Here is a 55743-nt window from a genome sequence, read left to right as displayed (position 1 = left end):
GGATCGAGAAGCCGAACCCTTGCCCGACCATTCCCCGGACCATCTCGATCGACGGTGAGCTGAAGGCAATGTTCGGCGTCAGTCCCAACTCTTCGAACAGGCTGACGAAGTAGGTCCGGCTCGGTTGCACGTCCAGCAGAATCATTGGCTCCAGGCACAGATCACGCAGCGACACTTGCTTGAGCTGGGCAAAGCGATGATCCGCCGGCAGTAGCGCATAAGGCCGCTGCGCCGGCATTAGTGGTTCGGTTTGGATGGTGGCGTCGAGGTCGTGTTCATACAGGATTGCCAGGTCGAAGGTGCCTGAGGTCAGGCCTTGCACCAGCTCTTGCTGCTCGCCGTCGCGAATACGGATTTTCACCCCCGGATACAGCGCCGAGAACCCGGCAATCAATTGCGGCAGGTACAGCGGCGCGACCGTTTCGAAGCAACCGATATCGATTTGCCCGGCCACCACGTCGTTGTCGGCCAGGGCGTTCTGTTCGAACTCCTTTGCCATGCGCAGCAGTTCCTGGGCCTTGCGGTAGAAGCGTGCGCCGCTGGGGGTCAAGGACACGCCTTGGGCGTGATGACGGATCAACAGTTGCACGCCGAAGCTGTCTTCCAGGCCTTTGATCGCCGTGGAGATCGCCGGCTGGGCGATGTACAGCTTGCGCGACGCCTCGGCGACGCTGCCGCATTCGACGGTGGTGATGAAGTACTTCAATTGACGCAGGTTGTAGGCAGCCACGGCAAACCTCGGGGTGGATGATTTCGACATCCAGGCAATTTGCGCGCCGCCTGCATCCGTTCTGACGACGGTGTTGTTATGCCTGAACAATAACCACATACCGCGCCACCGGGGAGATTGGCTGCCCAGTTTTTTCATGGTCTGCGAAGACATTTTTACTATTTTTCCTCGACACAGGCCTGGGCCACCATCCAATCCACAAGAAAGCCCATGGAGCATCTGAACGTGTTCGAGCTTACATTCTGGCAAAACAAAGCCGCTGCGCTACGGTTTCCCGATCAGGCCGTGATCGACGGCAAACCCCGTGCGGCGCAGTCGGGACAGACCTTCGCCGCGATGAACCCCGCCACCGGCCAGTGCCTGGCCAACGTGGCCGCGTGCGGCGATGAAGACGTAGACGCCGCGGTAAGCAATGCGCGGCACGTGTTCGAGGCCGGCACCTGGTCGGCCCGTTCGCCGGGTGAACGCAAGCAAGTATTGCTGCGCCTGTCTGACCTGATCATGACCCATCGCGAAGAACTGGCGCTGCTCGATTCGCTGAACATGGGCAAACCGGTGATGGACGCCTACAACATCGACGTGCCAGGCGCCGCCGGGGTGTTTCGCTGGTACGCCGAAAGCCTCGATAAACTCTACGACCAGATCGCCCCCAGCGCGCAGAACGTACTGGCGACCATCACCCGCGAAGCGCTGGGCGTGGTTGCTGCCGTGGTGCCATGGAATTTCCCGCTGGACATGGCCGCGTGGAAACTCGCGCCAGCGTTGGCGGTGGGCAATTCGGTGATTCTCAAACCCGCGGAGCAATCACCGTTTTCCGCCCTGCGTCTGGCCGAACTGGCCCTGGAAGCCGGCCTGCCAGCAGGTGTGTTGAACGTGTTGCCGGGGCTCGGCGAGCAGACCGGAAAGGCCCTCGGTTTGCACCCGGATGTTGATTGTCTGGTGTTCACCGGCTCCACCGAAGTCGGCAAATATTTCATGCAGTACTCCGCGCAATCGAACCTGAAACAGGTGTGGCTGGAGTGCGGTGGCAAGAGTGCCAATCTGGTGTTCGCCGATTGTCAGGATCTGGATCTGGCGGCGCAGAAAGCCGCGTTCGGGATCTTCTTCAATCAGGGCGAAGTCTGCTCGGCCAACTCGCGGTTGCTGGTGGAGCGTTCGATCCACGACGAGTTCGTCGAGCGTCTCAAGGGGCACGCCGAACGTTGGCAGCCGGGTGATCCGCTGGACCCGTCGAGCCGCGCCGGGGCGATTGTCGACAGCCGTCAAACCGCACGCATCATGAAGTTCATCCAAAACGCCGAGCGCCAGGGCGCAACAAAGCTCTGGGGCGGTCGACAGTCGATTTTCAACGGCTCCGACAACTTCATTCAGCCGACAATTTTCACCGGCGTGAGCCCGGACATGCCGCTGTTTCGCGATGAAGTGTTCGGCCCGGTGCTGGCGGTCACGGCGTTCGATGATGAGGCCCACGCCTTGCAACTGGCCAATGACAGCGTCTACGGTTTGGCCGCGTCGCTGTGGACCGACGACCTCAACCGCGCCCACCGCGTGGCGCGGCAATTGCGGGCGGGCACCGTGTCGGTCAACAGTGTCGACGCGCTGGATGTGACCGTGCCTTTCGGTGGCGGCAAACAATCCGGTTTCGGCCGCGACCTGTCGCTGCATTCATTCGATAAATACACCCAGTTGAAGACCACTTGGTTTCAGCTGCGCTCATAACAGCCGCTAATAACAAAACGGAGAACTGGCGATGACCACACCACGTGAAACCCGCGACTACCAGGCCGCCGACGCTGCGCACCACATCCACGCATTCGTCGATCAAAAAGCGCTCAACGATGAAGGGCCTCGGGTGATGATCCGTGGCGAGCGCCTGCACCTGTGGGACAACGATGGTCGGCGTTACCTCGACGGCATGTCCGGGCTGTGGTGCACCAACCTCGGTTACGGGCGCAAGGACCTGGCCGCTGCGGCGTCCCGGCAACTGGAGCAATTGCCGTACTACAACATGTTTTTCCACACCACCCACCCGCAGGTGATCGAGCTGTCGGAGCTGCTGTTCAGCCTGTTGCCGGGGCACTATAGCCACGCGATCTACACCAACTCCGGCTCCGAGGCCAACGAGGTGCTGATCCGCACCGTACGGCGTTACTGGACGATCCTCGGCAAGCCCGAGAAGAAAGTCATGATAGGTCGCTGGAACGGTTATCACGGCTCGACCCTGGCAGCGACGGCGCTCGGTGGCATGAAGTTCATGCACGAAATGGGCGGCATGATTCCGGACATCGAACACATCGATGAACCGTACTTTTTCGCCCACGAGGGCAACCTGACTCCGGCTGAATTTGGCCTGCGGGCGGCGCAGCAATTGGAAGCGAAGATTCTCGAACTGGGCGCGGACAAGGTCGCAGGGTTTATCGCCGAACCGTTCCAGGGCGCCGGCGGGATGATCTTTCCACCCGAGAGTTACTGGCCAGAAATTCAGCGGATCTGCCGCAAGTACGATGTGCTGTTGTGCGCCGACGAAGTGATCGGCGGCTTCGGTCGTACCGGTGAATGGTTCGCCCACGAGCACTTCGGTTTCGAGCCGGACACGCTGTCGATCGCCAAGGGTTTGACCTCCGGTTACATCCCCATGGGTGGACTGATTCTGTCGAAGAAAATGGCTCAGGTATTGGTGGAGCAGGGCGGGGTGTTTGCCCACGGCTTGACCTACTCCGGGCACCCGGTGGCAGCCGCGGTGGCGATTGCCAATCTCACGGCATTGCGCGATGAAGGGGTGGTGACGCGGGTCAAGGATGACATCGGGCCGTACCTGCAACAGTGTTTGCGCGAGGTGTTCGGCAATCACCCGTTGGTGGGCGATATTCAGGGTGTCGGCATGGTGGCAGCGCTGCAATTGGCGGAGGACAAAACCAGTCGCAAGCGCTTTGCCAATGAAGGCGACATCGCCTGGCGTTGTCGCACGATTGGATTTGAGGAGGGGGTGATTATTCGCTCGACGCTGGGGCGGATGATCATGGCGCCGGCGTTGATTGCCAGTCGTGAAGAGGTTGATGAGCTGATTGGCAAAACCCTGAAAGCGGTCGATCGTACTGCGCAGGAATACGGTCGGCTCTGATCTTGTAGCGCTCTTCCAGACCTCTTCGCGAGCAAGCCCGCTCCCACAGTTGATCTATGTCGGTCACAGAGTTTGTGCACGACACTGATCAAATGTGGGAGCGGGCTTGCTCGCGAATGCGATAGTTCATTCAACACACCTTTCACTGTTTGCACCCACCCCGTGCACCCCCGCCCGCAGCGCCCTTTTACAGCGCACGCTACCCAGTTTTTTCATCACTCCCATCGACATATTTCCTAATTTTCCTATTCCCCGCCTTGGGCCAACATCGACCTCGCCAGTCAGCCAAACGCTGCTCACCGAAAGGTCCATCAGAGACCTCAGGTGGCAGCTCTTCTCCATGGCCGCTGGCCGTACTGCCCATGACAAAACTAAATCAACAGCTTTGGGAGTGCTCCATGATCAAGTCCTTGCTAACCCGCTTCGCACATCCACTGGCGATCACCGCCATCGCCGCGACGGTCGCCACCAGCGCCCAGGCCGGCACCCTCTCTATCGGCCACACCACGTGGGTCGGTTACGGCACGCTCTACCTGGCTCAGGATCTGGGCTACTTCAAGGAAAACGGTTTGACCGTCGAATTGCCTGTCGTCGAAGAGGCTTCGATGTACATGGCCGCGCAGGCCTCGGGCGAATTGTCGGGCTCGGCGTCGACCATCGACGAAGTGCTCAAGTACCGTCCGCAATTCTGCTTCAAAGCAGTGGCCGCACTGGATGACAGCCATGGTGGCGACGGTGTTTTGGTCGGCAAGGACGTCAAGAGTCTGCAGGAGCTGAAGGGCAAGGCCGTGGCGGTGAACGAAGGTTCGACCTCGCAGTTCTGGTTGTCCTACCTGCTGAAAAAACACGGCATGAAAATGAGCGACATCACCGTGCAGAACATGACGGCTGACGACGCCGCCACCGCGTTCATCGCCGGTCGCGTGCCTGCCGCGGTGACCTGGGAACCGCACCTGTCGATGGTTCGCAGCAAGCAACAAGGCAAGGTGCTGATCGACAGCAGTAGCACGCCGGGTGTGATTGTCGACGTGGTCGCGCTCAACTGCACGGTCATCGAGAAACAGCCGGAAGACGTCAAGGCGTTGGTGGCCGGTCTGTACAAGGCGGTCCAGTACACCAAGGATCACCCGGAGCAAGCCTACAAAATCATGGCCAAAGGCGTTGGCGGTTACCTCGCCGATCCGAAGGAATTGGCCGCAGCCGCGCAAGGCGTGCGTTTCTACGATCAGGCCATGAGCGAAAAACTTCTTGGCTCGCCGGGCAAACCGGGTGACAGCGAACCGCTGATCAAACTGGCCAACGAGACCGCCAGCGAATTGCAGGGCAAACCCTACAACGTCAGCAATGACGACCTGATCGACAACCGCTTCGTCAGCCCGCTCTAGGAGGTTTGCATGTTCAAGCGCAATTTATGGCTGAGCCGCTGCATCACGCCCAAGACCGGTTTGCCGGTGTCGGTGATTTGGAGCGCGAGCGGTCTGGCCTGGGTGTTGTTGGTCGGCCTGTGGGCCGGTTTGTCTTACGGTGGCGTGGTGCCGGGCATGTTCCTGCCGACACCGGGCGCGGTGGTCGAGGCCGCCGTGCGCCTGAGCCGCGACGGCACGCTCGGCCTGCATGTGTGGGCCAGCCTCGAAGTGGTGATGGTCGGTTTCATCGTGTCGTCGCTGGTGGCGGTGCCGTTGGGGTTGCTGATGGGCAGCTTCCGTATCGTCCAGGCGTTCCTTGAGCCGATGGTCAATTTCATCCGCTACCTGCCGGTGACGTCGTTCGTGCCGCTGTTCATTTTGTGGATCGGCATCGGTCTGGAACAGCGGGTCTCGGTGATCATCTTCGGTGTGTTTTTCCAGCAACTGGTGATGATCGCGGACGTGTCCAAAGGCATCTCCAAGGACCTGATCAACGCGTCTTACACCCTGGGTTCGACCCGCCGCGATGCGGTGTTGCATGTGATCGCCCCGGCGTCGTTGCCGGGTGTGCTCGACACCTTGCGCGTGACCATGGGCTGGGCCTGGACTTACCTGGTGGTCGCCGAGCTGGTCGCGGCTTCCAGTGGCCTGGGCTATCTGAGCCTAAAAGCCATGCGCGGCTTTCAGGTGGATGTGATTTTCCTGGCAATCGCGATCATCGGTCTGTTGGGCCTGGTCACCGATCAACTGTTCCGTTTTCTCCGTCTGAGGATCGCCGCATGGGCTCAGTAAGCGCCGTCAACCCTCGTTTCGTCACGCCACAGGCCGCCCCGGTGCACGCCGCGCCACGGCTGCAAGTGGACAAGGTCAGTCTTCGCTATCAAAAGCCCGATGGTGGAGTGTTCACCGCGCTGGATCAGGTGTCGTTCGAAGTGCCGGATCAGCAATTCGCTGTACTGGTGGGGCCTTCGGGGTGCGGCAAGTCGAGTTTGCTGTACCTCACCGCCGGATTGAATGAGCCCACGGAAGGCGAGATCTACGTCGGTGGCCAGCAAGTTCAAGGGCCGGGTGCGGATCGCGGCATGGTGTTCCAGAGCTATACGCTGTTCCCGTGGCTGACGGTGCGGCAGAACGTCGAGTTCGGCCTCAAGCGTCGCGGTATGGCCGCCGCCCAGCGCAAGGAGATCGTCGATTACTACGTCAATGAAGTCGGCCTGACCGGGTTCGCCGACAACTACGCCAAGCAGCTGTCCGGCGGCATGATGCAGCGCGTGGCGATTGCTCGAGCGTTGGCCAATGACCCGCAAATCCTGCTCATGGACGAGCCCTTCGGCGCGCTCGACAGCCAGACGCGTCTGCAAATGCAGCAGCTGTTATTGCGGGTCTGGGGCAACAGCAAGAAGACTGTGTTGTTCGTGACCCACGATATCGACGAGGCGATTCTGCTGGGCGACCGGGTCTACGTGATGGGCGCACGGCCGGGGCGGATCAAGCAGATTCTGGACGTGCCGATCGAACGCCCACGGACCCTGGACATGGTCATGGAGCGCTCGTTCATCGACATGAAGCGCAAGATCTTCGGGTTATTGCACGACGAGCTGGAGGAGGAGCATTGAGCCTACACAATCCCTGTGGGAGCGGGCTTGCTCGCGAAAGCGGTGTGTCATTTAGCATTGATTTCGCCTGACACGACGCCATCGCGAGCAAGCTCGCTCCCACAGGTTTTGCGTTTAACCGAGGTTAAGGTGCTGCCGGCAGCAGGAACCTTGCGATCACCGGCAAGTGATCGGAGATCCGCAAGGTATCGTCCTGTCTCACCGTCGCCTCGACCCGTTTGATCCGCGGACTGTAGAACAGGTAGTCGACAGTCCGGTCCGGGCCGTTCAAGCCCGGATCATTCGGGTAATGAGTCAGCCACCGTGCCCGGTCGATGCCGCTGGCTTCGTTGTTGGTCGGGATCATCGGGTATTTGTCCCACAGCACATGCAGCGCGCTGTCGGCGGAGTAGGGCGTGCGTTGCTCGTCGGGTAGGCGTCGATATTGCCCCAGCGGCAACAGGTTAAAGTCCCCACCGATCAACCACAACGTGCCGCGGCTTTCGAGCTTGTCGAGGACTTTGGTGACCGCCGTTACCTGAGATTGCAGCGTTTCGTCAGGCTGGATGACGCGGTCCAGCTGGGTGTTGAACACCGCTATCTGACTGCCGTCGTTCAAGGGCAGATAGGTGACCAACAAGGCGTTTTTCGGTTTGAACTGACGGCTGATGAAATTGGTCGGTGCGATCGGCAACTGCAGGCGTTCGGCATGTTCGATCTGGTAGCGGCTGAGGGTGGCCAGTTGCCGGCCGACGCTGCCGAAAATGTGCGGCTCAGGCACGAAGTCGGCTTTCCAGTCGAAGGCGTGAGCGCTGCACGGATACAGGTCCGCGACTCGCTCCTGAAGCAGCTTGAACTGGTTTTGGTAATCGCTGGCCTTGGCGCCGTCATCGAGCTCTTGCAACAGCACGACGTCCGGTTGCTCGTCGCGGATCACCCGGGCCACTTCATCGAGGCTGAAGGCCATGTCTTCGGGAGTGGGTTTTTCGTCATTGCCGGCCGCGAGGTCATTCCAGAATACGTAGCGTTTTCCCGCCAGGTACTGGACGTTCCAGGTCATCACCTTCAGCGCCTGACCGGGCACCAGCGTCGGTGCCTGGGCGTTGCAACTGACCGGTAAGGCTTCCTTGACTTCGGGGCGCCAGGTCAGGTTGTAGATCAGCAAGGCAATCAGGCCGGTCACGATCAACAGGCCCAGCAGGGTGTAGCGCAGTAGACGGGTCATGGCTCGGCTTATAGCGTTACAAAAGTTGAGCCCGAGCATAACCGAGCGTCGGGTTTAATCCCAAGGGTGAAACGGCCTGCCCATCAATTAGCCGTAACGATATCCCTGTAATTGGATGGACTCGCCCAAGCCGAGGCGTCTGCGCGCCACGGTGGCATTCTTATAGAAGCCAACGACAGCGAGGGCGAGGCCATGAAAAAGCATACGACGATCAACCAGTCTTTGTCAGCCGAGGCGGCGGCATGCACCACAGTTGCGGTGGATCTTGCCAAAAGAGTCTTTCAGCTGGCCGGGGAGGATGCCCTCGGTCAGGTGTTGTTCGAGGATCGAATCAAGTCACGTGAGGCCTTTCAGGCATTTCTTCATAAGCTTCCAGCGAGCGTGACGGTGTTGGTGGAAACCGGGCCAGGCGCTCAGGCATGGGCGCGATTGCTGCAAACGCAGGGTAATCCAGTCCGCATCCTGCCGGCCCAGCATGTTGCCAATCATCGCAGCGGCCCGAAAAATGATCGCAACGATGCATTGGCTATCTTGCGCGCAGGCCGCGATAGCAAGGTCTCAGCCGTACCGCTCAAGAGTGCAGCGGCGCTGGCGATGCAGGCTCTGCACAGGGCCCGGCAGGGATATGTACGCCGACGCACTGCGGTCGGCAATCAGATGCGCGGTTTACTGCTGGAACACGGTGTGGCTATGGCGCAGGGTGAAATAGCGATCAGCCAGCTCGTGCCTCGGGTACTGGAAGATGCCACCCAACCGTTGCCCGATTTGCTGCGCGAACTGATCGCCGAACTGCTGGGCGAATGGAGTCAACTGGGCGAACGCGTCAACGTGCTGACCGGTCGGCTGGAAACAGCCGCGAAGGCGGACGAGACGGCTAAGCGGCTGATGACGGTGCGCGGTGTTGGCCCGATCATCGCCACGGCGCTGTTGGCCAAGCAGACCGAGCCTGAACGCTTTGCCAACGCCGCTTGTTCGCCGCCTACTTCGGGTTGGTGCCCAGTCAGCACAGCAGCGGGGAGAAGGTCCGGCTGGGCAAGATGAGCAAGCATGGCGATGCTTACTTGCGCAGTCTGACGATCCAAGGTGCCCACGCCGTTTTAAGACAGCTACGACCAGATTCACAGCAGCCGGACGACCAACGTCTCCTGCGTTGGATATCCCGTCTGGGTCGCAAGGAGGCGGCGGTGCGATTGGCCAACCGCAACCTGCGCATCCTCTGGGTGCTACTGCAAAACGACCAGACTTATCGTCGCCAGCCGGGCACTGACCAGGAGGCTGCGATGAGTCACTGATAACAGAGTTCTGCCACCGGGGCGTTAAGCCGCTCCAACCCATGCTAAGAACATTGACCCCAGGTCAGACCGTCGCGGATTGATGCCTAAGCTGCTACTGGCCCTTGAGGCCTTACTGTAATCGGCATACCGCGAGCTTACCCAATGTTGGCCAGAAGCCGTTGAAGGCTTCCTCGAACAGGCCTCATACATAGATGCAACCGGGTAGCAGTGTTCAAAAGCGGGTTGAACGCGGGGGCGAGTCCATACATAGCAGCTGGCGAAGCCTGCGTTCGGCTGCGAAGCAGTCGTCAATTCGGCGCACGCGGTTTGCCTGATGCACCGTGAGCACTGATTTTACGACTGCTGCGCAGCCGAACGCAGGCTTCGCCAGCTGCTACAAGGGGGGCGCGTTGTTCTTCAAAGAGGTCGATCAATTTTCTCGGGCACCTCGTCGATCAGCATGAACAGGCGGAACAGCACCACGCTGACGAACAATTGCAGGAAGCTGTGGGCGCTGTCGATCAGCAGGGAAATCACCGGGTTCTGCGGTTCCGGGTAGACCGCAAGCGTCGCGCCCTTGAGCACCCACAACGGGCCCATCACACACAGAATGCACACCAGAATGCGCAGGAAGTTGCCGCGGGTCAGGCGCAGGCTTTCCTTCATTGCCGCCAGTGGAGCCAGGCCGCGCAGCACCAGCAGGTACTCGCCAAATGCCAGGGTCACCATCAGCCAGATGCCCGGCAGGAAATACAGCGACAGGCCGATCAGGATCAGCAGGGTGTTGAGCGCGGTGAGCAAGGCGAAGCGCGGCCACAGGTAGGCGGCCCTCGCCAGCAGGTCGCGATTGCGCGGCGATTCGCCGCGGCTACGGGCATCGAGAAACAGAATCAGCGCGGCGGTGTAAAGCGGATAAACCAGCAAGCCGACTATCACACTGATGCCGGGAAAGCTGTCCGGCTCTGTGGAGTGGTCGACCACTTGTTGCAACAGCGCCTCAAAGATCACCAGCGGCAGGCACAGCCGCACGATCTGGCCCAGATTGCGCTTGAAGAAATACAGAGAGTCACGCAGTACATCGAACGAATTCATCAGTCGGTATCGCAGGTTGGAAGCAGTGGCCCACTTTAACCGATGAAGCGCTTTGGGGCGCAAACGTAAACGTTCGGTAAAGACCATTGAAACATCCTGTATCAGCCTCCATTACGGATGAGCACCTTATCCACAGTGGATAAGGGCGACGATATTCCCGGCAATCTACGAGGTCGCCATGAACAGCGAAGAACAAACCCTGATCGATGGACTGTTTTCCCGGCTGCAACAGGCCGAAACGGACTCAGCCCCGCGCGACGCCCAGGCCGAGGCGCGGATCAAGGAACACCTGACTCGCCAGCCCGCGGCAGGCTATTTCATGACCCAGGCGATTCTGGTGCAAGAGGCTGCCATCAAGAGCCTCGACGAACAAAACAAACAGCTCGCCCGGCAAGTCCAGCAATTGCAGGCCGAACTGCAACAGGCCAAAGCTCAGCCGGCTGCTGCAGCGCCGAGCAGTGGTGGCTTCCTGTCGAGCATTTTCGGCGGCGGTTCCCGTGATCCGCAGCCAGCGCCGACCCAAAGTCCACCCGCATCGAGCGGTGGCGGCTGGCGTGAACCGGCGCGGCCGTCGTTCAACTCGCAGCCACCTCAGCAAAACTTCGGTGCAGCGCCGCCTCAGCAGAATTATGCCCCGCAACAGCCTGCCGGCAGCAGCTTCCTCGGTGGTGCGCTGAAAACTGCCGCCGGCGTGGCCGGTGGTGTGATGCTGGCGCAAGGCATCAGCAGCCTGTTCCATCACAATCAGCAGCCGGAAGTGGTTGAGGTCATCAAGGAAGAACCGGCTCAGGTCAACGATCAGAGTGGTGATAACGGCTCGGGCGACGATCAGCGCGTGGCTGACAACTCCTATGATCAGGGCGGTTTCACCGACGCCGACTACAGCGATGACAGCTCATCGTTCTTCGGCGGCGACGACGATTCCTTCGTCTGATACGCCATTCGTCCGGAGCGCTGCGGCGCTTCGGGCCGATTATTCGCGGAACAATCCTTCAGGCTGGCATACTGGGCAACTTTTCGGGCCTGGTGCCTGATCCTGCCCGCGCTCCGGCGCGCCAACGAGGATGACCGGTGAAAAAAATCGCAGTGTTCGCCGATGTCCAGAACCTCTATTACACCGTGCGTCAGGCCTATGGTTGCCATTTCAACTATGCCGCGCTGTGGGCTGATATCAGCAAACAGGGCGAGATCGTCGAGGCCTATGCCTACGCGATCGATCGCGGCGACAGCAAACAACAGCAATTCCAGCAGATCCTGCGCAACCTCGGCTTCATTGTGAAGCTCAAGCCCTACATCCAGCGCAGCGATGGTTCGGCCAAAGGTGACTGGGACGTGGGCATCACCCTCGACATCATGGACGCCGCCGATCATGTCGACGAAGTGGTGCTGGCCTCCGGTGACGGTGATTTCGACATGTTGCTGGAGCGCATCATCACCAAGCACGGGGTGCAAGCCGTGGCCTACGGCGTGCCGGGCCTGACGGCCAACTCGCTGATCCGCGCCGCCAGCCGCTACGTGCCGATCGAAGGCGCGTTGCTGCTCAAGAACTGATTTTTACGGAGTTGAAACAGGTTTGGAACGCATAGCAGTCATCGACTTTGAAACCACCGGGATCTCCCCGAGCAGCAGCTGCCGGGCCACGGAAATTGCCGTGGTGATCCTTGAACAGGGGCGCATCGTCGAGCGTTACCAAAGCCTGATGAATGCCGGCGTGCGCGTCCCGGCCTTCATCGAGCAACTCACCGGCATCAGCAACGCCATGCTGCGCACTGCGCCATCGGCCGAGCAGGTGATGAATGAGGTCAACGAATTCGTCGGCATCACACCGCTGCTGGCGCACAACGCCGCGTTTGACCAGAAGTTCTGGGACTTTGAGCTCGGTCGCATCAAGCGCACACGCTTGCAGAACTTTGCCTGCTCGCTGCTACTCGCCCGCCGTTTGATGCCCGCCGCGCCGAACCACAAACTCGGCACCCTCACCACGTTCGCCAACCTGCCCCACACCGGTAAAGCTCACCGGGCCATGGCCGATGCCGAGATGGCCGCCAACCTGACGGCGCACCTTGCCCAGGAACTGCGGCAGAAGCACGGGTTGCGGGAGCTGTCGCATGATCTGTTGGTGAGCTTGCAGAAAGTGCCGGCGGCGAAGATCAATGAGCATCTGAAGCGCCATCGCGGGTTCTGAAAACACCGCACCCCCGAACACCCTGACACCCGTAGGAGCTGTCGAGTGAAACGAGGCTGCGATCTTTTGATCTTGTTTCTTACAAAGCAAAGTCAAAAGATCGCAGCCTCGTTTCACTCGACAGCTCCTACAGAAGAACCATTTTTCCTTTCACATCCCCCGACGGCACGCGCTCGCGATGCAGGTTTATAGGGTGTTTAACGATGACTCTGATGTGACGATCGCTCCTACCCAATATTAGGAATTTGTCCGTCTTGCCCCGTACCTGTGGCATCGATAACCTCTCCAACGTCGCTGCCAATTCAGCGACCGGGTCTGCAAGCCCGCCGACAGTTTGTTATGAGACCACCGGCGCACCTATAATCGCGTCGCTTTAATGAGCGACCATCGATTTATGGTAGCTGTGTGCGGGAGACCTTCGGGTCTGCCGGGGTGGTCTCCTACTCGGTCTTGCAGACCCGCGCATAGCTGCCACCCATCATCTGCAAGTGATGCTGGCAGCTCCCACTTTCTCAGGAGATTCGCCATGATCAAAGTTACCCCCAATCCCCCTGAAGACTCTGCGCAATCAGTTGCGAGCGCAGCTCACTTCATCCCCAAAACATTCATCCGTCACCACATCCAGCTGCGAGCACTGTTACTGCATGCTGAGGCGTGGTTCTGCGCCCGCGATATCGGCCGGTTAATGGGCGTGGATATAAACGGCCGGCAAGCCCTCAAGCTCGACGCCGATCAACGTCGGATGGTGTGTTTGTCCGGAAGCGACGAACCTCAAGAGACATTGATGCTGAGTGAGTCCGGTGTATACGCGATGCTGGTCTATCACTACTGCCCGGAGAACCGGAATCTGCGGCGTTGGCTGACCCATCACGTGGTGCCGATGCTGCGGGACAGTGGCGGGGTTGCTTCGAATCAGGCGCCGAGTTTGCGCTTGATGGAATGGGCAGGAGGCACGTTGAGTCTGCTGCATTGGCGGACGGAACCATGGGTTCGTTTAAAAGATATGCCGTGTTTGTTGGGCGCGGGATACAGCGGTGTTCGCGGAATCTGATCACACCGCAAATCCCCTGTGGGAGCGGGCTTGCTCCGGGCGGCGTTCCGACGAAAGCGATTTATCTTTCAACATTGATGTTGACTGACACACCGCCTTCGCGAGCAAGCCCGCGCACACATTAGATCTCCTGTGGCATTAGATTGATTTTCCTTCCAACTGCCCCAACGGCACGCGCTTCTCTATCGCGCTCGACAGCACAATCGACGTCTTGCTGAACCCGAATTTGGCGATCCGGTTGATCAACTCTTCCAGCTCCGGCATCGAACCCACGGCCGCTTGCATGATCACGCACGGATCGCCCGTCACCCGGTGGCACTCGGTCAGTTGCGGGATTTTGATCAGGTCGTCGTAGGCCTTCTGATTACCGTGCTGGTTCAAACGCAGTTCGATCACGCACTGGATCGGCAAGCCAAGCTTGGCCATGTCGACTTTCGCCTGGTAACCGGTGATCACCCCGCAGGCTTCCAGTTTGGCCACGCGCTCGGCCACGGCCGGAGCGGACAGGTTCACTTTGCGCGCCAGGTCGGCGTAGGACGCACGACCGTTTTCCAACAGGGCGCTGAGGAGCATGCGGTCGTATTTGTCCATCGTCGTACTCCTGAAAATGACTGACTTTCGAAAACACGGTTTATGACGCAGATCTCCGTGTTTTGAAAAGTGTACTGGCGCTATAAACAGGTTTTGTAACTTATTTTACGCCGCTGGCCTTTCTAGAATAGCTGTTCACTTGTCTTGCCTACGAGCTGCCCCATGCCTGGCTTACGTCGTTTTCCCTTACCGTTGATCGCTGCCTTTTTCGCGTTGTACGTGATTTGGGGCTCGACTTACCTGGTGATTCGCATCGGCGTGGAGTACTGGCCGCCGTTGCTGCTCGCCGGTATCCGCTTCGTGATCGCCGGGACGTTGATGTATGCGTTCCTGCGTTGGCGCGGGGCGCCGGCACCGACCTGGGCGCAGTGGAAAGCCGCCGGGATCATCGGGATTTTGCTGCTGGCATGCGGTAACGGCGGGGTGAGCGTGGCCGAACACATGGGCGTCGCCTCGGGTGTGGCTGCGTTGGCGGTGGCGACGGTGCCGCTGTTTACCTTGCTCTGCGGATATTTCTGGGGCGCGCGTAATACCCGTCTCGAATGGGCCGGGATTGTGCTCGGGCTGATCGGCATTGCCATGCTCAACCTCGGTTCCAACCTGCAATCGAGCCCGCTGGGCGCCTTATTGCTGATTTTCGCGGCAGCTTCCTGGGCCTTCGGTTCGGTGTGGAGCAAACACCTGCCGCTGCCCCAGGGCGCGATGGCCAGCGCTGTGGAAATGCTGGTGGGCGGCGTGGTCCTGTTGATCGGCAGTGCACTGAGTGGTGAGCATCTGGAAGCCATGCCGCCGATCGAAGGTTGGGCGGCCCTGGCTTATCTGACTTTCTTTGGCTCGATCATCGCTTTCAACGCTTATATGTATCTGTTGAAAAACGTGCGGCCGGCGGCGGCCACCAGTTATGCCTACGTCAACCCGGCTGTGGCGGTGTTGCTGGGGATCGTGTTTGTCGGTGAGACCATTGGTATTGAAGAAGGACTGGCGATGCTGGTGATCATCAGTGCCGTGGTGTTGATCGGGTTGCCGCAGTGGCGTCGAACTCCCGTTCAACCTGCCGTAGCGGTGCCGACAGAATCCCGTGTGAATTAGGGTAAACTGCGCGCCATTGCACACTCGTTTTGCACAACTGCGCTGAATTTTCCTACGGTAATCCCATGACTTTCGCCACCCTTGGCCTGATCGAACCCTTGCTGCGCTCTCTCGAGACGCTCGGCTACCAGACCCCGACGCCGGTTCAGGCGCAAGCCATTCCGGCGGTGCTGGCCGGTCGCGACCTGATGGCCGCCGCCCAGACCGGGACTGGCAAGACCGCCGGCTTCGCGCTGCCGCTCCTGCAATTGCTGGCCATGGAAGGGCCGAAAGTGGCGTCTAACTCGGTGCGCGCACTGATCCTGGTGCCGACCCGCGAATTGGCCGAACAGGTTCACGAAGCCGTGCGTCAGTACGCCGAGAACCTGCCGTTGAGCACTTACGCGGTGTACGGCGGCGTCAGCATCAACCCGCAAATGATGAAGCTGCGCAAGGGTGTTGACGTGCTGGTGGCGACACCGGGTCGTTTGCTCGACCTGTATCGCCAGAAGGCCCTCAAGTTCAATCAGCTGCAAACCCTGATCCTCGACGAAGCCGACCGCATGCTCGACCTGGGCTTTTCCGAGGAACTGGGGAATATCTACCGCGTGTTGCCCAAGCAACGTCAGACGCTATTGTTCTCCGCGACTTTCTCCGACGCGATCCGCTTGCTGGCCGGACAAATGCTCAACGATCCACTGAGCATCGAAGTCAGCCCGCGCAACGTGGCCGCCAACACCGTCAAGCAATGGGTGGTGACGGTCGACAAGAAGCGCAAGCCGGAACTGTTCATCCATTTGCTGCGCAAGGGCAAGTGGAAGCAGGTGCTGGTGTTCGCCAAGACCCGCAACGGCGTAGACGCACTGGTGGAAAAGCTTCAGGGCCTGGGCATCAATGCCGACGGCATCCACGGCGACAAACCTCAGGCAACCCGCCAGCGTGCACTGGACCGTTTCAAGGCCAGTGAAGTGCAGATTCTTGTGGCCACCGACGTTGCGGCCCGTGGTCTGGATATCGAAGATTTGCCATTGGTGGTCAACTTCGACCTGCCGATCGTGGCTGAGGACTACATCCACCGGATCGGTCGTACCGGACGCGCGGGTGCATCCGGGCAGGCGATTTCGCTGGTCTGCGCCGATGAAGTGAATCTGCTGTCGGCCATCGAGACGTTGACCCGTCAGACATTGCCTCGTCAGATGGAACATGACTTCGAGCCTGAGCACCGGGTGCCGGATACCGATGCCAGCGGTCAGGTCGTCAAGAAGCCGAAAAAACCGAAGAAGCCGAAGACCTCCAGTGGCGGTAAACGCAATCTGGGCAAGTGGGTTGAGAGCGGTGATGCGTCGGCGCCGGAGCCTTCGATCAAGCCTGTGCGGAAGGTGCCAGTGTTCAATACCGGGCCGCGTAAGAAGAAGCCTTGAAAACACGCGACGTCTGTTAGGCCGCCTTCGCGAGCAAGTCGGATCGCCGCACCGCCGCTCCCACATTAACTGCATTCTTTCTGGAAGAACTCGGTCGAATGTGGGAGCGGCGGTGCGGCGATCCGACTTGCTCGCGATGGCCGCGCCTCAGTCCTCAGCCCTTGTGTTTCAACCACTCCACCATCCCCAACCCCGCCGCGCGCCCACTGGCGAAACACGCGGTCAGCAGATAGCCCCCCGTCGGCGCTTCCCAATCCAGCATTTCCCCCGCGCAGAACACGCCAGGCAGTTGCTTGAGCATCGAACGTTCATCCATCGCTTCGAACATCACACCACCCGCGCTGCTGATGGCCTCGTCCAGTGGGCGGGTTTTCACCAACGTCAGTGGCAGCGCCTTGATCGCTTTGGCCAGCAGCGCCGGATCGGCGAAGCATTCGGCCGGAGTGAGTTCGCGCAGCAACGCCGCTTTCACACCATCGATCCCGAGCTGGCTGTGCAGATGTTTAGCCATGGAGCGTGAACCGCGTGGTCTGCTCAGTGCAGCCTGAACCTTATCCACAGGCCTGCCCGGCAACAGGTCCAGGTGAATGGTTGCCGAGGCGTGCTGATTGATGGCTTCGCGGATCGGCGCCGACAAGGCGTAGATCAAACTGCCTTCAATCCCGGTTGCCGTGATCACACATTCCCCGAGCCGCGGCACGTCGTCATTGAGGCCAATGGCGATGTTTTTCAGCGGTGCGCCGGCGAATTTGCTGACCATCAACTCGCTCCAGGCCTGCACCTCGAAGCCGCAATTACTCGGTTGCAGCGGCGCGAGTCCTACGCCGCGTTGTTCCAGTGGCAGCATCCAGGCGCCGTCCGATCCGAGGCGCGACCAGCTGCCGCCGCCGAGGGCCAGCAAGGTTGCGTCAGGCTTGATGGTTTTTTCGCCCTCGGGGCTGTCGATACGTAATCCACCGGTCTCATCCCAGCCGAGCCAGCGGTGACGGGTGTGGATAACGACGCCGCTGTCTCGCAGACGTTTGAGCCAGGCGCGCAACAGGGGGGCGGCTTTCATGTCTGTAGGAAAGACTCGCCCGGAGCTGCCGATAAAGGTTTCGATGCCCAGCTCATGAATCCATTGGCATAACGCTTCGGCCCCGAAACCTCGCAACAGCGGTGCAATCTGCGGAGCGCGTTCGGCGTAGCGTGAGAGAAACGCCGGGTAGGCTTCGGAATGGGTGATGTTCATGCCACCCACGCCGGCCAGCAGGAATTTTCGCCCCACCGAAGGCATGCCGTCGTACAGGTCTACCTTGATCCCGGCCTGGCTCAGCACTTCGGCCGCCATCAACCCGGCGGGGCCGCCGCCGATGATGGCGACGTGGGGGGAGTGAGTGACGGAAGATTGGGTCATGGGAAGCGCTGCGGTATGGCGGAATAAGCCGCGCATTCTACCAGCACAGATCTATGTGGGAGCGGGCTTGCTCGCGAAAGCGATTTAACATGCAACATTGATGTCGACTGATACACCGCTTTCGCGAGCAAGCCCGCTCCCACATTGGAACTGTGTTGTTTTGACGGGCTGGTTAAAAAGTAACCGCCGCTGTGTAGGCTATACGCAGTCTGGGCTGTAGCCCCTTTCACTCAGGTTATCCACAGGCAGTTCCACAGTCATTGTGGGTAAAGACTCACACCTCAATGACAACCTGATGACTGCCAGACCCGTAGCGCACTGTGATGGAGGATTCCATGACGGCGCGCCAACGCCTTGCGGTCCTTGCTGTAGCCGCCGCCGATCACCCCGACCACCGGAATATCCCGGCCCAGGCAATGACGCATCACGCTTTCATCCCTAGCGGCAACGCCTTCGTCTGTCAGTTTCAGGTAGCCGAGCGCGTCATTTTTATGCACATCGACGCCGGCGTCATACAGCACAAGGTCAGGTTGGTAGAGCGGCAGCAAATAGTTGAGCGCGTCGTCCACCACCTTCAGGTAATCGGCATCACCCATCCCCATGGGCAGTGGAATGTCCCAGTCACTTTCGGCCTTGCGTGCAGGAAAATTCTTTTCGCAGTGCAGGGAAACGGTCACCGCGTCCGTGGTGTTGTGCAGAATCCGTGCAGTCCCGTCGCCCTGATGCACATCGCAGTCGAAGATCAGCACCCGATTCACTCGGCCGCTTTCCAGCAGGAAATGGCTGATCACGGCCAGGTCATTGAAGATGCAGAACCCGGCAGGATGGTCGTAATGCGCATGATGGGTGCCTCCGGCCAAGTGACAGGCCAAACCATGTTCCAGCGCCTGCTCGGCCGCCAGCAGCGAGCCGCCAACCGCACGTACTGTGCGCCGGGCCAGGGCTTCGCTCCACGGCAGGCCGAGGCGCCGCTGGTCTTCGCGGGACAACTCGCCGCCCATGTAGCGTTCGATATACGCAGGGTCATGTGCGAGCGCGAGAATCTCTGGCGGGCAGAGGTCGGGGCGCAGCAGGTCAGCGTCGCGGGTCAGCCCGCTGTCCACCAGGTGATCGCGCAGCAGGCGAAACTTGTCCATGGGAAAGCGATGATCCGCCGGGAACTCGGGGCTGTAGTCTTCGTGGTAGATCAGGGGCAGGGGCATGGCTGATTTATACAGGACGGTAGGTAGGAATGAGTGAAGGATCCTACCAGCGATGTAGACTTGCGGCATGGGAACGGGGGGCAAGATGGAACCGATACTGGAGCTCGAGAGCGCGCGACTGCTGTTGCGGCAGTGGCGCGATGAGGATTTGCCGGAGTTTGCGGCGATGTGCGCCGATCCACAGGTGATGCGATATTTTCCGGCGCCCTTGAGTCGGCTGGAAAGTGCTTCGCTGATCGGACGGATTCGTGGCCATTTTGCCGAACATGGCTTCGGTCTCTGGGCGCTGGAACGCAAGGACACCGGGGCATTTATCGGTTTTACCGGGCTCGCAGAGGTCGGCTTCGACACGCGTTTTACCCCGGCCACCGAAATCGGCTGGCGCCTGGCTCGCGAGCACTGGGGCCTTGGCTACGCCAGTGAAGCGGCGTGGACCGCTCTACGCTGCGGGTTTGACCGGTTGGCGCTGAAAGAAGTCGTGTCCTTCACCACTGAAACCAACACACCGTCGCAGAAAGTCATGCAGGCCATCGGCATGCACCATGATTCAGCCGATGATTTCGACCACCCGATGCTCGCGGCCGATCATCCCCTGCGTCACCATGCGCTGTACCGCATCACCCGTGAACAATGGCTGCAAACCTTGCATGGATAAGCCGGCACGGACGTTTACAATGGCTCCCATGGGCCCTGGCCAGAAATTGAATCGACCGTCGCAGCCAAGACTGCGCGGCATGCGTTGTGTGAGGAGAGTCTGAATGAGCCAAGTGTTGGATGATCTGGTTGACCTGCTGACCCTGGAACCGATTGAAGAAAACCTGTTTCGTGGCCGCAGCCAGGACCTGGGTTTTCGTCAGCTGTTCGGTGGTCAGGTGATCGGTCAGTCCCTGTCGGCGGCCAGTCAGACGGTTGAAGAAGCGCGCCACGTGCATTCGATGCACGGCTATTTCCTGCGTCCGGGCGACTCCGCGTTGCCTGTGGTTTATCAGGTTGATCGGGTACGCGACGGCGGCAGTTTCAGTACGCGTCGGGTGACGGCGATCCAGAAGGGCAACCCCATTTTCACTTGCAGTGCGTCGTTCCAGTACGACGAAGAAGGCTTCCAGCATCAGTCCGTAATGCCAACCGTAGTCGGCCCGGAAAACCTGCCGTCAGAGCTGGAGCTTGCTCAGCAACGTGCGCACCTGATTCCCGAGCACATGCGTGAAAAGTTGCTGTGCCCGAAACCGATCGAGTTCCGACCGATCACCGAGAAAGATCCCTACAACCCGCAACCGTCCGATCCGATCAAGTACGTCTGGTTTCGCGCCGACGGTGCCTTGGCCGATTCTCCGGCGCTGCATAAATACTTGCTGGCCTACGCCTCGGATTTCGGCCTGTTGACCACGTCGATGCAGCCCCATGGCAAATCGGTCTGGCAGAAAGACATGCAGGTTGCCAGTCTCGATCACGCGCTGTGGTTCCATCAGGATCTACGTGCCGATGATTGGTTGCTGTATGCGATGGACAGTCCTTGGGCGGGCAACTCGCGCGGTTTCTCCCGTGGCAGCGTGTTCAACCGCGCCGGGCAACTGGTGGCGTCGGTCACGCAGGAAGGCCTGATTCGCCACCGCAAGGATTGGGCATGAGCCTGGCCGAGGTGCGGCACTGGGTGTTCGACATGGACGGCACCCTGACGGTGGCCGTGCATGACTTCGCGGCGATCCGCGTGGCGTTGGCCATTCCTGCCGAAGACGACATCCTGACCCACCTCGCCGCGCTGCCGGCCGCTGAAGCCGCCGCCAAACATGCGTGGTTGCTGGAACACGAACGAGACCTGGCACTGGGTTCGAAAGCAGCACCGGGCGCAGTAGAACTGGTGCGTGAACTGGCCGGGCGCGGTTATCGCCTGGGCATTCTTACGCGCAATGCTCGCGAACTGGCGCACGTGACGCTGGAGGCGATCGGCTTGGCCGACTGCTTCGCGGTGGAGGATGTGCTGGGTCGAGATGAAGCACCGCCAAAACCGCATCCCGGTGGTTTGCTGAAATTGGCCCAGGCCTGGAATGTCCCGGCCAGTGAGATGGTGATGGTCGGTGACTACCGCTTTGATCTGGATTGCGGTCGGGCGGCAGGGGCGCGGACGGTGTTGGTGAACCTGCCGGATAATCCCTGGCCTGAGTTGGCGGATTGGCATGCGGCGGATTGTGTGGTGTTGCGGCAGATGCTTTCGGCTTGAGAGATTGGCTGCCTGTTCGAACGCTTTCGCGAGCAAGCCCGCTCCCACACTTTATCTCCATGAAATGCAAAATTTGCATCCGACGCAGATCGAATGTGGGAGCGGCGGTGCGACGATTCGACTTGCTCGCGAAGGGGCCCTGCCAGCCACCATAAAAACTCACTGACCGAACAACGCCTTCTGCCCCTCAGGCGAAGTCAGCATCCCATCCCCGTCATGCCCGACCCCGGGTACTTCAATCAACTGCTGATTCAATCCCTGAGGATGCAGCCGCTTCAGATAAGCAAAATAATTGCGCCCGCGAGCCAATCGATTGGCTCCCTGAGCTTGGGCCTCACAGCTTTTATCCAGCGCCGGCTGCTTCGGGTCGCTGTCCTGCTGCCCGAGTAAATAAACGACATCGCGTTTGACGTAGTTTTCCTCCAACTGCTTGGCGGTTTGCCCTACGGCATAGGCGGGTAAATTCACCAGTCCATATTTCCAGCGATTGAAATTCGGGCAACCGGCGTGTTTGAACGCCGCCGGCCGTCGCTCATCGAAATACGCATAAGACGACGGGTTGGCAATGATGTAACGCACCTGTATGTCGGCCGCCTTGAGCGCTGGCTGATCGTGGCCCAGCAACGCGTATCGCTGCACCACCTGAGCGCCACCGGAGTGACCGGCGATGACAATTTGCTTCACGTCCGGAAACTGTTTTCGATCGCCGATTCGGGCGATGATTTCGTCGAGCGCCGCGTAGGAACTCAGGGAAAACGGAGCGGTGGATAAACCGCCCGCCATCCAGTCATTGCCCTGCCAGCGCAATACGCTGTCAGCCACGGGATGGGCCGAGATGTCGGTTTCATTGAGAAATTGCGGGGCGAGCACCAAGGTGGTCGCGCTTTGCCCGGCCTGTTCGGCCGCGCGCTCGGCGCTCTGGCGATAGGTATCGGCATTGCGCAATCGACCATGGATGATGATCAGCACGCGTTCGATTTTCTTCGGCGCCGGGCCGATGCCCACCGCGATTTCACCTGCAGTCAGCAGCAGGCGTCCGGGGCTGACCTCCTTGACCGCATGCTCGGCAGCCTGGGCGCTTGCGCAGGTGATCAGTAGAGCTAACAGCCACTTATTCATTTATAGGTTTTTCGCTGCAAAGGTATCGCACTGGCCGACCTGGCCTTGCGCGAATCCGGTTTTGAACCAGCGCACCCTTTGCGCCGACGTACCATGAGTAAACGAGTCCGGCACCACACGACCCTGACCTTGCTGTTGCAAGCGGTCATCGCCAATGGCATTGGCGGCGTTCAAGGCTTCTTCGATGTCACCGGGCTCCAGCCAGTTCAGCCGTTTCTGCGCATTGTTGGCCCAGACTCCGGCCAGGCAATCGGCCTGCAGTTCCTGGCGTACCAGCAAACCGCCGTCGCCTTCCATCTGCCGACCCTGTTGGCGGGCGGTCTGAATTTTCGCTGAAACGCCGAGCAAGGTCTGCACATGGTGTCCGACTTCGTGAGCGATCACGTAGGCCTGAGCGAAGTCGCCAGCAGCGGAAAAACGTTGGGACATTTCCTGGAAGAAACTCATGTCCAGGTAGACCTTCTGGTCCGCCGGGCAATAGAACGGGCCGGTCGCCGAAGAGGCCAGGCCGCACGCCGAGTTGACGCGGCCACTGAACAGTACCAGGGTCGGGTTCTTATATTGACGACCGGCCTGCTGGAAAATCTGACCCCAAGTGTCCTCGGTATCACCGAGGATCGAGCGCACGAACTCGGCTCCTTCATCAGTGGCCGGCGGTGCCTTGCGGGTTTGAGTCGGGGCCGGTGCCGATTGCTCGCTCATTTGCCCGGTCAGTTGCCCGAGGATTTGCATCGGGTCCTGGCCGGTGATCCAGCCGATCCCGACGATCAAGATAATTGCCGTCAGGCTCAGGCCCTTGCCGCCACCGAAGCGCATCCCACCGCCGCCGCCAGAATCATCACCACGGGCATCGACCACGTTGTCGCTGCGTCGGCCTTTTTTCCATAGCATGTGGGAATCCTCTGAATGTCCGTGGGGATGAGTGTTGCTGCTGAGTGGGAGCGGCGCCAGTCCGGTCGTCCATCTTTTGTTGCGCGCAGGAGCCTTCCCGGCAACCAGTGGTGGGTTGCCGGGAATACTCCAGACTCGTATTGAACACGGACAACCCATCTAATTCCTTCAGGCGACGGGTTTTTATCGGGCAGGCGACGGCCTGTATCGGAAATTATTTGTCGAGCACGGTTGCCGGACTGCGGGTTCCAGATTTCGCATTACTTGGTTTGTCTTTTAGAATCTGGAAAATTTAGTGTGGACCCTCCCATGGCCGGCAGTCAGATCGAACGTGTTTTCAGTGTGCTGGAAAGCCTCACCAGTGACCCCCGCGGGCTGCAGATGCAGGCATTGGCAGAGCAACTCGACATTCCAAAAAGCGCGACTCACCGCTTACTCGCCGAGCTGATTCGCCTGGGCTACGTGCGGCAGAATCCAGAGAATTTGCGCTATCACTTGTCGACCAAACTGGTGGCAATGGGGTTCCGCTATCTGTCGAGCAGCGGCGCCGATATCGTGCAGCCGGTGCTTGATCGTCTGGCCCATGAAACCGGAGAACTGGTGCGTCTAGGCATTATCGAAGGTGAACGGCAGATCTGGATTGCCAAATCCCAGGGCGCCCGTTCGGGGTTGCGTTACGACCCGGACATGGGCCGCGACGCGCCATTGTTTTATACCGCATCAGGCCATGCCTGGTTGGCGTGCATGAGCGATGCTGAAGCCTTGTCGCTGGTAGAGCGCCAGGGTGGTGAACGGCCCAAAGACCTCGGGCCGAACGCTCCGCGTTCCAACATTGAATTGCTGGAACGGCTGCGGCTGGCGCGGGAGCAGGGCTATGCCTGGGTCGAGGAAAGTTCGGCTGTGGGCACTTCAGCGATTGCGGCAGTGGTGCGGCACCCAAGTGATGGGCGGGTAATCGGCGTATTGAGTATTGCTGGCCCAAGCGCGCGGATGCCGGGGGCTCGACTACATGAGTTGGCGCCACTGTTGTTGAAAGTTACCGAAGAGTTGTCAGCAGCAAGTCTGGCGTCTGAGATGTTTAACTAACGGCAGTAAATCCTTGCTCTGCAAATCGTGTGCGTTGTTCGCCCACTTTTACTGTGTGGCTATGTGAGAATCTGGAACCGGGTTCTAAATTATTGGAACTCGCGAAGCACAAGGAAAACCACATGACCGTCAGCACTCCGCTCTCCGGCGTAAACCAACCCTTCAAAGGGATTCTGCTGATCGTCGTTGCGACCTTCCTGTTTTCCAGTCACGACGCCCTGTCGAAATACCTCTCAGGGTTCTATCCGATCGTCATGGTGGTCTGGGCCCGTTATCTGGTTCACACCTTACTCATGGCCGGGATTTTTCTGCCGCAATCCGGGCTGGGTGTCCTACGAACCAAACGGCCGTTACTTCAGCTGTTGCGGGCGTTGTGCCTGCTGGGCACCAGTCTGTTTTTCACCACCGGCTTACAGTACATCCCCTTGGCCGAAGCCACGGCGGTCAACTTTCTTGCGCCGGTTCTGGTGACTGCGCTGTCGGTGCCACTGCTGCGCGAGCACGTCACGCGTGGCCAGTGGATTGCGGTGATTTGTGGATTCATCGGCGTGTTGATCATTGTCCATCCCGGCGGAGAACTCTTTACCCCGGCGGTGTTGCTGCCGCTCTGCTCGGCACTGTTTTTCTGCTTCTATCAGTTGCTCACCCGCAAGCTCAGCAACATCGACAGCCCGACCACCAGCAACTTCTTCGCCGGGCTGTGCAACACGCTGGTGATGAGCGCGCTGGTGCCATTCTTTTGGCAAGTCCCCAGCCTGGGCCATGGATTCATGATGGTGGCGCTGGGCGCCTGCGGGATGACGGCTCACCTGTTTCTGACGCAAGCCTTCCGCCACGCGGCCCCGGCGTTGTTGGCGCCGTTCGGTTATTGCCAGATTGTCTTTGCCGGTTTGCTGGGCTGGTTGCTGTTTTCTCACACGCCGACGCTGACCACGGTGGTCGGGATCGCGGTAATTTGCTGCAGCGGGTTGGCAGCAGCCTGGCAGCAGAGTCGTCGGTGAGAGAAGCAGGGCAGGCCTGGAATCAGGCCTGCCGGGGGAAGGGTTTTACGGGGTGACGGTCGGAATCTTGCGCGGTGCCATGAAGTACATCCAGATCAGCGCGATGAAGTACATCGCCGGAATCATGGTGAACAGCACGGTGTAGTTGTTGTTGGTGACCGTCAGAATGTGGCCGACCAACTGGGTCATGAACATCCCGCCGATGGCTGCACACATGCCGCCGAAGCCGAACACCGTACTCATCATGTGTTTAGGCGTGTAGTCCATCACCAGGCTCCAGATGTTCGCGGTCCAGGCCTGGTGCGCACCGATGGCCAGGGAGATGGCGAACACGGCGACCCACAGACTGCTCGAACCCGCCGCCATGATCACGCCGACGATGCAGCAGGCGAACAGGAACATGGACATCAGTCGAGCCTTGATCGGGTTGACGCCGCGGCCGATCAGGAATGAGGACAGGATCCCGCCGCCGACGCTGCCGAAATCGGCAGTGAGGTAGATGATGATCAGCGGGATACCCATCTGGGTCACGTTGATCCCCAGGTTGTATTGCTGATTGAGGAACGGTGGCAGCCAGTAGAGGTAGAACCAGAACACCGGCGCGGTGATCGCGTAAGCCAGGGCGAAGGCCCAGGTGCCACGCATGCGCAGGATTTTCGAGAACGGTACGCGGGATTGTTCCGGCTCTACTTCCTTCTGGATGTAATCCAATTCCGATTGTTTAACGCTCGGGTGATCTTCCGGGTTGAAGTACTTCAAGCCCCAGAACAGCAACCAGATCCCGCCCAGTGCCGACATGCACAGGAACGCGGCCTGCCAGCCCCAGACATGGAGGATCAGCGGCAACAACATGGGGGTGAACATCGCACCGACGTTGGTCCCTGCGTTGAAAATGCCGGTGGCCACGGCGCGTTCGCCGGCCGGGAACCACAACCGGGTGGTCTTCACGCACGCCGGGTAGTTGGCGGCTTCCGTCAGTCCCAGAATGAATCGGCAGACCATGAAGCCAACGGCCGAAGTGGCCAGGCCATGGGCGCCGGTCGCCAGGCTCCAGAGCAGCACGGCGAAGAAGAACACGCGCTTGACGCCGACCCGATCAATCAACCGGCCTTGCAGCACGAAACCGATGGCGTAGCCGACCTGGAACCAGAAGTTGATGTTGGCGTAGTCCATCGCCGTCCAGCTCATTTCCTTGGCGAGGATAGGCTGCATCACGCCGAGGGCGGCGCGGTCGATGTAGTTCAGGGTGGTGGCGAAGAACACCAGCGCCAGCATGCCCCAACGGGTTTTGCCGACCGCCATGGCGCCGCGGATTTTATCGCCGATGCCGCCAGTGGCAGGAGTCATGGAGGAACGCTCCACGGGAGAGCTTTGAGAAGGAGTCATGTAGGCCACCGATTATTTTTATGTGGTGTTCTGGGTCTTTGGTAACCGGGTCCTGTTGTTTACGGCCGGACCCAATGTGGCGTTGATGTTGCGCAGTGGACGAAAAATCGTCAATTCGCCGAGGGGCATTGTGTTCGATAATCGCACGCAAAACTAACCGGATAGTACACTTTGAATTGCTGTACAAATTCCCCCGGCCAATAATTCGCTCACAGATAAACGCGATTCCTGATCCCTGTAGGAGCTGTCGAGTGAAACGAGGCTGCGATCTTTTGATCTTAAAAACCGACATCAAAAGATCGCAGCCTCGTTTCACTCGACAGCTCCTACGTAAAAGCGAAAGCGTGCGAAGTCGATAATAAGATGGTCTCCACCACCGGGAGTCGAAATATGCAGCGTTCCATTGCCACCGTGTCCTTGAGCGGTACCCTGCCGGAAAAACTTGAAGCCATCGCCGCCGCCGGTTTCGACGGGGTGGAGATTTTCGAGAACGACCTTCTCTACTACGACGGCAGCCCGCGGGAAATCAAACAGATGTGCGCCGATCTCGGGATCGCGATCACGCTGTTTCAACCCTTCCGGGATTTCGAGGGCTGCCGCCGCGACCGCCTGCCGCGCAACCTGGAGCGGGCCGAGCGCAAGTTCGACCTGATGCAGGAACTGGGCACGGACCTGGTGCTGGTGTGCAGCAACGCCTCGGCCGACGCCATCGGCGATGAGCAGATTTTAGTCGACGACTTGCGCCTGCTGGCCGAACACGCCGGTGCTCGTGGTTTGCGGATCGGCTATGAAGCGCTGGCCTGGGGCCGCCACGTGAACACTTATCAACAGGTGTGGAACATCGTCCGTCAGGCCGATCACCCAAACCTCGGCGTATTGCTGGACAGCTTTCACACGCTGTCGCTCAAGGGTGATCCGAGCGCGATTGCCGAGATTCCCGGCGACAAGATTTTCTTCGTGCAAATGGCCGACGCGCCGATCCTGGCCATGGACGTGCTGGAGTGGAGCCGGCATTTCCGCTGTTTCCCAGGCCAGGGTGAATTCGATCTGCCGGGTTTCCTCGCGCCGATCATCAAGAGCGGTTACACCGGGCCGTTGTCGCTGGAGATCTTCAACGACGCCTTCCGCGCCGCGCCGCCACGGGCCAATGCTGCCGACGGTTTGCGGTCGTTGCTGTACCTGGAAGAGAAAACCCACGAGCGGTTGGCGCAGGAAACCAAACCAACGATCAACCCCGACATTCTGTTCGAGACGCCCCAGGCCAGCGAGTACAACGGCATCGAGTTTCTCGAATTCGCCGTGGACGAAAGCCTTGGCGCCAAGCTGTCCCATTGGCTGGAGCGGCTGGGTTTCGTCAAAGCCGGCCAGCATCGTTCCAAGAGCGTGAGCCTGCTGCGTCAGGGTGATATCAACCTGATCCTCAACTCCGAACCTTACTCCTTCGCCCACAGTTTTTTCGAGGCTCACGGCCCCTCGCTGTGCGCCACCGCCGTGCGGGTCAAGGACAGCGCCAGCGCTCTTGCCCGAGCCGTGGCTTACAAAGGTCAGCCGTATCGCGGACTGGTCGGCCCCAATGAACTGGAGCTCGCTGCGGTGCGCGCGCCGGATGGCAGCCTGATTTATCTGGTGGACCAGGACGCCGATGTCTATGGCACCGACTTCAACCTGCAACCCACTGCCGTGGCCAGTGGCGGCCTCAAGCGCATCGACCATATGGCCATGGCGCTGCCGGCCGACAGCCTCGACAGTTGGGTGCTGTTCTATAAAAGCCTGCTGGATTTTGAGGCCGACGATGAAGTGGTGCTGCCTGACCCGTACGGTCTGGTGAAGAGTCGGGCGCTGCGCAGCCGGGACAGCTCGATCCGCCTGCCGCTGAACATTTCCGAGAACCGCAACACCGCGATCTCACACGCGCTGTCGAGTTATCGCGGCTCCGGTGTGCATCACATCGCCTTCGATTGCGACGATATCTTTGCCGAAGTCAGCCGGGCCAAGGAGGCGGGCGTACCGCTGCTGGATATCCCGCTCAATTACTACGATGACCTCGCCGCGCGGTTCGATTTCGACGACGAGTTCCTTAGCGAACTGGCCTATTACAACGTGCTTTACGACCGCGATGCCCAAGGTGGCGAGCTGTTCCATGTGTACACCGAACCGTTTGAAGGGCGGTTCTTCTTTGAAATTATCCAGCGCAAGAATGGCTACGCAGGTTACGGAGCAGCCAACGTCGCGGTGCGACTGGCGGCCATGGCCAAGTCTCGAAGCGGTGCCGTACGTCAGGCAAAGTTGTAGGAAAATCGTAAACACGGGTACAAACCGCCGCCGCGCGACTTCCTTCACTGTGCGGCGCGGCCCATAATCGCCAACCTGTGCAGTGATGGCCGTGAGCCCGCAATGACGATAACTTCAGAACTCTCCGCCGCGCCCGACGAACCGATTGTCGAGCCGCGCAAGAGTCGCAAAAACAACCCGGAAAAGACCCGCGAGAACATCCTTCAAGAGGCGATTGTCGAGTTCGTCCAGCAGGGGCTTTCCGGCGCTCGCGTCGATGCGATCGCCGAGCGCATCCACACCTCCAAACGCATGATCTATTACTACTTCGGCAGTAAGGAACAGCTCTACGTCGAGGTGCTGGAGAAGCTCTACGGCGATATCCGCAGCACCGAAAACCGTCTGCACCTGACCGAACTTGCGCCGGTGGAAGCGATTCGGCGGCTGGTGGAATTCACTTTCGACCACCATGATCGCAACGTCGACTTTGTGCGTATCGTCAGCATCGAGAACATTCACAACGCTGAATTCGTGAAGCGCTCCGATGCGATCAAGGCGATGAACAACACCATCCTCGATTCACTGGGCGAGATTTTGCGTCGCGGTGCTGAGGAAGGTGTGTTCCGCTCCGGGCTCGAGCCGTTGGATGTGCATCTGCTGATCAGCTCGTTCTGTTTCTATCGCGTGTCGAACCGCCATACTTTCGGTGAGATCTTTCAGGTCGACTTGCCGGACGAAAGCATCAAGCAGCGTCATCGTGAGATGATTTGCGAGTCGGTTTTGCGGTATCTGCAGGCTTGATTCATTTTAAAAGATCGCAGCCTGCGGCAGCTCCTACAGAATGTACGCCATCCACTAATGAAATGGCTACCCCCGCCGCCGCCCGTGATCGCCCACTAAGCTTTCACAGGGGGCTCATCGGAGACCGTTGCCATGAAAGTAGCTATTGCCGCCATCGACTTAGGAAAACGTACCTTCCATCTGCATGCACAAGATGAGCGCGGGAATGAGCTCTACCGCAAAAAATTCACTCGAATGACGCTCATCCAACATCTGGCGAATCTCGAACCCTGCACCGTCGTGATGGAAGCCTGTGGCGGCGCCCACTTCATGGCACAACAGGTCGCCAAGCTGGGCCATACGCCCAAGCTCATCGCCCCTCATCTCGTGCGTCCTTACGTGAAAAGCAACAAGAACGACTTCGCCGATGCCGAGGCGATCTGCGAGGCGGCGACTCGCCCCACCATGCGCTTTGTGCCGCCCAAAACCCAGGCCCAACAGGCGCTGGCCATGCTCAACTCCACCCGCGATGCGTTCATCAAAGACCGCACCGCAACCGTCAATCGGATTCACGCCGCCCTTCTGGAGGTTGGCGTCAGCCTGGCCCCCGGCTTCAAGTCGATCAATGAACTGCCGGGGCTGCTTGAGACGAGTTCATTCTCTGAGGCCATCAAACTAAATCTGACGATGCTGCATGAGCACTTCAACTACCTGACTGAGCGGATCAAGACACTGGATAAGCGAGTGCAATGCCAGGCCGCTGAAGATGATCTGGCATCGCGCTTGATGACAATACCGTGCTTAGGCCCGATCACCTCCACCGTCCTGGCTGCCGAGTTGGGCGATGGCAAACAATTCAAATGCGGCCGAGGCTATTCAGCCTCCATCGGGCTGGTGCCCAAACAGCATTCCACGGGCGACAAGACCGTCCTGTTGGGCATCAGCAAGCGCGGTGATCGAAACCAGAGGCGCCTGCTCATCCAGTGCGCCCGTGTCTACCTGATCCAGCTGGAGCGACAGAAAGGCGCTTTGGCGGACTGGGTCCGCCAGTTATTAGCGTCCCACCATCACTCCAATCTCGTGGTCTGTGCGCTGGCCAACAAGCTGGCGAGGATCGCCTGGGCAATCGCAGCACACCACACTGAATTCGATGCAGGGCCAGCCAAGATGAACGCCTGACCCTGCTGTCACCCGAGCACCACCCACCTGGTTTTGCGATGCTGGATAACAGATGACGTGAACGGCCAACCGGCCTGACGACAACCCTGAGCTCCTACACGGCTGAAAGGCCGTTCCACTAATTAGGATCGTCGGGCATCGATTCTCATCGAGGCGCGGGGACCACAACCCCCACTCAGACGCCGGATAGATGAAAGCAAGCCAAACACGCATCAAAAACAGTATTGCAGAAAAGGGGGTAACCATAGATGTAGGAGCTGCCGCAGGCTGCGATCTTTTGATGTTTAACCATTCATGCTCTGAAAATGTTCCAGCATCCGCTGCGCATCCGGCACCACGCCGCTGAACAACTCAAACGCCTTCACCGCCTGAAACACGGCCATGTTGCCGCCATCCAGCGTTCGGCAACCCAACGCGCGGGCGTTGCGCAGCAGTTCGGTTTCCAGCGGGAAGTAAACGATCTCCGCCACCCATAACTCACCTCGCAGCAGTTCCATCGGTACGGGCATGCCCGGCAGTTTTTTCATGCCCATGGGGGTGGTGTTCACCAGGCCGTCAGCCTGGGCCAGGGTGCTCGGCAAGTCATGGCCCGCCACAGCCCGGCCAACGCCGAAATGTTGATTGAGATTGTCCGCCAGGCTCTGGGCGCGGCTGATCTCCACGTCGAAAATGTTCAGCAGCCGTACGCCTTCACTCAGTAGGGCATGGGCCACTGCCGCGCCCGCGCCACCGGCGCCCATTTGCACGACGCGCTCAAGGGCAACGCCCTTCAAGCCACGACGGAAACCTTCGGCGAAGCCCAGGCAATCGGTGTTGTGGCCGATGCGTTTACCGTCCTTCAGCACGACCGTGTTCACCGCCCCAATGCCGCGGGCTTCTGGTGACAATTCGTCGAGCAGCGGGATGATCGTCTGCTTGCACGGAAACGTGATGTTCAGGCCGGTGAAGTTCATCCGCTCGGCGGCCATCAGCAGGTCGGGCAGGGCGCCGCTGTCGAGTTTCAACTGGTCCAGATCGATCAGGCGATAGAGGTAACGCAAACCCTGGGCATCGCCTTCATGCTCGTGCAGCGCCGGGGTGCGAGAAGCCTGGATGCCGGCGCCGATAAGTCCGGCCAGTACAGCGTTGGTCTGAGTCACGGCGTTCACCCCTTCAAACGTTGACTGAAATGTTCCAGCGCCAGGCGATAGCCGTGGCTGCCGAAACCGGCCATCACCGCCGTGGCGATGGCCGACACAAAAGAGTGGTGGCGGAAGGGCTCGCGGGCATGAACGTTGGACAGGTGGACTTCGATCACCGGCAATTCGCTGGCGACCAGAGCATCGCGGATCGCGACCGAGGTGTGGGTCCAGGCAGCCGGGTTGATGACGATCCCGGCGCAACGGCCACTCGCGGCGTGAATCCAGTCGAGCAGTTCGCCTTCATGATTGGTCTGGCGAAACTCCACCGCCAAGCCGAACTCTTCGGCGGCACGACCGCACATCGCTGAGATGTCGGCCAGTGTTTCGTGGCCGTAAGTCGCCGGTTCACGGGTGCCGAGCAGGTTCAAATTGGGGCCGTTGAGCACCAGAACGATAGGGGGCATCGGAGTCTCTCCACTTATTATTTTTGGCATTGGCCGAGGGTTTCAGCCTGTGGAGATAAATTGTACTAGCTGGTTAATTTGGTCAATTGAAGAGGCGACTCGCAGGGTTTTTGTGTGCGGTGATCGGACGGTTTCGGCTTTTCAGCGGGGCAGATGCTCCACTAGAAAATCGATGAACGCCCTCAATCGCAACGGCATATGGCGGGTTTGCGGGTAGAGCAGGGTGAACGGTCGCGAGCGTCCGCCATACGGCTTGAGCACTTCCACCAGCGAACCATCTGCCAGTTCGTTTTCGACGATGAAGCGATAGGTCTGAAACAATCCCGCCCCGTGTTTGGCCAGGGTCACGCCGCCCAGCACATCGTCGGAACAACTGAGATTGCCCTCGGCCAGAATCTCCCGGTGCACGCCATTGTCGTTGAACAGCCAGGCAATCCGCCGACCGCTGCTGGGCAATTCGTACTGGATGCACTCGTGCTGTTTAAGATCATCCAGCGTTTGTGGAATGCCCGCGTGCTTCAGGTAATCAGGACTGGCAATCATCACCAACGCGGCGTCTTCCAACTGTCGGGCGATCAGGCCGGAATCCGGAATCGCCCGCACGCGGATCGCCATGTCATAGCCTTCGCCGACGAAATCGATGTTGCGATTGCTGATGTGCGACTCGACCTTCACCGCTGGAAAGCGTGCCCGAAATGCCGGCAACAACGGCAAAATCCGGTGATGGGCATAGGTGGTGGGAATGCTGATGCGTAAGGTGCCGGACGGCTGCTGCTGCTGGCCCATGACCTCGCGCTGGGCCTCGACCAGTTGCGCCAGCGCCTGGCGACATTCCTCGTAATACCGCCGACCACTGTCGGTCAGTTTGACGCTGCGGGTGGTGCGGGCGAACAACCGCACGCCCAGGCGTTCTTCCATGCGCGACACCGAACGGCTCACGGCTGCCGGCGTCACACCAGCCACCAGCGCGGCGGCGGTAAAGCTGCCGGCTTCGGCGGCCAGACAAAACAGTTCGATGCTGCCCAGCTGAAGATCGTCGAATTGTCGCTGCATGATTGATTACACCGGGTATCAAATGAAGTGTGTGAGTCAGTATTTATCAGATGCCTGCACACAGATACAGAGAGTTGGTGATGAGCAGCGGCAAGCACTAAGCCTTTCTTAATCAGCAAAAAGGAGAACCAGCATGCCTTTCGTCAGCGTAGTATTACCCGCGATGGTGTGACCCGGGAGCAGAAGGCCCAGGTCATCGCTGAAATCACCGACACCTTGCAGCGAGTCCTCGGTAAGCCTCCGGAGCTGACCCACATTGTGATCGAGGAAGTCGACACGGATAACTGGGGGTATGCGGGCATCAACACCACCGAGTATCGAAAAAACCAGTCGGGTCGATTCCCTGACAAGCCAAGACAGCCGTCCTCGGGACGGCTTTTTGTAGGCACGAGGAAAGGATTGCTTACCATTTTGCGGTGTTCTCCACCGGCTCGAGCCGAGCCTTGGCGCTAGTCTCAAAAGTCGCAGTGATGATTCAACACAGCGCCAGTTATCGGATTTTCCAGGGAATGTCGGGTCTTCGGGCTCATTAACCTAACGGATGGGTTAGCATGAGATTATTCAGCTACAAAGGGTTTTCAATGGTGATCATGTTGCGCGATGAGCACTGCCCGCCTCATGCACATGTGGATGCCGGAACCTGGAGTGCGCGCTTCAAATTCAGCTTCTGGCACAACAGTGTCGAACTGTGGGACGTGGTTCCTCATTCTCGCAGGCCACCTGTGGCGGTGCTGGAAGGGTTGCGTCACGCGCTAGGACAACCCGCTCATTTGCGCCGCGCTCGGTGTATCTGGTGGGACAAGCTGCACACGGTCTGCCTCGATCATCAGATATGGGACTGGCAAACCAGCGAAGTCGTGGTGGTAAAAAGGGTCGCCAGTACGACCTGCATGATTGGCTCGGCTTGCTATGAGCCCGAGACGAACAAGACCCTACTGGCGCTGATGGGCGTTCCGGAGGGCGTGGAGATCGAACTATGAAAACGATAACAGCAAAAATGTTGGTGGATCGGCCCGTAACCGAAGCCGTGCTGGATGAAGCCATCCAGCGTGGCCAAGTGCGTCACAAAGGCGGTTTGCGGGCGACTTCGGTGACCTTTGTGGAACCGCGCCTGGCGGTCAATTTCATTGATGGCAGTGGCGTGCTGTTGCCCGTGCAGCACTATCCGGAGTTCGATGATTTCGACGTCGAGGATTTCGCAGACCTGAAAGTCGGCTTTTCCGGGACAGCCCTTTGCCACGAGGGCAAGGATCTGCAGGTCTCCATCGCCGGGATGGTTTCGGCCAGCAAGCCGCTGATGGATATGGCCGCGTCGGTCATCGCCTCGCGCAATGGTCGCCAAAGTAGCGCCGCCAAAGCAGAGGCTGCGCGGGCGAATGGCCGTAAGGGAGGGCGTCCGCGCAAGACAGATATCCCCCTTTAAGCACGCACAAAAAAGCCGTCGTGATGACGGCTGATTTGTATCTGGCACTGGCAATTACCGGCGGGTCAACAAGACCCCGGATTCCATGTGATGGGTCCACGGGAACTGGTCGAACATTGCGCATCTGGTGATGCGATGGGTGTCGTGCAACTGGGCGATGTTGGCCGCCAGGGTTTCCGGGTTGCAGGAGATGTAGAGGATGTTGTCGAAGCGACGGGTCAGCTCGCAGGTGTCCGGATCCATGCCGGCGCGAGGCGGATCGACGAAGACGCTACCGAACTCGTAGCTCTTCAGGTCGATACCGTGCAGGCGACGGAACGGACGAACTTCGTTCAGGGCTTCGGTCAGCTCCTCGGCGGACAAGCGCACCAGGGTGACGTTATCCACAGCGTTTTCGCTGAGATTGCTCAACGCGGCATTGACCGACGCCTTGCTGATTTCAGTGGCCAGCACTTTGCGTACGCGCGTCGCGAGCGGCAAGGTGAAGTTGCCGTTGCCGCAATACAGCTCCAGCAAATCGTCGGAGCGATCGCAGAGTGAGTCGTAAGCCCAGTTGAGCATCTTCTGGTTCACGGTGCCGTTGGGCTGGGTGAACGCGCCTTCCGGCTGGCGATAGCTGAAGGTGCGACCGCCGACGTCCATCTGCTCGACCACGTAATCGTGACCGATCACTTCGCGTTTGCCCTTGGAGCGGCCGATGACGCTGACGTTCAGGTCAGCTGCCAGTTTCGACGCTGCCGCGTGCCAGTGCTCGTCCAGCGGGCGGTGATAGCACAGCGTGATCATCGCATCGCCGGCCAGGGTGGTCAGGAACTCCACTTGGAACAACTTGTGGCTAAGAGCCGCACTGGCTTGCCATGCCGCTTTCAGTTGCGGCATCAACTCGTTGATGCGCAGGCTGGCGATCGGGAATTCTTCGATCAGGATCGGCGTGCGCTTGTCTTCCTGGGAAAACATCGCGTAGTGACGCTCACCGGCTTCGCGCCACAGGCGGAATTCGGCGCGCAGGCGAAAATTCTGCAGCGGCGAGTCGAACACCGCAGGTTCTGGCGCACCGAACGGGGCCAACAGGTCACGCAGGCGCGTGACCTTCTCTTCGAGCTGAACGGCGTAAGCCTTGGAATCAAAAGTCATGCGTTGAACCAACCCAACTTGATCACGAACAGAATCGACAGAATCACCAGTGCCGGGTTCAGCTCACGGCCGCGGCCGGACAGCAACTTGATCGCGGTCCAGGAGATGAAACCGAAGGCGATGCCGTTGGCGATGGAATAAGTGAACGGCATGGCCAGAGCAGTGACCACGACCGGTGCTGCGACGGTGATGTCGTCCCAGTCTATTTCGGCCAGGCCGGATGTCATCAGTACCGCGACGAACAGCAGTGCAGGCGCGGTAGCAAAGGCTGGAATGCTGGCCGCCAATGGCGAAAAAAACAGCGCCAACAGGAACAGAATCGCCACGACAACGGCGGTCAGGCCGGTGCGGCCACCGGCACTCACGCCGGCTGCGGATTCGATGTAGCTGGTAGTGGTCGAAGTGCCCAGCAGCGAACCGGCCATGGCCGCGGTACTGTCGGCGATCAGGGCGCGACCCATTTTCGGCATGTGGCCGTCCTTGCCCATCAGGCCAGCGCGCTTGGCGACGCCGATCAGGGTGCCGGAGTTGTCGAACAGGTCAACGAACAGGAAGGCGAAGATCACGCTGACCAGCCCGATGTCCAGGGCACCCTTGATGTCCAGTTGCAGGAAAGTCGGGGCCAGGGACGGTGGCATCGACATCACGCCGCCGAACGGGGTGAAACCCATCAGGATCGAAACGATGGTCACCGCCAGAATGCCAATCAGTACCGCGCCGCGCACTTTAAGCGCTTCAAGCGCCACGATCAGGGCAAAGCCGAGGGTCGCGAGGATCGGGGCCGGTTGTTTCAAATCGCCGAGGCCGACCATGGTTGCCGGGTTACTCACCACGATGCCCGCGTTATGCAGGGCGATCAGGGCCAGGAACAGACCGATACCGGCGGCAATCGCCGAACGCAGCGGCAACGGGATGCTGTTGATGATCCATTCGCGGATGCGGAAGATCGACAGCAGGAAAAACAGCACTGCCGAGATGAATACCGCACCCAGCGCCACTTGCCAGGTGTGGCCCATGTGCAGGACCACGGTGTAGGTAAAGAAGGCGTTCAGGCCCATTCCCGGGGCGAGAGCGATCGGGTAGTTGGCGATCAGGCCCATCACCGTGGAGCCGATGGCGGCTGCCAGACACGTGGCGACGAACACCGCGCCCTTGTCCATGCCGGTCTCGCCGAGGATGCTCGGGTTGACGAACAGAATGTAGGCCATGGCCAAAAAGGTCGTGACGCCCGCCAGTATCTCGGTCCGCACGTTGGTGTTGTGTGCCTTGAGTTGAAACAGCCTTTCCAGCATGTCTGCTCCCCGTGGCGCGCAAGGCGCCGTGAATGTATCGACCTCAACAGCAAAGCACAGACCGCTGCTGGCGCCTGGTAATTTTCTGAGGGTCGGAAAAAGCCGCGCATCATACCAGCAGCGTGGGGCTATGGCTGCTTATGGCTGCGATCGTCGTCGATGTTTTGCGGTAAAGCCAAGTGCGCCATACTGCGCGCTGATTTTGGGGGGGACTTATGTATTGCATGAATAAACGTCTGATTGCCGTATTTGCAATGGCGATCGCCTTGTTCCTGGGGGCACACACCGCTTCGGCTGCATCGGCGGCGCCGCTGAGTCAGGTGAAGGTACTCAAGGTCGAGTCGCCGGGCTGCGGCTTTGAAGACATCGCGCAGGGGCAAGAGCAAACCCGCTGCAATCACAGCGGACCGAACATCAAGGTCTACGTGTTGGAAGTCGGTTACGGTCGTAGCGCGCATGTTGGGCTGGATGGTTTTGAGGTGAACGGCACCCGGACCCCTATCTGTGCTTTCGATAATGGCAACCTGACTGAGTGCACCGTCGGGAGAAAAACCGTCGGCTATTTGTATGTCTTCGATCTGGCAGGCAAGCAGGAAGGCACGTTCACCTTCAGCAACACGTCGATCAACGCGCCCGGCAATACGCTGTCGACGCAGCTTTACATCAAGTAACGGCCGGTTCGAACAAGGGGCAGGAAAGCTGACTACGCTTTAAAGATCATCCAGTGGACTGCGCCCATGACCTTTAGAGCTCTGATTACCCTCGCCGAGGGCATCGATGACCTGCAATCAGTGACCCTGATCGATGTGCTGCGCCGTGCCAAGGTTGAAGTGGTGGTGGCCAGCATCGAGGGACGGCGCATGCTCACCTGCGCGCGCGGCACCCGAGTGACGTCCGATGCGATGCTGGTAGACGTGCTGGCCCAGCCGTTCGATCTGATCGTCCTGCCCGGCGGTGCCGTAGGGGCGCAACATCTGGCGGCGCATCAACCCCTGCAACAATTGATCAAGGATCAGGCGGCGGCCGGGCGCCTGTTCGCCGGCATCGCCGAGGCCCCGGCGCTGGCGCTGCAAGCCTTTGGCGTACTGCGTCAGCGGCGCATGACCTGCCTGCCATCGGCCAGCCATCAACTGTTGGGGTGCAACTTCGTCGATCAACCGGTGGTGGTCGATGGCAACTGCATCACTGCACAAGGTTCAGGGGCGGCGTTGCAATTCGCCCTGACGCTGGTGGAGCAACTCTGCGGCAAAGCCAGGCGAGCGGCGGTGGCGGGGGAGTTGGTGGTTTAGAGAGTGCGCTGGGCAAACTGCTTCAAGCCTTCACTTCTTCCACCGCCACATGCATGCGGTCGCGGTTAGCCAGGGTCGGGAACAGTTTGATCCACGCCCCGGTCACCACCAACGTGCCAATACCGCCCATGACCACCGCTGGCACGGTGCCGAACCAGTGGGCGGTCAAGCCGGATTCAAACTCGCCCAACTGGTTCGAAGCACCGATGAACAAACCGTTCACGGCACTGACCCGGCCGCGCATTTCATCCGGGGTTTCCAGTTGCACGAAGGAGGCGCGGATCACCATGCTGATCATGTCCGCCGCGCCCAACACCACCAACACCGCCAGGGAAAACCAGAACGAGGTCGACAGGCCGAACGCAATGGTCGCGACACCGAACACGCCCACGGCGGTGAACATGACCCGTCCGACTTTGCGTTCCACGGCAAATCTCGCCAGGTACAGCGACATCAGCAGCGCGCCGACTGCCGGCGCTGAACGCAGCAGGCCCAAGCCCCAAGGGCCGGTCAGCAGAATGTCCTTGGCGAACACCGGCAGCAACGCCGTCGCGCCACCGAGCAGGACGGCAAACAGATCCAGAGAAATCGCCCCGAGAATGTCCGGACGACTGCGAATGAAGCGGATACCCGCCAGCAACGAATCCAGCGTCGCCTTGCCCTTGTTCAGCGGTGTCTGCCGTGCAGGCAGGTTGAGCATCAGCAGGCAGGCGATGATGTAGAGGATCACCGTCGGGCCATAGACCCAGACGCTGCCGAAGGCGTAAAGCAACCCACCGAGGGCCGGGGCAACGATAGTCGCCGATTGCTGTGCGGATTGGGCGGCGGCGACCGCGCGGGGGAACAGCGCGCTGGGCACGATGCTCGGCAACAGAGCCTGAGTGGTCGGCATTTCGAAGGAGCGGGCGGCACCGAGCAGGAACGCGAGGATGAAGATCATCTCCCGGGTGACATTGTCGGTCGCGCTACCGATGGCCAGCGACAGGGCGATCAACGCTTGCAGGGACTGACAGATTGCCGCGACCTTGCGCCGGTCATAACGGTCCGCGACATGCCCGGTGTGCAGCATGAACAGCACTCGCGGGGCAAACTCCACCAGACCGACCAGGCCCAGGTCGAGCACATTGCCGGTCAGTTGGTAGAGGTTCCAGCCAATGGCCACCGTGAGCATCTGAAAGCCGCTGGCGGTAAACACCCGAGCCAGCCAGAACGCGATAAAAGGGCGGTGATGACGTAACAGCAAGGGCGCTTGGCTGGGCATCTGAGGGCAGGTCTTGAGCGAGGAGAGGGTCGAGATTATCACCAAGCTGTAACCAAAAGTTGCATGGCTGGGAAATTTCGTTAGCTAGACACCGATCTCGAAAACGCGGAAATCCCCCTGTGGGAGCGAGCTTGCTCGCGATGGCGGCGTATCAGTCACTCATCTGTCGCCTGACACACCGCTTCGCGAGCAAGCTCGCTCCCACAGAGGTATGTGTTACTGCTTATGACCAGGCCAGTGAGGCAACCTGTCACGCGGCAAAAGACCACACCGTCCATCGTCAAAAATGGGACTACTCTTTTAACGTTGCTTGATCCAGATCAAGACCGCTCGTGGAATTGATCCGGCGGCCAGATGGCCAGACTCCCTACGTTGTGATGTTTGTAAAAAAAGAACGAATTCAAATTCGCCACACTCCATATCCGTGGGGGCAGTGGGTGTAGGCCGCAAGCCTTCAGCCGGTATTACCTGACAGAGGAAGACTTATGTTCGGTTTGGAGGCACTTGATCTCGCCCGGATGCAGTTTGCGTTCACCATTTCGTTTCACATTCTATTTCCCGCCATCACCATTGGCCTGGCGAGTTACCTGGCGGTGCTCGAAGGCCTGTGGCTGAAAACCCATAACGACACGTACCGCGATCTGTACCACTTCTGGTCGAAGATCTTTGCGGTCAACTTCGGCATGGGCGTGGTCTCCGGGCTCGTCATGGCCTATCAGTTCGGCACCAACTGGAGCCGCTTCTCGGACTTCGCCGGCTCCGTGACCGGGCCGCTGCTGACGTACGAAGTACTCACCGCATTCTTCCTCGAAGCCGGTTTCCTCGGTGTCATGCTGTTCGGCTGGAACAAGGTCGGGCGCAATCTGCACTTCTTCTCCACGGTCATGGTCGCCATCGGCACACTGATATCGACCTTCTGGATTCTCGCTTCCAACAGCTGGATGCAGACCCCGCAAGGCTACGAAATCGTCAATGGCCAGGTGATTCCGGTGGACTGGCTGGCGGTGATTTTCAACCCGTCGTTCCCTTACCGTCTGCTACACATGTCGACGGCGGCGTTTGTCGCGACTGCTTTCTTCGTCGGTTCCTCGGCGGCCTGGCATTTGCTGCGCGGCAAGGACAACCCGGCGATCCGCACCATGCTCTCGATGGCCATGTGGATGGCCTTGATCGTGGCGCCGATTCAGGCCGTCATCGGTGACTTCCACGGGCTGAATACGCTCAAGCATCAGCCGGCGAAAATCGCCGCGATTGAAGGCCACTGGGAAAACCACGGCGATGAGCCGACCCCGCTGATCCTGTTCGGCTGGCCGGACATGAAAGAAGAGCGGACCAAATTCGCGGTAGAGATCCCGTATCTGGGCAGCCTGATCCTCACGCACTCGCTGGACAAACAGGTCCCGGCACTCAAGGAATTCCCGCCTGAAGACCGGCCGAATTCGACCATTGTGTTCTGGTCGTTCCGGATCATGGTGGGTCTGGGCATGCTGATGATCTTCACCGGTTTGTGGAGCCTGTGGCTGCGTAAACGCGACAAGCTCTATACCTCGCGGCCGTTCCTGTACCTGGCGTTGTGGATGGGGCCATCCGGCCTGATCGCGATCCTCGCCGGTTGGTTTACCACTGAAATCGGCCGTCAGCCGTGGGTCGTCTACGGCCTGATGCGCACAGCAGATGCGTCCTCCAATCACAGCTTCATGCAGATGAGCATCACGTTGATCATGTTCGTCGTGGTCTATTTCGCGCTGTTCGGTGCCGGTCTGGGCTACATGATGCGCCTGGTGCGCAAAGGGCCGAAGATCGACGAAGGCAAGGAAACGCCCGAGGGCGGTCCAGGCAAGAAACGCACACCGGCCCGTCCGCTGTCCGCAGCCGACGATCCTGCCGACGCCGACCACGATCCCAGCCTGACCAAGGAGATTTGAATCATGGGTATTGATCTTCCGCTGATCTGGGCCGTGATCATCATCTTCGGCATCATGATGTACGTGGTCATGGACGGTTTCGATTTGGGGATCGGGATTCTCTTCCCGTTCATTCCGGGCAAGACCGATCGTGACGTCATGATGAACACCGTCGCGCCGGTCTGGGACGGCAACGAAACCTGGCTGGTACTGGGTGGCGCAGCGTTGTTCGGGGCCTTCCCGCTGGCCTATTCGGTGGTGCTCTCGGCGTTGTACCTGCCGTTGATTTTTATGCTGATCGGGCTGATCTTCCGCGGTGTGGCCTTCGAGTTCCGCTTCAAGGCCAGGGACGACAAGCGCCATCTCTGGGACAAGGCGTTCATCGGTGGCTCGGTCGCCGCCACCTTTTTCCAGGGCGTTGCGTTGGGTGCGTTCATTGATGGGTTGCCGGTGGTCAATCGCCAATTTGCCGGTGGCTCACTGGACTGGTTGACGCCGTTCACCCTGTTCTGCGGCGTGGCGCTAGTGGTGGCTTATGCGCTGCTCGGTTGCACCTGGCTGATCATGAAGACCGAAGGCAAGTTGCAGGAGCAGATGCATGACCTGGCTCGACCGCTGGCTTTCGTGGTGTTGGCAGTGATCGGTATCGTCAGCATCTGGACCCCGCTGGCCCACGCCGAGATTGCCGCTCGCTGGTTCACCCTGCCAAACCTGTTCTGGTTCCTGCCGGTGCCGATTCTGGTGCTGGTGACCATGTACGGTCTGATCCGCGCGGTGGCTCGCAATGCGCACTACACGCCATTCCTGCTGACCTTGGTGCTGATCTTCCTCGGCTACAGCGGTTTGGGCATCAGCCTGTGGCCGAACATCGTGCCGCCGTCGATCTCGATCTGGGACGCCGCCGCACCGCCGCAAAGCCAGGGCTTCATGCTGGTGGGCACGCTGTTCATCATCCCGTTCATCCTGGGTTACACCTTCTGGAGCTACTACGTGTTCCGCGGCAAGGTCACCCACGAAGATGGCTATCACTAGAGCGCGCGACAGGGGCGCAGGGCTGATACCTGCGCCATTTCTTCAGAGGAGATTGCGATGAAGGCGGGTAAACATTCCTTGCAGGAAATCGAAGCAGCAGAGAAAAAGCCGCTCTGGCAGCGCCTCGGCTGGCTGGCGATGATCTGGACCGGCAGCGTTGTGGCGCTGTTCATCGTGGCCAGCCTGATGCGCATGTTCATGAATGCCGCGGGCCTGACGACCCACTGATTTTTTGCCCCTTATTTGCGGGCTTTAAGGATCACGAATTTAGGTGTGGCCGCCACTTGCTCGACGCCGCGGAACAGCCGCGCGAGCTTGCTGTGATAACCCAGATGACGGTTGCCGACGATGTACAACGCGCCGCCCACCACCAGCGCCTCTCGGGCCTGCTGGAACATGCGCCAGGCCAGGAAGTCGCCGACGACTTGTTGTTGGTGAAACGGCGGGTTGCACAGTACGACATCCAGAGACTGAGGTTCCTGACCCGCCAACCCATCGCCGGCACGTACAACCACTTCCCGGTCACCCAGCGCCGCGCGCCAGTTTTCGGCTGCTGATTGCACGGCCATGAACGACTCGTCCACGAGGGTGTAGTGAGCCTCGGGGTTTTGCAGGGCGCTGGCGATGGCCAAAACCCCGTTGCCACAACCCAAGTCGGCTACCCGCGCCGAGCCCAGGTTCTTTGGCAGGTGCGGCAAAAACGCTCGCGTGCCGATATCCAGCCCTTCGCGGCAGAACACATTGGCGTGATTGAGCAGTTCGATATCAGGGGCGTCGAGTCGATAACGGGTCGGGTAGGGGGATACGACGGGTGCTTTGACCTCAGCGGTCGCGATCAATAGCCGAGCCTTCTTCACCGCCAGCGAGGCTTGCACCGGGCCGATGTAGCGTTCCAGCAGATCACCCGCGGCGCGGGGTAAATGCTTGATCATCGCCGCAGCAATCACCTGAGCCCCCGGCGCCAGTTGACCCTGCAAACGAATCACTTGTTCTTCCAGCAAGGCGAGGGTTTTCGGGACCCGGATCAGTACCCGGTCGAAAGGGCCTGAAAAGGCTTCACTGGCAGGTACGCTTGGCACCGCATCAAACGCCTGGCCGTTACGGATCAGATTTTTTTCCAGTGCCTGAAAGGCCAGGAACGAGTCGCCGCTGCTGTTCACTTGAACCTTGCCCGCCAGGCTGGCGGCCAATGCGCCAAAGCTGTCGTTGAGCACCAAAACCCGAGTGTCGGCCGAGGGCTGTTGGTCAGCCAGATGGGTGAGCAGGTATTCGTCTGCGGCATCAAACGCCTGCAGCGGTTCGTTCTGCTGTTCGGGCTGGCGGATCAGGTCGAGTCGGGCGAAGGGTGTTTCGAGCAAGGGCATGAGGCGGGGCTCTGGGTAATCAACAGGGGTCATCAACTGGTGTCCCGCGGCCCAGGGGCGTTGTTGCGGGCGAGACCGTCCGAGTGTACTGCGTCGTGAAGGTTCACACGTCATCACTCAAGAAGGACCGCAAATGGTACGTTTTTTTCTTTTGGATTACTTGCAGGTTTTTTGGGTCAGCGTATCGCGCTGCTGTTGAGAATACCGTCCTTGGTGGCGGCGATGACTGCGGAAATCTTGTTATTGACCCCGAGTTTCAGAATGGCGCTTTGCACGTGGAAATTGACTGTGCGTGCGCTGAGGTTAAGGATTCTGGCACTCTCGTACGCCGTCTTGCCGTCAGCCGCCAGTCTCAATACATCGATCTCGCGGGGGGACAAATGCGGCACGGGTGGCTTGGTCGATTTCCTGGGCAGTGTCTGTGCGATCAACGCATGCAGATGGCGCCCGATGAACACTGAAAAACCGAGATTTTCATACAGTTCAAACGCAGTGATCGGGCAATGGCTTCTGGCCAGGCTCAGAATGCTGGAAACACCACTGTCCTCGTCATGGATCGATTGTGACCAGCCGTGCTGCAATCCTTGTTTCTCAAGCGCATCCCACAAGCACGGGGTCTTGGAAAAAAGTTCTTCGCTCCATAGGACAGGCAATCTGGAGTGATTGCAGTGAGCCACTACTGGGTCTATTGCGCTGAAATTTTTTTGTTCATATTCAATGTTCCAGTCCGTAGGGTAGTTGAGCTGGACTGTATTGAAGTGGTCAGTTTTTGTTGGGTATGTTGTTGAAAAGGCGAAAAATTTAAAGCCTATATTTTTCGCGAAACCCAGTGAAATCCGGTAGGCAGTCTCAATCTCCGTTGTCCGCGATAATTGGTTGAGTTGTGATTCCTTCCACCTCTCCATAGTGTCTCTCCATGTGTGGCGTTACTTGGGGTGTCATTTTTGGATCCAAGATCCGGCACGAACCGAGTGTAGGATGTTTCCTGTGTATGTGTTGAGAATTTTTGGCTTTGTTTACGATTTTTAAACAAGTATCTGGTTCTAACGTTTAGGGAGTACTGGTATAGACAACGAAATGTCGTGCTTACAATAATCAGCTTTGGATTTGTGTGTTAACTGGGTGGTTAATGTTAAGTCGTACTATGAAATTAATGCGAATGAGTCCCTGGCTAAAGCCACTACAAATCACCGGTGTTTAATCACTCCGCTTTGCGGGACACTGTGGCTATCTGTTGAATGGAGCACCCCATGACCGCCAGTGCAGAAAAATTCACTCGCCAGACCTTGCTCGACGTCCAGTCGCTGACCCCCAGTCTGTTTACCCTGCGGACCACCCGGGATCCGGGTTTTCGTTTTCGTGCAGGTCAATTCGCCCGGCTGGGCGTTACCAAGGCTGACGGCAGCACCGTATGGCGGGCCTATTCCATGGTGTCGTCGCCCTATGACGAGTTCCTCGAATTCTTTTCCATTGTGGTGCCTGGGGGGGAGTTCACCAGTGAGCTGAGTCGGTTGGGAGTCGGCGATACGCTGCTGGTCGAGCGTCAGGCCTTTGGTTACCTGACGCTGGATCGCTTTGTCGACGGTCGTGATCTCTGGTTGTTATCCACAGGCACTGGTCTGGCGCCGTTTCTGTCGATCCTGCAGGACTTCGAGGTCTGGGAGAAATTCGAGCGAATCGTCCTGGTCTACAGTGTGCGCGAAGCCCGGGAACTGGCTTATCAGGACCTCGTCAGCGGGTTGGCGCAACGCGACTATTTAGCGGAGTTTGCGCACAAGCTGCAATTCATCACCACGGTCACGCGCGAGCAGCATCATGGCGCTCTGAGTGGCCGGATCACTGCGCTGATCGAAAATGGCGAGCTGGAGCGGGCGGCAGGCCTGGCGCTGACGGCCGAGCACTCAAGGGTCATGCTCTGCGGCAATCCGCAGATGATCGATGACACGCGCAAATTGCTCAAACAGCGCCACATGCACTTGAGCCTCAGTCGCCGACCCGGGCAAGTGGCGGTGGAAAACTACTGGTAAAAAAAACGGCGTCTCAAGGGCGCCGTTGCTTGTTTTACTGACCTGTTGAGGGCCGATTGTTCTGAGCCTTGAGCAGATCGCGGATCTCTTCCAGCAGCTCTTCTTCCTTGGTCGGAACCGGCGGCAGCGTTGGCGCAACGGCCTCTTCGCGTTTCAGGCGGTTGATGGCTTTGACGCCCATGAAGATCGCGAAGGCGACGATGATGAAGTCAATCAGGCTCTGGATGAATTTGCCGTACGCCATCACTACCGCCGGGATATCTCCGTTGGCTGCTTTGAGCGTGACGGCCAGGTCACTGAAGTCCACCCCCCCGATCAGCAGGCCAATGGGTGGCATCACCACGTCGCCGACAAATGATGAAACGATCTTGCCGAAGGCGGCGCCGATGATAATACCGACGGCCATGTCGACCACGTTACCTTTGACCGCGAAGGCCTTGAACTCAGTTATCACGCCCATAGGTTATTTCCTTGTTACAGATGAGGTTGGTGAGCGCAGTGTAAATCAGCATGATGCATCCTGCTCGAAACACCTGCTTACAGAGCTTGCCTGCTACCGACCTTCTCAGCGGTAGAAAGTTTGAAATTGCCATCACTCTGCTCGGGATAGCCGCTTTGGACTAAGGCCTTCAGCGCGCCCGCTGAACATTTTATCCGTCGATCACTCGCCTCTGCCGAGTGGAGGGAGGTGCAGGATAAAACTATAGAGAGTAGGGGTATTCGCATCACTGGATTGATGCAAGGCAATATGCAGTACATGAAGTTTTTATATGATTGGTTTGCAGGGTATAAAGACTCGCTCCTCAAACAAATTACCTGTGCTAAATTTCAGAAGGCCATTATATTGCCATTGGCTTGGCTGTTCATATTATAAGGTTGGCTTAATAGTTGGGTTGTACGTTCGGGTTTTAAATGGCTAAGACTTGTACAGGTTTCGATTTTTGTTTTACTAGGCAAGACTAGTATTTGGTTGGATATGTCGGGGTGGAAGTTGTACAAGTTTTTATGATTAGTGATGCGGTGAATATATTCCAGGGGCTAAACAAGTTGCTACCGAAGATCCGCTGGGTAACTTCAGCCGCGCTGATCCGCACCAGCTGAGCTATCATCGCGGTTTTTGCCGGGAGTTCAGATGGCCAAGGCCAAGCGCATGTACGGCTGCACCGAGTGCGGCTCAACCTTCCCCAAGTGGGCTGGCCAGTGCGGTGAGTGCGGGGCCTGGAACACCCTGACCGAAACCATGGTGGAGAGCGGTGGTGCCGCAGCCCCCAGCGGTCGCACCGGCTGGACCGGTCAACAGGCACAAATCAAAACCCTGGCCGAAGTCAGCGTCGAAGAAATCCCGCGTTTTTCCACAGCTTCCAGCGAGCTCGATCGGGTGCTGGGCGGTGGTCTGGTAGACGGCTCGGTGGTGCTGATCGGCGGTGATCCGGGCATCGGCAAATCGACCATTCTGCTGCAAACCTTGTGCAACCTCGCCAAAGTCATGCCGGCGCTGTACGTCACCGGCGAAGAATCCCAGCAGCAAGTCGCCATGCGCGCCCGCCGTCTCGGCTTGCCTCAGGATCAACTGCGGGTGATGACCGAAACCTGCATCGAAACCATCATCGCCACCGCCCGGCAGGAAAAACCCAAGGTGATGGTGATCGACTCGATTCAGACGATTTTCACCGAGCAGCTGCAATCGGCGCCGGGCGGCGTGTCCCAGGTCAGGGAAAGCGCGGCATTGCTGGTGCGCTATGCCAAGCAGAGCGGCACGGCCATTTTCCTGGTCGGTCACGTGACGAAAGAAGGTGCATTGGCTGGACCGCGTGTGCTGGAGCACATGGTCGACACGGTGCTGTATTTCGAAGGCGAATCCGATGGGCGCTTGCGTTTGCTGCGGGCGGTGAAGAATCGTTTCGGCGCCGTCAACGAACTGGGCGTATTCGGTATGACCGACAAGGGGCTGAAAGAAGTCTCCAACCCTTCGGCGATTTTTCTCACCCGTGCGCAAGAAGAAGTGCCGGGCAGTGTGGTCATGGCGACGTGGGAAGGGACGCGGCCGATGCTGGTGGAAGTCCAGGCGCTGGTGGACGACAGTCACCTGGCCAATCCACGTCGGGTAACGCTGGGTCTGGACCAGAATCGTCTGGCGATGTTGCTGGCGGTGCTGCACCGTCACGGCGGCATTCCGACCCACGATCAGGATGTGTTTCTCAACGTGGTTGGCGGGGTGAAGGTGCTGGAAACAGCCTCCGATCTGGCGCTGATGGCGGCGGTCATGTCAAGTTTGCGCAACCGGCCACTGCCTCATGATCTGCTGGTATTCGGCGAAGTCGGGCTTTCCGGCGAAGTACGCCCGGTGCCGAGTGGCCAGGAACGCTTGAAAGAAGCCGCCAAGCACGGCTTCAAACGCGCCATCGTGCCCAAGGGCAATGCGCCTAAAGAAGCGCCGCCGGGGTTGCAGATTATTGCCGTAACACGTCTGGAACAGGCGCTGGACGCGTTGTTCGAATAGCAACAGGGTGAAATGCATTCCTTTTGGGAGCGGGCTTGCTCGCGAAGTCGGACTGACATTCAGTAATGATGTTGTCTGACACACCGCCTTCGCGAGCAAGCCCGCTTTGAAATGGTGCCAGTCATCAGACTTCGATCAGCGCTCCCAGCTCGCGCTCCAGTTCCTCGGGGTCGCCCAGGTTGAGTTCGATCAACCGCCGCAAACGCTCGATGGATTCCAGGCTGATGTGTTTGCAGACAAAACCGAGCTGGCCATGGTCATCGTGGGTCAACATCACATCCATCTTGATCTCGACGTCCTCGTTGAGATGAATATCGACCAGGAAATGCCACTCCCGATTCCCCAGCCACGGTTCGGGCTTTTCGATCAACAGGCCCTTCAGTGACAGGTCGATCAACTTCACCGGCCAGACGAATTCACCTTGGCTCAGCTCGGTTCGGGCATCGAACGCAATACGTTTGAAGCGGCGGCGATCGGCAGGGTGCTCGCTCATGGCGCAATCCTCGTAAATGTTCGCTGACTATAGACCCGCATTGTCAAAGGCTGCCAGCAAAGTGATGGCTCAACCCATGTCGGGGGATGGCCTTTGCGGCCGTTAGCGCTAAACTCGAGATGGCTGTCTTTCTTGTCCACCCTGGCTGGAATCATAAAATGAAAAATAATAATAGCCTGCTACGCCACCTACCCTGGCTGCTGCTGGCAATCCTGGGGGCGTGTGCCCTAGGGGTAGTGGCATTGCGCCGTGGCGAGGCAATCAACGCCTTGTGGATTGTGGTCGCCGCCGTGGCCATATATCTGGTTGCGTATCGTTACTACAGTCTGTTCATCGCTAACAATGTGATGCAGCTCGACCCACGACGGGCCACCCCCGCCGTGCTCAACAATGATGGTCTGGACTACGTGCCGACCAACAAACATATCCTCTTCGGCCACCACTTCGCGGCCATCGCTGGCGCGGGGCCGCTGGTCGGTCCGGCCCTGGCGGCGCAGATGGGTTACCTGCCCGGTACGCTGTGGCTGATTGCCGGCGTGGTGCTGGCCGGTGCCGTTCAGGACTTCATGGTTCTGTTCATGTCCACCCGCCGCAACGGTCGTTCCCTGGGCGACATGGTCCGTGAAGAAATGGGCCGCATCCCCGGGACCATCGCGCTGTTTGGCTGCTTCCTGATCATGATCATCATCCTCGCGGTGCTGGCGCTGATCGTGGTCAAGGCCCTGGCTGAAAGCCCGTGGGGTATTTTCACGGTGATGGCGACTATCCCGATCGCGATGTTCATGGGCATCTACATGCGCTACATCCGCCCGGGCCGCATCGGTGAAATCTCCGTGGTCGGTGTGTTGCTGCTGCTCGGTTCGATCTGGCTGGGCGGGCAGATTGCCGCTGATCCGGTCTGGGCCAAGGCGTTCAGCTTCACTGGCGTGCAGATTACGTGGATGCTGGTCGGTTACGGTTTCGTGGCCGCCTCGTTACCGGTCTGGCTGATTCTGGCGCCGCGTGACTACCTGTCGACGTTCCTGAAAATCGGCACCATCGTGGCGTTGGCGATAGGCATCCTGATCACCATGCCTGAGCTGAAAATGCCGGCGCTGACCCAGTTCATCGACGGTACTGGCCCGGTGTGGAAGGGCGGTCTGTTCCCGTTCCTGTTCATCACCATTGCCTGCGGTGCAGTGTCCGGCTTCCATGCGCTGATTGCTTCCGGCACCACGCCGAAACTGCTGGATAACGAAGTCAACGCCCGTTACATCGGTTACGGCGCCATGCTGATGGAATCCTTCGTCGCCATCATGGCGATGGTGGCCGCGTCAGTGATCGAGCCAGGCGTGTATTTCGCCATGAACAGCCCGGCGGCGATCGTCGGCGGTGACGTAGTGGCCGTGGCACAAACCGTCAGCAGCTGGGGCTTTGCAATCACCCCGGAAGCCCTGCAAGCGGTGGCCAAGGACATCGGTGAAACCACTGTGCTGGCCCGTGCGGGCGGTGCGCCGACCCTGGCGGTTGGTATCGCGCAGATCCTGCACAGTGTCCTGCCGGGTGAAAACACCATGGCGTTCTGGTACCACTTCGCGATTCTGTTCGAAGCGCTGTTCATCCTGACCGCCGTCGACGCCGGTACCCGTGCCGGCCGTTTCATGCTGCAGGACTTGCTCGGTTCCTTCGTGCCAGCGCTGAAACGCACTGAATCCTGGACCGCCAACCTGATCGCAACCGCCGGTTGCGTGGCGATGTGGGGTTGGTTGCTGTACCAGGGCGTGATCGATCCGCTGGGTGGCATCAACACCTTGTGGCCGTTGTTCGGTATCTCCAACCAGATGCTCGCCGGTATCGCACTGATGCTTGGCACCGTTGTGCTGATCAAAATGAAACGCCAGCGCTACGTCTGGGTCACCATGCTGCCCGCCGTGTGGCTGCTGATCTGCACCACCACCGCCGGCTTCATCAAGCTGTTCGATGCCAACCCGGCGATCGGCTTCCTGTCGCTGGCCAAGAAGTACAGCGATGCGCTGGCCAACGGTCAGATCCTCGCGCCGGCCAAGGACATTACGCAGATGCAGCACGTGATCTTCAACGCCTACACCAACGCAACGCTGACCGCGCTGTTCCTGTTCGTGGTATTCAGTATCCTGTTCTATGCGCTCAAGGTCGGTATTTCCGCCTGGGGCAGCAAAGAACGTACGGATAAAGAAGCGCCATTCCAGGCTCTGCCGGATGCGTAATCGAGGATTGCAGCATGTTCAATGACCTGAGTCGCCTCGGTAAATACCTCGGTCAGGCCGCGCGCCTGATGGTCGGGATGCCCGACTACGACAATTACGTCGAGCATATGCAAACCAAACATCCGGACAAACCGGTGATGACCTACGAGATGTTCTTCCGCGAACGCCAAGAGGCTCGTTACGGTGGCAAGGGTGGGCCGAAGTGCTGTTGATGCAACAGCCTGGCTGATGCAATCCCTGTGGGAGCGGGCTTGCTCGCGAAGAGGTCGTGTCAGTCGACATTAACGTTGAATGACACACCGCTTTCGCGAGCAAGCCCGCTCCCACATTTGTTTTGTGTTGCTTTCTAATTTTGTGAAACAGGAGACTCCAGTTGTCCTCTCCCATCCCGGTAACAATCCTCAGTGGCTTTCTCGGCGCGGGAAAAACCACGCTGTTGCGCTACCTGCTCAAAGCCGAACACGGCCTGAAAATCGCCGTGATCGAGAACGAATTCAGCGACGCCGGTATCGACACCCAACTGTTGGGCGACGAACCGGTGCAAGTGATGACGCTGTCCAACGGCTGCGTTTGCTGCACCATTCACACCGACCTGACCAAGGCTTTGTACTTGCTGCTCGAGCGCCTGGACAGCGGCGAAATCGCCTTCGATCGTCTGGTGATCGAATGCACTGGCCTGGCCGATCCGGCACCGGTGGCGCAAACGTTCTTCATCGATGAAGAGCTGCGCGAGCGCTACATCCTCGACGGGATCATCACCCTGGTCGATGCGGCGCACGCCGACACTCACCTGACTCAAACCATCGCCCAGGCGCAAATCGGTTTCGCCGACCGCTTGCTGGTGAGCAAGCGCGATCTGGTGGACGAGGCGACCTTTACTGCGCTGAGCGAGCGCCTGACCCGGATCAACCGTCGCGCACCGATCCGCGTGGTCGAGCACGGCAAGATCGATCTGGCCGAATTGCTCGACGTGCGCGGTTTCAATCTCAATGCCGACCTTGGCGGCGGCGTCAGCCTGAGCCCGGTGAGCAAAGCGCCGTCCATCGACCGCATTTCCAGCCTGGTGCTGCGCACCGACAAGCCGCTGGATATCGACAAACTCAGCGAGTTCATGAACGAACTGCTGGAACATCATGGCAAGCAATTGCTGCGCTACAAAGGCGTGTTGAACATCCTTGGCGAGCCGCGGCGCATGGTGTTTCAGGGCGTATTGAAGCTGTACGGATTCGATTGGGACACGGAGTGGGCCGACGATGAAACGCGCGAAAGCGTGATCGTGTTCATTGCCGATGATTTGCCGGAAGAGAAAATCCGTGAGGGGTTTGCGCGGGTTGCCGCAATCTGAAGCATTGTCGGCGTCTGCTATGGCCCCATCGCGAGCAAGCTCGCTCCCACATTTTGAAACGCATTCCCCTGTGGGAGCGAGCTTGCTCGCGATAGCGATCTAACCGGCAGCACGATCTTGGCTGGATCTCGATCCAGCGTTCAGCAACGTCGCCTCTAGATGATTCAGATGCCGGCTCATTAGCGTCTCGGCCTTCCGAGCATCCCCTCGGTCAACCGCATCCAGAATCCCCTCGTGCGCCTGCCACACGCAATAACCCTCGGCCTGCGCATCAAACTGCGCAATCGCCAGTGAAGTAAGCGGCACCAGACTGCCAAGAAAATGCGCCAAAGGTGCATTCCCGGCCATTTCGGCCAACTGCAAATGAAACTCCCCGGACAACCGAATCGCCGGGCCACGCTGATCGCGTTCCAGACACCGGCGCTCACTATCGATCAAGTCGCGCAGACGATTCAGGTCTTGCGGGCGAGGCTGCTGACAGGCCAGCCGTACCAGCGTGAGCTCGGTCAGTCGCCGGGCGTGAAGCGTCTGCCGAGTCTGCTCGACATCTGTCGCGGCGACCCGGGGACGATGATGGGTGCGAAGGATGATGATCTGCTGATGAGACAGGCGCGTCAGTACCTGGCGGATGCTGCTGCGGCTCACCCCGAACATGTCTCCCAGGCTTTCTTCGGTGAAGCGACTGCCGGGGACAATGCGCTGTTCGAGAATGGCATCGAATATCCGTGAGTAGAGATCATCCGCCGACGGCTTCCTGGTGTTCGTGCGGGGGAAGGGCAGGGCAGTGAGTGTTTGCGGTGAGGCGAAGCTGTTCATGGCTTGTCTCCAGTTCGAAGCGGACTCAACTGACGAGGTTGTCGTCCGGAATATTCAATTCGATGCCCATCCGCTGGCCTTCCCGAAGGATGTGCCGACGCATCTCGGCGCTGGCCTGGGCGCTGTTTTTGCTGCGAATAGCGCGCACCACGGCTTCGTTCTCCTCAAGGCGCTCAGCCAAATGCTCCGGGGAGTTGCGCAGCACGTCGGCGCTTTGCTTGAGGGCGTTGCTGGTCTGTTGAACCACACTCTGGAAAATCGGGTTCGACGTCAGCGTGAACAGTTCTTCGTGGAAGGCGATGTAGGCGTTCACGCCGGCTTCACTGTCGTTGGCTTCCAGCGCTTCGCGCATGTCCATCAGGGTCAGGCGCAGTTGCCCGACTTCCTTGCTGCTGATCGACTGCGCCACCAGGCCGACAATGAACGGCTCGAGGGTGTAGCGCAGTTGCAACACGTCTTCCAGGCTCGCACCGGCGACTGCGCTGTCGTGGCTTTGGCTGTCGCTGAGATTGGCCTCCAGCACCACCACGCCTTTACCCGGCATGGAGCGCACCAGGCCGAGAGTTTCCAGCACGATGACGGCTTCACGCAGGCTCGGGCGGCTGATGCCCAGTTGTTCGGCCAGCTCACGCTGCCCCGGCAGCATCTCGCCGGAGCGCCACTGACCACGGGCCAAAGCGGCCCGAAGTTTCTCTACGACTGAATTGACGACGGTTGACGAGGTGATCACTGTTCGCTCCATGAGCATCCAAAATGATTGATGACCGTGCCTGCCCGTGGGCAGGCATGGCGATTATTCAGAATTCCTGCTGATGTGCCGGGCCGACAGGCTTTCTCGGCTGGAAGGTATAACCCACCTGGCCAGAAAGTACTTTGTTCGCCCGTTGAATATCGATGTCCTTTTCCCAGCGCGCGATGGCCACGGTGGCGACGCAGTTGCCGATCAGGTTGGTCAGCGCCCGGCCGATGCCCATGAACCAGTCCACTGCCAACACCAGCACCAGACCGACCACCGGAATCGCCGGGATCGCCGTCAGTGTCGCCGCGAGAATCACCAGCGCCGAGCCGGGAATCCCGTGGGCACCTTTGGAGGTGATCAACGACACCAGCAGAATCGTCAGCAGGTCGGTCATGGCCAGCGGCGTGCCGGTGGCATTGGCGATGAACACGATGGCGAGGGTCAGGTAGATCGAGAAACCGTCCAGGTTGAACGAGTAACCGGTAGGAATGACCAACCCGACCGTCGAACTGCCAATGCCCAGATGCTCAAGCTTGCGCATGATTTGTGGCAGCACGGCGTCGGAGGAGGCGGTGCCCATGACGATCAGCAGTTCTTCGCGCAGGTACTTGAGCAACGGCCACATCTTCAGGCCCGAAAGGCGCATCACCAGGCCGAGAATCAATGTCACAAACGCCACGCAGGTCAGGTAAAACAGGCCGACCAGGCTGCCCAGGTGCTGCAGCGAATCCAGGCCATATTTGCTGGTGGTGAAAGCGATGGCGCCGAACACGCCGATCGGCGCCAGGCGCACGATCATGCCCATGATGCGGAAGATCACGTGGCTCAGCTCATTGATCAGCCGGGAAATACCCGACGCTGCTTCGCCCACCAGGTTCAGCGCACTGCCGAACAGCACCGAAAACAGCAGGACTTGCAGAATGTTGTTCTCCGCGAAGGCGCCGATTACCGAGGTCGGGATCAGGTTCATCAG

Annotated in this window: 53 protein-coding genes and 2 pseudogenes (2 of these 55 cut by a window edge); 33 read left to right on the top strand and 22 right to left on the bottom strand. The window is 59.3% G+C overall.

From position 1 onward, the window contains the following. A protein-coding gene (locus ACMXYH_RS28475; RefSeq protein WP_095130716.1) for a LysR substrate-binding domain-containing protein crosses the window boundary here: on the bottom strand, nt 1–730 show its 5' portion. The gene continues 185 nt to the left of window position 1, outside the view; 730 of the gene's 915 nt are visible here — the first part of the coding sequence; the start codon lies at nt 728–730; the stop codon falls past the left edge of the window. Nucleotides 731–955: 225 nt separating this feature from the next. Between ACMXYH_RS28475 and ACMXYH_RS28470 the strand changes: the two genes are divergently transcribed. The 5 genes from ACMXYH_RS28470 to ACMXYH_RS28450 all read left to right on the top strand — a co-directional run bounded on the left by ACMXYH_RS28470 (nt 956) and on the right by ACMXYH_RS28450 (nt 6873). After that, a complete protein-coding gene (locus tag ACMXYH_RS28470) occupies nt 956–2449 on the top strand; it encodes an aldehyde dehydrogenase (RefSeq protein ID WP_415765637.1) in 1494 nt (497 codons plus the stop codon). 31 nt (nt 2450–2480) lie between these two features. After that, a complete protein-coding gene (locus ACMXYH_RS28465; protein WP_415765636.1) occupies nt 2481–3851 on the top strand; it encodes an aspartate aminotransferase family protein in 1371 nt (456 codons plus the stop codon). A gap of 398 nt (nt 3852–4249) precedes the next feature. Continuing rightward, nucleotides 4250–5236, top strand: a complete 987-nt coding sequence (locus ACMXYH_RS28460) for an ABC transporter substrate-binding protein (RefSeq protein ID WP_415765635.1) — start codon at nt 4250–4252, stop codon at nt 5234–5236. Between the two features lie 9 nt (nt 5237–5245). After that, on the top strand, nt 5246–6049 hold the full coding sequence (locus tag ACMXYH_RS28455) for an ABC transporter permease (RefSeq protein WP_415765634.1): 804 nt from the start codon (nt 5246–5248) through the stop codon (nt 6047–6049). After that, nucleotides 6037–6873: an ABC transporter ATP-binding protein gene (locus ACMXYH_RS28450; protein ID WP_046048732.1), complete on the top strand. Its 837-nt coding sequence runs from the start codon at nt 6037–6039 to the stop codon at nt 6871–6873. Before ACMXYH_RS28455 ends, ACMXYH_RS28450 begins: the two co-directional genes overlap by 13 nt. A 124-nt stretch (nt 6874–6997) precedes the next feature. Here the strand turns inward: ACMXYH_RS28450 and ACMXYH_RS28445 are convergent, their stop codons facing one another. Next, nucleotides 6998–8077: an endonuclease/exonuclease/phosphatase family protein gene (locus tag ACMXYH_RS28445; protein WP_415765633.1), complete on the bottom strand. Its 1080-nt coding sequence runs from the start codon at nt 8075–8077 to the stop codon at nt 6998–7000. Between the two features lie 192 nt (nt 8078–8269). Between ACMXYH_RS28445 and ACMXYH_RS28440 the strand changes: the two are divergent. Beyond that, nucleotides 8270–9369 (top strand): annotated as a pseudogene (locus ACMXYH_RS28440) (IS110 family transposase). Between the two features lie 399 nt (nt 9370–9768). Here ACMXYH_RS28440 and ACMXYH_RS28435 read toward each other — a convergent pair. Next, the gene (locus ACMXYH_RS28435) at nt 9769–10443 is read right to left on the bottom strand and encodes a YciC family protein (protein WP_415765632.1); all 675 of its coding nucleotides are present in this window, start codon (nt 10441–10443) and stop codon (nt 9769–9771) included. A gap of 178 nt (nt 10444–10621) precedes the next feature. On the opposite strand from ACMXYH_RS28435, the gene ACMXYH_RS28430 reads away from it, so the two are divergent. From ACMXYH_RS28430 to ACMXYH_RS28415, 4 genes are all read left to right on the top strand, one after another. Beyond that, nucleotides 10622–11377, top strand: a complete 756-nt coding sequence (locus ACMXYH_RS28430) for a DUF2076 domain-containing protein (RefSeq protein WP_415765631.1) — start codon at nt 10622–10624, stop codon at nt 11375–11377. A gap of 137 nt (nt 11378–11514) precedes the next feature. Further along, on the top strand, nt 11515–11994 hold the full coding sequence (locus ACMXYH_RS28425) for an NYN domain-containing protein (RefSeq protein WP_010467410.1): 480 nt from the start codon (nt 11515–11517) through the stop codon (nt 11992–11994). Between the two features lie 22 nt (nt 11995–12016). Then, nucleotides 12017–12628, top strand: a complete 612-nt coding sequence (locus ACMXYH_RS28420) for a 3'-5' exonuclease (RefSeq protein ID WP_046048736.1) — start codon at nt 12017–12019, stop codon at nt 12626–12628. A gap of 526 nt (nt 12629–13154) precedes the next feature. Further along, complete coding sequence (locus ACMXYH_RS28415; RefSeq protein ID WP_415765630.1) at nt 13155–13679, top strand: BRO-N domain-containing protein; 525 nt, start codon at nt 13155–13157, stop codon at nt 13677–13679. 138 nt (nt 13680–13817) lie between these two features. Here the strand turns inward: ACMXYH_RS28415 and ACMXYH_RS28410 are convergent, their stop codons facing one another. Further along, entirely contained in the window at nt 13818–14270 is a 453-nt protein-coding gene (locus ACMXYH_RS28410) for an Lrp/AsnC family transcriptional regulator (protein ID WP_415765629.1), read from the bottom strand. Between the two features lie 162 nt (nt 14271–14432). Between ACMXYH_RS28410 and yedA the strand changes: the two genes are divergently transcribed. Further along, the gene (gene yedA, locus ACMXYH_RS28405) at nt 14433–15359 is read left to right on the top strand and encodes a drug/metabolite exporter YedA (RefSeq protein WP_415765628.1); all 927 of its coding nucleotides are present in this window, start codon (nt 14433–14435) and stop codon (nt 15357–15359) included. Between the two features lie 65 nt (nt 15360–15424). Next, nucleotides 15425–16759: a DEAD/DEAH box helicase gene (locus tag ACMXYH_RS28400; protein ID WP_129441001.1), complete on the top strand. Its 1335-nt coding sequence runs from the start codon at nt 15425–15427 to the stop codon at nt 16757–16759. 154 nt (nt 16760–16913) lie between these two features. On the opposite strand, the gene ACMXYH_RS28395 is transcribed toward ACMXYH_RS28400, so the two are convergent. Together ACMXYH_RS28395 and ACMXYH_RS28390 are read right to left on the bottom strand one after the other, a co-directional pair. Beyond that, nucleotides 16914–18155 (bottom strand): TIGR03862 family flavoprotein, encoded by a 1242-nt coding sequence (locus ACMXYH_RS28395; RefSeq protein WP_415765627.1) that lies wholly within the window; start codon nt 18153–18155, stop codon nt 16914–16916. A gap of 281 nt (nt 18156–18436) precedes the next feature. Next, nucleotides 18437–19357: a histone deacetylase family protein gene (locus ACMXYH_RS28390; protein WP_415765626.1), complete on the bottom strand. Its 921-nt coding sequence runs from the start codon at nt 19355–19357 to the stop codon at nt 18437–18439. An 85-nt stretch (nt 19358–19442) separates the two neighbouring features. Here ACMXYH_RS28390 and ACMXYH_RS28385 point away from each other — a divergent pair, with 85 nt between their 5' ends. The 3 genes from ACMXYH_RS28385 to ACMXYH_RS28375 all read left to right on the top strand — a co-directional run bounded on the left by ACMXYH_RS28385 (nt 19443) and on the right by ACMXYH_RS28375 (nt 21575). Further along, complete coding sequence (locus ACMXYH_RS28385; RefSeq protein ID WP_129441006.1) at nt 19443–20012, top strand: GNAT family N-acetyltransferase; 570 nt, start codon at nt 19443–19445, stop codon at nt 20010–20012. 103 nt (nt 20013–20115) lie between these two features. Then, nucleotides 20116–20985 (top strand): acyl-CoA thioesterase II, encoded by an 870-nt coding sequence (tesB, locus tag ACMXYH_RS28380; RefSeq protein ID WP_415765625.1) that lies wholly within the window; start codon nt 20116–20118, stop codon nt 20983–20985. Further along, the gene (locus tag ACMXYH_RS28375) at nt 20982–21575 is read left to right on the top strand and encodes an HAD family hydrolase (protein ID WP_415765624.1); all 594 of its coding nucleotides are present in this window, start codon (nt 20982–20984) and stop codon (nt 21573–21575) included. The genes tesB and ACMXYH_RS28375 overlap by 4 nt, the downstream gene beginning before the upstream one ends. Before the next feature lie 159 nt (nt 21576–21734). On the opposite strand, the gene ACMXYH_RS28370 is transcribed toward ACMXYH_RS28375, so the two are convergent. Both ACMXYH_RS28370 and ypfJ read right to left on the bottom strand, forming a co-directional pair. Beyond that, nucleotides 21735–22694, bottom strand: a complete 960-nt coding sequence (locus tag ACMXYH_RS28370) for an alpha/beta hydrolase (protein ID WP_415765623.1) — start codon at nt 22692–22694, stop codon at nt 21735–21737. After that, complete coding sequence (gene ypfJ / locus ACMXYH_RS28365) at nt 22695–23585, bottom strand: KPN_02809 family neutral zinc metallopeptidase (protein WP_415765621.1); 891 nt, start codon at nt 23583–23585, stop codon at nt 22695–22697. It abuts the gene before it with no gap. Nucleotides 23586–23894: 309 nt separating this feature from the next. Here ypfJ and ACMXYH_RS28360 point away from each other — a divergent pair, with 309 nt between their 5' ends. Beyond that, complete coding sequence (locus tag ACMXYH_RS28360; protein ID WP_149628132.1) at nt 23895–24671, top strand: IclR family transcriptional regulator; 777 nt, start codon at nt 23895–23897, stop codon at nt 24669–24671. A gap of 122 nt (nt 24672–24793) precedes the next feature. Then, nucleotides 24794–25672 carry a DMT family transporter gene (locus ACMXYH_RS28355; protein ID WP_008149189.1) on the top strand — a complete coding sequence of 293 codons (879 nt, stop codon included), beginning with the start codon at nt 24794–24796 and terminating at the stop codon, nt 25670–25672. 45 nt (nt 25673–25717) lie between these two features. On the opposite strand, the gene ACMXYH_RS28350 is transcribed toward ACMXYH_RS28355, so the two are convergent. Then, nucleotides 25718–27019: an MFS transporter gene (locus ACMXYH_RS28350; RefSeq protein ID WP_256661656.1), complete on the bottom strand. Its 1302-nt coding sequence runs from the start codon at nt 27017–27019 to the stop codon at nt 25718–25720. Nucleotides 27020–27448: 429 nt separating this feature from the next. Here ACMXYH_RS28350 and quiC point away from each other — a divergent pair, with 429 nt between their 5' ends. The 3 genes from quiC (at nt 27449) to ACMXYH_RS28335 (ending at nt 31288) form a co-directional block, all read left to right on the top strand. Next, nucleotides 27449–29350 carry a 3-dehydroshikimate dehydratase QuiC gene (gene quiC, locus ACMXYH_RS28345; protein ID WP_415765619.1) on the top strand — a complete coding sequence of 634 codons (1902 nt, stop codon included), beginning with the start codon at nt 27449–27451 and terminating at the stop codon, nt 29348–29350. Nucleotides 29351–29452: 102 nt separating this feature from the next. Beyond that, entirely contained in the window at nt 29453–30130 is a 678-nt protein-coding gene (locus ACMXYH_RS28340) for a TetR/AcrR family transcriptional regulator (protein ID WP_415765618.1), read from the top strand. Nucleotides 30131–30262: 132 nt separating this feature from the next. Beyond that, complete coding sequence (locus ACMXYH_RS28335) at nt 30263–31288, top strand: IS110 family transposase (RefSeq protein ID WP_415764593.1); 1026 nt, start codon at nt 30263–30265, stop codon at nt 31286–31288. Nucleotides 31289–31572: 284 nt separating this feature from the next. Here the strand turns inward: ACMXYH_RS28335 and ACMXYH_RS28330 are convergent, their stop codons facing one another. The 3 genes from ACMXYH_RS28330 to ACMXYH_RS28320 form a co-directional block, all read right to left on the bottom strand. After that, nucleotides 31573–32427, bottom strand: a complete 855-nt coding sequence (locus tag ACMXYH_RS28330) for a shikimate dehydrogenase (RefSeq protein WP_415765617.1) — start codon at nt 32425–32427, stop codon at nt 31573–31575. 5 nt (nt 32428–32432) lie between these two features. Beyond that, nucleotides 32433–32873: a type II 3-dehydroquinate dehydratase gene (aroQ, locus tag ACMXYH_RS28325; protein WP_415765616.1), complete on the bottom strand. Its 441-nt coding sequence runs from the start codon at nt 32871–32873 to the stop codon at nt 32433–32435. A gap of 141 nt (nt 32874–33014) precedes the next feature. Beyond that, nucleotides 33015–33926 (bottom strand): LysR family transcriptional regulator, encoded by a 912-nt coding sequence (locus tag ACMXYH_RS28320; RefSeq protein ID WP_095130673.1) that lies wholly within the window; start codon nt 33924–33926, stop codon nt 33015–33017. Nucleotides 33927–34059: 133 nt separating this feature from the next. Between ACMXYH_RS28320 and ACMXYH_RS28315 the strand changes: the two are divergent. From ACMXYH_RS28315 to ACMXYH_RS28305, 3 genes and pseudogenes are all read left to right on the top strand, one after another. After that, a pseudogene (locus ACMXYH_RS28315) lies at nt 34060–34259 on the top strand (tautomerase family protein); the annotation flags it as partial. Between the two features lie 218 nt (nt 34260–34477). Then, the gene (locus ACMXYH_RS28310) at nt 34478–34906 is read left to right on the top strand and encodes a hypothetical protein (RefSeq protein ID WP_056744643.1); all 429 of its coding nucleotides are present in this window, start codon (nt 34478–34480) and stop codon (nt 34904–34906) included. Continuing rightward, nucleotides 34903–35349 (top strand): DUF2442 domain-containing protein, encoded by a 447-nt coding sequence (locus tag ACMXYH_RS28305; RefSeq protein ID WP_415765615.1) that lies wholly within the window; start codon nt 34903–34905, stop codon nt 35347–35349. Before ACMXYH_RS28310 ends, ACMXYH_RS28305 begins: the two co-directional genes overlap by 4 nt. 54 nt (nt 35350–35403) lie before the next feature. Here the strand turns inward: ACMXYH_RS28305 and trmA are convergent, their stop codons facing one another. Then, on the bottom strand, nt 35404–36483 hold the full coding sequence (gene trmA / locus ACMXYH_RS28300; RefSeq protein ID WP_415765614.1) for a tRNA (uridine(54)-C5)-methyltransferase TrmA: 1080 nt from the start codon (nt 36481–36483) through the stop codon (nt 35404–35406). Next, nucleotides 36480–37775: an NCS2 family permease gene (locus tag ACMXYH_RS28295; protein ID WP_129441035.1), complete on the bottom strand. Its 1296-nt coding sequence runs from the start codon at nt 37773–37775 to the stop codon at nt 36480–36482. Before ACMXYH_RS28295 ends, trmA begins: the two co-directional genes overlap by 4 nt. A gap of 215 nt (nt 37776–37990) precedes the next feature. Between ACMXYH_RS28295 and ACMXYH_RS28290 the strand changes: the two genes are divergently transcribed. After that, nucleotides 37991–38446 (top strand): DUF4879 domain-containing protein, encoded by a 456-nt coding sequence (locus tag ACMXYH_RS28290; RefSeq protein WP_134422382.1) that lies wholly within the window; start codon nt 37991–37993, stop codon nt 38444–38446. Between the two features lie 66 nt (nt 38447–38512). Next, nucleotides 38513–39064, top strand: a complete 552-nt coding sequence (locus ACMXYH_RS28285; RefSeq protein WP_129441039.1) for a DJ-1 family glyoxalase III — start codon at nt 38513–38515, stop codon at nt 39062–39064. Nucleotides 39065–39086: 22 nt separating this feature from the next. Here the strand turns inward: ACMXYH_RS28285 and ACMXYH_RS28280 are convergent, their stop codons facing one another. After that, nucleotides 39087–40325 carry an MFS transporter gene (locus ACMXYH_RS28280; protein WP_415765613.1) on the bottom strand — a complete coding sequence of 413 codons (1239 nt, stop codon included), beginning with the start codon at nt 40323–40325 and terminating at the stop codon, nt 39087–39089. A 485-nt stretch (nt 40326–40810) separates the two neighbouring features. Between ACMXYH_RS28280 and ACMXYH_RS28275 the strand changes: the two genes are divergently transcribed. The 3 genes from ACMXYH_RS28275 to ACMXYH_RS28265 are packed head-to-tail and all read left to right on the top strand — an operon-like array spanning nt 40811 to nt 43489. Further along, nucleotides 40811–42250 carry a cytochrome ubiquinol oxidase subunit I gene (locus ACMXYH_RS28275; protein ID WP_415765612.1) on the top strand — a complete coding sequence of 480 codons (1440 nt, stop codon included), beginning with the start codon at nt 40811–40813 and terminating at the stop codon, nt 42248–42250. Between the two features lie 3 nt (nt 42251–42253). Further along, nucleotides 42254–43261 carry a cytochrome d ubiquinol oxidase subunit II gene (cydB, locus tag ACMXYH_RS28270; RefSeq protein ID WP_056744661.1) on the top strand — a complete coding sequence of 336 codons (1008 nt, stop codon included), beginning with the start codon at nt 42254–42256 and terminating at the stop codon, nt 43259–43261. Between the two features lie 57 nt (nt 43262–43318). Further along, the gene (locus tag ACMXYH_RS28265; protein ID WP_082555883.1) at nt 43319–43489 is read left to right on the top strand and encodes a DUF2474 domain-containing protein; all 171 of its coding nucleotides are present in this window, start codon (nt 43319–43321) and stop codon (nt 43487–43489) included. Nucleotides 43490–43500: 11 nt separating this feature from the next. Here the strand turns inward: ACMXYH_RS28265 and ACMXYH_RS28260 are convergent, their stop codons facing one another. Together ACMXYH_RS28260 and ACMXYH_RS28255 are read right to left on the bottom strand one after the other, a co-directional pair. Next, the gene (locus ACMXYH_RS28260; RefSeq protein ID WP_415765611.1) at nt 43501–44625 is read right to left on the bottom strand and encodes a methyltransferase; all 1125 of its coding nucleotides are present in this window, start codon (nt 44623–44625) and stop codon (nt 43501–43503) included. Between the two features lie 176 nt (nt 44626–44801). After that, on the bottom strand, nt 44802–45530 hold the full coding sequence (locus tag ACMXYH_RS28255; protein ID WP_415765610.1) for an autoinducer binding domain-containing protein: 729 nt from the start codon (nt 45528–45530) through the stop codon (nt 44802–44804). Nucleotides 45531–45875: 345 nt separating this feature from the next. Between ACMXYH_RS28255 and ACMXYH_RS28250 the strand changes: the two genes are divergently transcribed. Further along, nucleotides 45876–46652, top strand: coding sequence for a ferredoxin--NADP reductase (locus ACMXYH_RS28250; protein WP_415765609.1), 777 nt, complete (start codon nt 45876–45878; stop codon nt 46650–46652). A gap of 34 nt (nt 46653–46686) precedes the next feature. On the opposite strand, the gene mscL is transcribed toward ACMXYH_RS28250, so the two are convergent. Next, on the bottom strand, nt 46687–47112 hold the full coding sequence (gene mscL, locus ACMXYH_RS28245) for a large-conductance mechanosensitive channel protein MscL (protein WP_134422368.1): 426 nt from the start codon (nt 47110–47112) through the stop codon (nt 46687–46689). A gap of 672 nt (nt 47113–47784) precedes the next feature. Here mscL and radA point away from each other — a divergent pair. Further along, a complete protein-coding gene (gene radA / locus ACMXYH_RS28240; RefSeq protein ID WP_008149143.1) occupies nt 47785–49152 on the top strand; it encodes a DNA repair protein RadA in 1368 nt (455 codons plus the stop codon). A gap of 124 nt (nt 49153–49276) precedes the next feature. On the opposite strand, the gene ACMXYH_RS28235 is transcribed toward radA, so the two are convergent. After that, nucleotides 49277–49645, bottom strand: a complete 369-nt coding sequence (locus ACMXYH_RS28235; protein WP_134422364.1) for a PilZ domain-containing protein — start codon at nt 49643–49645, stop codon at nt 49277–49279. A gap of 158 nt (nt 49646–49803) precedes the next feature. Between ACMXYH_RS28235 and ACMXYH_RS28230 the strand changes: the two genes are divergently transcribed. The 3 genes from ACMXYH_RS28230 (at nt 49804) to yjiA (ending at nt 53215) form a co-directional block, all read left to right on the top strand. After that, nucleotides 49804–51870, top strand: a complete 2067-nt coding sequence (locus ACMXYH_RS28230; RefSeq protein WP_415765608.1) for a carbon starvation CstA family protein — start codon at nt 49804–49806, stop codon at nt 51868–51870. Nucleotides 51871–51884: 14 nt separating this feature from the next. Beyond that, nucleotides 51885–52082 (top strand): YbdD/YjiX family protein, encoded by a 198-nt coding sequence (locus ACMXYH_RS28225; protein ID WP_008154232.1) that lies wholly within the window; start codon nt 51885–51887, stop codon nt 52080–52082. A gap of 161 nt (nt 52083–52243) precedes the next feature. Beyond that, a complete protein-coding gene (gene yjiA, locus ACMXYH_RS28220) occupies nt 52244–53215 on the top strand; it encodes a GTPase (RefSeq protein ID WP_415765607.1) in 972 nt (323 codons plus the stop codon). A gap of 99 nt (nt 53216–53314) precedes the next feature. Here the strand turns inward: yjiA and ACMXYH_RS28215 are convergent, their stop codons facing one another. From ACMXYH_RS28215 to ACMXYH_RS28205, 3 genes are all read right to left on the bottom strand, one after another. Then, nucleotides 53315–54031 (bottom strand): GntR family transcriptional regulator, encoded by a 717-nt coding sequence (locus ACMXYH_RS28215; protein WP_415765606.1) that lies wholly within the window; start codon nt 54029–54031, stop codon nt 53315–53317. Nucleotides 54032–54056: 25 nt separating this feature from the next. Then, nucleotides 54057–54761 carry a FadR/GntR family transcriptional regulator gene (locus ACMXYH_RS28210; RefSeq protein WP_008154237.1) on the bottom strand — a complete coding sequence of 235 codons (705 nt, stop codon included), beginning with the start codon at nt 54759–54761 and terminating at the stop codon, nt 54057–54059. A gap of 67 nt (nt 54762–54828) precedes the next feature. Beyond that, nucleotides 54829–55743, bottom strand: partial view of a C4-dicarboxylate transporter DctA gene (locus tag ACMXYH_RS28205; RefSeq protein WP_415765605.1) — the 3' portion only. The gene runs 399 nt beyond the window's last position; 915 of the gene's 1314 nt are visible here — the last part of the coding sequence; the start codon falls outside the window, past its right edge; it ends in the stop codon at nt 54829–54831.

Source organism: Pseudomonas frigoris (assembly GCF_047758635.1).
Taxonomy (GTDB): domain Bacteria; phylum Pseudomonadota; class Gammaproteobacteria; order Pseudomonadales; family Pseudomonadaceae; genus Aquipseudomonas; species Aquipseudomonas frigoris.
This window is presented reverse-complemented; position numbering and strand designations above follow the sequence as displayed.

Bases quoted from the DNA above. Each gene is read 5' to 3' on its own strand.
- ACMXYH_RS28465 (WP_415765636.1), top strand. From the start codon at position 2,481: ATGACCACACCACGTGAAACCCGCGACTACCAGGCCGCCGACGCTGCG.
- ACMXYH_RS28460 (WP_415765635.1), top strand. From the start codon at position 4,250: ATGATCAAGTCCTTGCTAACCCGCTTCGCACATCCACTGGCGATCACC.
- ACMXYH_RS28455 (WP_415765634.1), top strand. From the start codon at position 5,246: ATGTTCAAGCGCAATTTATGGCTGAGCCGCTGCATCACGCCCAAGACC.
- ACMXYH_RS28450 (WP_046048732.1), top strand. From the start codon at position 6,037: ATGGGCTCAGTAAGCGCCGTCAACCCTCGTTTCGTCACGCCACAGGCC.
- ACMXYH_RS28445 (WP_415765633.1), bottom strand. From the start codon at position 8,077: ATGACCCGTCTACTGCGCTACACCCTGCTGGGCCTGTTGATCGTGACC.
- ACMXYH_RS28435 (WP_415765632.1), bottom strand. From the start codon at position 10,443: ATGAATTCGTTCGATGTACTGCGTGACTCTCTGTATTTCTTCAAGCGC.
- ACMXYH_RS28430 (WP_415765631.1), top strand. From the start codon at position 10,622: ATGAACAGCGAAGAACAAACCCTGATCGATGGACTGTTTTCCCGGCTG.
- ACMXYH_RS28415 (WP_415765630.1), top strand. From the start codon at position 13,155: ATGATCAAAGTTACCCCCAATCCCCCTGAAGACTCTGCGCAATCAGTT.
- ACMXYH_RS28410 (WP_415765629.1), bottom strand. From the start codon at position 14,270: ATGGACAAATACGACCGCATGCTCCTCAGCGCCCTGTTGGAAAACGGT.
- yedA (WP_415765628.1), top strand. From the start codon at position 14,433: ATGCCTGGCTTACGTCGTTTTCCCTTACCGTTGATCGCTGCCTTTTTC.
- ACMXYH_RS28400 (WP_129441001.1), top strand. From the start codon at position 15,425: ATGACTTTCGCCACCCTTGGCCTGATCGAACCCTTGCTGCGCTCTCTC.
- ACMXYH_RS28395 (WP_415765627.1), bottom strand. From the start codon at position 18,155: ATGACCCAATCTTCCGTCACTCACTCCCCCCACGTCGCCATCATCGGC.
- ACMXYH_RS28390 (WP_415765626.1), bottom strand. From the start codon at position 19,357: ATGCCCCTGCCCCTGATCTACCACGAAGACTACAGCCCCGAGTTCCCG.
- ACMXYH_RS28385 (WP_129441006.1), top strand. From the start codon at position 19,443: ATGGAACCGATACTGGAGCTCGAGAGCGCGCGACTGCTGTTGCGGCAG.
- tesB (WP_415765625.1), top strand. From the start codon at position 20,116: ATGAGCCAAGTGTTGGATGATCTGGTTGACCTGCTGACCCTGGAACCG.
- ACMXYH_RS28375 (WP_415765624.1), top strand. From the start codon at position 20,982: ATGAGCCTGGCCGAGGTGCGGCACTGGGTGTTCGACATGGACGGCACC.
- ACMXYH_RS28370 (WP_415765623.1), bottom strand. From the start codon at position 22,694: ATGAATAAGTGGCTGTTAGCTCTACTGATCACCTGCGCAAGCGCCCAG.
- ypfJ (WP_415765621.1), bottom strand. From the start codon at position 23,585: ATGCTATGGAAAAAAGGCCGACGCAGCGACAACGTGGTCGATGCCCGT.
- ACMXYH_RS28360 (WP_149628132.1), top strand. From the start codon at position 23,895: ATGGCCGGCAGTCAGATCGAACGTGTTTTCAGTGTGCTGGAAAGCCTC.
- ACMXYH_RS28355 (WP_008149189.1), top strand. From the start codon at position 24,794: ATGACCGTCAGCACTCCGCTCTCCGGCGTAAACCAACCCTTCAAAGGG.
- ACMXYH_RS28350 (WP_256661656.1), bottom strand. From the start codon at position 27,019: ATGACTCCTGCCACTGGCGGCATCGGCGATAAAATCCGCGGCGCCATG.
- quiC (WP_415765619.1), top strand. From the start codon at position 27,449: ATGCAGCGTTCCATTGCCACCGTGTCCTTGAGCGGTACCCTGCCGGAA.
- ACMXYH_RS28340 (WP_415765618.1), top strand. From the start codon at position 29,453: ATGACGATAACTTCAGAACTCTCCGCCGCGCCCGACGAACCGATTGTC.
- ACMXYH_RS28335 (WP_415764593.1), top strand. From the start codon at position 30,263: ATGAAAGTAGCTATTGCCGCCATCGACTTAGGAAAACGTACCTTCCAT.
- aroQ (WP_415765616.1), bottom strand. From the start codon at position 32,873: ATGCCCCCTATCGTTCTGGTGCTCAACGGCCCCAATTTGAACCTGCTC.
- ACMXYH_RS28320 (WP_095130673.1), bottom strand. From the start codon at position 33,926: ATGCAGCGACAATTCGACGATCTTCAGCTGGGCAGCATCGAACTGTTT.
- ACMXYH_RS28310 (WP_056744643.1), top strand. From the start codon at position 34,478: ATGAGATTATTCAGCTACAAAGGGTTTTCAATGGTGATCATGTTGCGC.
- ACMXYH_RS28305 (WP_415765615.1), top strand. From the start codon at position 34,903: ATGAAAACGATAACAGCAAAAATGTTGGTGGATCGGCCCGTAACCGAA.
- trmA (WP_415765614.1), bottom strand. From the start codon at position 36,483: ATGACTTTTGATTCCAAGGCTTACGCCGTTCAGCTCGAAGAGAAGGTC.
- ACMXYH_RS28295 (WP_129441035.1), bottom strand. From the start codon at position 37,775: ATGCTGGAAAGGCTGTTTCAACTCAAGGCACACAACACCAACGTGCGG.
- ACMXYH_RS28290 (WP_134422382.1), top strand. From the start codon at position 37,991: ATGTATTGCATGAATAAACGTCTGATTGCCGTATTTGCAATGGCGATC.
- ACMXYH_RS28285 (WP_129441039.1), top strand. From the start codon at position 38,513: ATGACCTTTAGAGCTCTGATTACCCTCGCCGAGGGCATCGATGACCTG.
- ACMXYH_RS28280 (WP_415765613.1), bottom strand. From the start codon at position 40,325: ATGCCCAGCCAAGCGCCCTTGCTGTTACGTCATCACCGCCCTTTTATC.
- ACMXYH_RS28275 (WP_415765612.1), top strand. From the start codon at position 40,811: ATGTTCGGTTTGGAGGCACTTGATCTCGCCCGGATGCAGTTTGCGTTC.
- cydB (WP_056744661.1), top strand. From the start codon at position 42,254: ATGGGTATTGATCTTCCGCTGATCTGGGCCGTGATCATCATCTTCGGC.
- ACMXYH_RS28265 (WP_082555883.1), top strand. From the start codon at position 43,319: ATGAAGGCGGGTAAACATTCCTTGCAGGAAATCGAAGCAGCAGAGAAA.
- ACMXYH_RS28260 (WP_415765611.1), bottom strand. From the start codon at position 44,625: ATGCCCTTGCTCGAAACACCCTTCGCCCGACTCGACCTGATCCGCCAG.
- ACMXYH_RS28255 (WP_415765610.1), bottom strand. From the start codon at position 45,530: ATGGAGAGGTGGAAGGAATCACAACTCAACCAATTATCGCGGACAACG.
- ACMXYH_RS28250 (WP_415765609.1), top strand. From the start codon at position 45,876: ATGACCGCCAGTGCAGAAAAATTCACTCGCCAGACCTTGCTCGACGTC.
- mscL (WP_134422368.1), bottom strand. From the start codon at position 47,112: ATGGGCGTGATAACTGAGTTCAAGGCCTTCGCGGTCAAAGGTAACGTG.
- radA (WP_008149143.1), top strand. From the start codon at position 47,785: ATGGCCAAGGCCAAGCGCATGTACGGCTGCACCGAGTGCGGCTCAACC.
- ACMXYH_RS28235 (WP_134422364.1), bottom strand. From the start codon at position 49,645: ATGAGCGAGCACCCTGCCGATCGCCGCCGCTTCAAACGTATTGCGTTC.
- ACMXYH_RS28230 (WP_415765608.1), top strand. From the start codon at position 49,804: ATGAAAAATAATAATAGCCTGCTACGCCACCTACCCTGGCTGCTGCTG.
- ACMXYH_RS28225 (WP_008154232.1), top strand. From the start codon at position 51,885: ATGTTCAATGACCTGAGTCGCCTCGGTAAATACCTCGGTCAGGCCGCG.
- ACMXYH_RS28215 (WP_415765606.1), bottom strand. From the start codon at position 54,031: ATGAACAGCTTCGCCTCACCGCAAACACTCACTGCCCTGCCCTTCCCC.